Source organism: Pseudomonas sp. P8_229 (assembly GCF_034008635.1).
In the GTDB taxonomy this organism is placed as follows: domain Bacteria; phylum Pseudomonadota; class Gammaproteobacteria; order Pseudomonadales; family Pseudomonadaceae; genus Aquipseudomonas.
This window is the reverse complement of record NZ_CP125378.1, coordinates 1032992-1090159: the sequence shown is the minus strand read 5'-3', so window position 1 is coordinate 1090159 and position 57168 is coordinate 1032992. Positions and strand designations below refer to the sequence as shown.

Below are 57168 nucleotides of genomic sequence, written 5' to 3'. Positions count from 1 at the left end.
TTTCCCGTCGCAGCGTCCTGGAAGCCGAGAACTCCGCCGAGCGTGAAGCTCTGCTGGAATCCCTGCAGGAAGGCCAGCAAGTCAAAGGTATCGTCAAAAACCTCACCGATTACGGCGCATTCGTCGATCTGGGTGGCGTGGACGGCCTGCTGCACATCACCGACATGGCCTGGAAGCGCATCAAGCATCCTTCCGAGATCGTCAACGTTGGTGACGAAATCGACGTCAAGGTTCTGAAATACGATCGCGAACGCAACCGTGTTTCCCTGGGCCTGAAGCAACTGGGCGAAGATCCATGGGTTGCTATCAAAGCCCGTTACCCAGAAAGCACTCGCGTTACCGCTCGTGTAACCAACCTGACCGACTACGGCTGCTTCGCTGAGCTGGAAGAAGGCGTTGAAGGTCTGGTACACGTTTCGGAAATGGACTGGACCAACAAGAACATCCACCCTTCGAAAGTCGTACAAGTCGGCGACGAAGTGGAAGTCATGGTTCTGGACATCGACGAAGAGCGTCGTCGTATCTCCCTGGGCATCAAGCAGTGCAAGTCGAACCCGTGGGAAGACTTCTCTGGCCAGTTCAACAAGGGCGACAAGATCTCCGGCACCATCAAGTCGATCACCGATTTCGGTATCTTCATTGGTCTGGACGGCGGCATCGACGGTCTGGTTCACCTGTCCGACATCTCCTGGAACGAAGTTGGCGAAGAAGCTGTTCGTCGTTTCAAGAAGGGCGACGAGCTGGACACCGTTATCCTGTCGGTTGACCCAGAGCGCGAGCGCATCTCCCTGGGCATCAAGCAACTGGAAAGCGATCCGTTCTCCGAGTACGTCTCGGTTAACGACAAAGGCGCAATCGTTACTGGCACCGTGAAAGAAGTTGACGCCAAAGGCGCCATCATCGTTCTGGCCGACGATATCGAAGCGACTCTGAAAGCCTCCGAAATCAGCCGTGACCGCGTTGAAGACGCGCGCAACGTTCTGAAAGAAGGCCAGCAAGTAGAAGCCAAGATCATCAGCGTTGATCGCAAGAGCCGCGTAATCCAGCTGTCGATCAAATCGAAAGACGATGCTGAAGAGAAAGAAGCTATCCAGAGCCTGAACTCTGTTCAGGAAGCTCCAGCCGATACCACTATGGCTGCTCTGCTGAAGCAAGCAATGGCCAAACAGAACTAAGTTCTGCTTGATCATGAAAAAGGGCGACTTCGGTCGCCCTTTTTTGTGCCTGCGATTTGGCGGGTGTGGTGCGACCTGGATGTATTGGGTTGGAGGTGAAACCAATCCCGTTGCCTGGTTGTCTGTTTCTTTAATCGGATCAATCGCCTATTCGCGACTAAGCTAGGTGTTAGTCGTGCAGTAGTCGGGCGTTGCCTGGCATAAGGAAGTGGATGAACAGATTTATAGTCTTCATGGCGGTGTTGGTATTGGCTGGCTGTACCACGAGTGCCAAGACGCATGCGGTGCGTGGGGTCAGCGGTATCGAGATCGACTGTTCCGGCTTGGGCTCGGGGTGGGAGAAGTGCCAAAGGCGTGCGGCGAAGGAGTGCAAGGGGGCGGGTTATAAAGTGATCACTCGATCAGATGACGCAAAGGATGACGATGAGTTTCCATTTGGCTTCAATCCCGCAGGCTATGTAACCCGAACCATGCTGGTGATGTGTCGCTGACTGCGCGCTGATCCGGTTTGGTGCTCTTGTGTCCTGAAAATGGGCGTTTCGACGCCGAGGAAGATATGTCAATCCCTGGGCTGTTCAAAATCTTCCGGGCGTGCTAAAACCTTTCAAGCGCTGATCTAGCTGCTTGAAAAAGAAGGGAAAAATATGACGAAGTCGGAGTTGATCGAACGAATTGTCACCCATCAAGGGCTGCTCTCATCCAAGGATGTGGAGCTGGCCATCAAGACCATGCTTGAACAAATGTCCCAATGTCTGGCCACTGGTGATCGCATCGAGATCCGTGGGTTTGGCAGCTTCTCTCTGCATTACCGTGCGCCACGCGTCGGTCGTAACCCGAAGACTGGGCAGTCTGTCAGTCTGGACGGCAAGTTTGTTCCGCATTTCAAGCCGGGCAAGGAATTGCGCGATCGAGTGAACGAGGAAGAGGAGGAGGGGGTTTGACAGTCGCTATTTCTCAAGGAGTTACTCATGCGTAACCTCAAGCGCATACTTCTTGGTGTTTTCATTTTATTGCTGGTGTTGGTGATTCTGGCGTTTGTGCTCGAGAATCAGCAATCCATTTCGTTGATGTTCCTCGGCTTGGCTGGGCCACAGCTTCCTGTTTCTGTTGTGGTGGTAGTTGCATTGCTGATCGGCATGCTGATTGGTCCGATTCTGGGGTGGTTTCTGAGGCGTTCGTCGAGAGCTGCGCGCAAGCGTCTTGTCTGAGGTCGGTGCTCGCAAGGCATCTATCGAATTTGCGTCAACGCTTGTCCATATCCATTAGTAAAACCTTCATTAAGCTGTAAAATGCAGCCCTTGTTCGATTGTGGAAACATATCCACATCGATTCAGACTGACTCTGACAGAGGCCGGTTTTTTTGACGGCTTTTGCATTCATGGATTAGGCCGCGCTCGTTGGGGGCGCAGTCCGCAGCTCAAGGGTATGCTTTCGCGTGAAAATTCTAGTTACCGGCGGCGCCGGATTTATCGGCTCGGCAGTCATCCGACACATTATCTCCAACACCGCCGACTCTGTCGTTAACGTCGATAAGCTGACTTACGCCGGTAACCTGGAATCTCTGGCTGAAGTGAGTCAGAACTCGCGTTACGCATTCGAGCGGGTTGATATCTGTGATCGCGAGCAAGTGGATCGTGTTCTGCGTGAGCATCAGCCGGATGCCATCATGCACCTTGCCGCCGAATCACATGTAGATCGTTCGATCTCAGGTCCTTCCGAGTTCATCCAGACCAACATTATCGGCACTTACAATTTGCTGGAAGCGGCTCGTCATTATTGGGCGGCGTTGGGCGACGCGCGTAAAAACAGCTTTCGCTTCCATCATATTTCGACCGATGAAGTTTACGGTGATCTTGAGGGACCGGAAGATCTGTTCACTGAAACGACGCCGTATCAGCCAAGTTCGCCGTACTCGGCCAGCAAAGCCAGTTCCGATCACCTGGTGCGTGCATGGACGCGCACTTATGGTTTGCCGACGCTGGTCACCAACTGCTCTAACAACTATGGTCCATGCCACTTCCCCGAGAAGCTGATCCCGCTGATTATTCTCAATGCGCTGGAAGGAAAGCCTTTGCCGGTCTATGGCAAAGGTAATCAGGTACGTGACTGGTTGTATGTCGAAGATCACGCGCGAGCGTTGTACAAGGTCGTGACCGAGGGCGTCATCGGCGAGACTTACAACATCGGCGGCCATAACGAAAAGCAGAACATCGAAGTTGTCCATACCCTGTGTGCACTGCTGGATGAGTTGCGACCGGATTCCGCTCACCGCCCGCACGCGAGCCTGATCACTTATGTGCAGGATCGCCCAGGCCATGATCAGCGCTACGCGATCGATGCGAGCAAGATCCAGCGCGAGTTGGGCTGGACGCCAGAGGAAACCTTCGAAACGGGTATTCGCAAGACCGTCGAGTGGTACCTCAATAACTCTGAATGGGTTGCTCATGTGAAGAGCGGCAGTTATCAGCAGTGGATCGATCAGAACTACTCCGGTCGTTCGGGCAAGGCATGAAGATTCTCCTGCTGGGGAAAAATGGCCAGGTTGGCTGGGAGCTGCAACGCTCTCTGGCCCCACTTGGGGATTTGGTTGCCCTGGATCGGCACCCGGTCGATGGTTTGAGTGGTGATCTGTCTGACCTCGATGCACTGCGCGCGACGATCCGGAAAGTAAAGCCTGACGTTATCGTCAACGCAGCGGCCTACACGGCTGTCGATAAAGCCGAGTCCGAGACCGAATTGGCTGACTGTGTAAATGGTGAGGCCAGTCGAGTCATGGCGCAGGAGGCGGTATCCCTGGATGCCTGGCTGATCCACTATTCGACCGATTACGTATTCAGTGGCGAAGGCTCGACGCCTTGGCAAGAATCCGATGCCGTCGCACCGGTGAACCACTACGGCGCGAGCAAGCTGGCCGGTGAGCAGGCAATTACTGCCTCGGGCTGCAAGCATCTGATCTTTCGCACCAGTTGGGTCTACGGCGCTCGCGGCAACAATTTTGCCAAAACCATGTTGCGTCTGGCCAAGGATCGCGAATCGCTGAGCGTCATTGCCGATCAGGTAGGCGCTCCGACGGGCGCGGACCTCATTGCGGATGTTACCGCTCTGGCGATCCAGCAGGTCGTGCATCGCCCGGCGCTGTCGGGCATCTATCATCTGGCGGCTGCCGGTGAAGTGTCCTGGCACGGTTACGCGAGCCTGGTGATCAGCTTTGCCAAGAACCATGGCGAAGAGCTCGCTGTTACGGCGGTCAATCCGATTGATACCACAGCCTATCCAACACCGGCGCGCCGCCCGTTGAATTCACGTTTGAATACACAGAAGCTGCGCGACAATTTTTCTCTACACTTGCCGGATTGGCAAAGTGGCGTAACCCGAATGCTTAGGGAAGTTCTGAATAAATGACCACGACAAATCGTAAAGGCATCATCCTCGCTGGCGGTTCGGGTACTCGATTGCACCCGTTGACCTTGGGTGTGTCCAAGCAGATGCTGCCGATCTACGACAAGCCGATGATCTTTTATCCGCTGTCGGTGCTGATGCTCGCGGGGATGCGTGAAATTCTGATCATCTCCACACCGCAAGATCTGCCTTGTTTTCGCAAGTTGCTGGGCGATGGCAGTCTGTACGGCATCCAGATTACCTATGCTGAGCAGCCGAGCCCGGATGGTCTTGCGCAAGCGTTCATCATTGGCGAAGAGTTCATTGGCAGTGATCCGTGCTGCCTGATTCTGGGCGACAACATCTTTTATGGTCAGCACTTCTCGGACAACCTGCGAGCAGCAAGCAATCAGGCTGATGGGGCGACGGTTTTTGGTTACCACGTCTCCGATCCGGAGCGTTTTGGTGTTGTCGAGTTCGATGCGCAAGGGCGAGCCTTGAGCATCGAGGAAAAACCATTGAAGCCGAAGTCCAACTACGCCGTTACAGGGCTGTACTTCTACGACAACCAAGTAGTTGATATTGCCAAGAGCATAAAACCCTCGGCCCGCGGTGAACTGGAAATCACCGACATCAACCAGGCTTACCTCGACAAGAAGATGCTTAGCGTCGAAATGTTGGGGCGTGGTTTTGCTTGGCTGGATACGGGAACCCATGACTCGCTTCTCGAGGCGAGTCACTTCGTGCATACCATTGAACAGCGTCAGGGGTTGAAGGTGGCGTGCCTGGAAGAGATCGCCTACCACAATGGCTGGATCACTGCGTCGCAGCTGGCTTCCCAGGCTGATGCGTTGAAAAAGACCGGATATGGGCAATATCTGCAGAAACTGCTGGACTCACCTTCTCGCTGACTGGAAGGGAGACCCCTTCAAGATGAAGCGCTCAATTGGTGCGGCAGGAATTGCATGTCAGTAAAACTTCCTCGAATTGCGGTTTTACTGGCGGCCTACAACGGTATGCATTGGATCGAAGAGCAATTGGCTTCGATCCTTGCTCAGACAGGCGTCGACCTCACTGTTTATATCAGTGTGGATACTTCCGCAGATGGTACGCAAGTCTGGTGCGAGCAGTATGCGAGCGATCACGCGTCTGTGATCGTTTTACCGCCAGCGGGCACTTTTGGGGGGGCGGCTCGCAACTTTTTTCGGCTGGTTCGCGACGTCGAGCTGGAGCGCTTCGATTTCGTGGCGTTTGCTGATCAAGATGATATCTGGCATCCAGATAAATTGATGCGAGCGACTTCTATCATCCGTAACCGCCACATTGATGCCTATTCCAGCAATGTCACGGCATTCTGGTCGAATGGCAGCACTCATCTATTGAACAAGGCTCAGCCGCAGGTTGAATGGGACTTCCTGTTCGAGGCTGCCGGGCCTGGATGTACTTACGTGATGAGCAAAAAAGTCATCGAAGCGCTCAAGTCCTCCATGCGTACCAATTGGCAGCAGCTGCAAAGTGTCAGTCTGCACGATTGGTATTGCTATGCCTTTGCCCGCAGTTATGGTTTCAGCTGGTTTATCGATCCCGAGCCGTCCATGGAGTATCGCCAGCATGAGCGTAACCAGGTTGGTGCCAATAAGGGGCTTAGCTCCCTGATATCTCGTTACAAAACGATTCATGACGGATGGTGGTTCAGTCAGGTTCAACTGATAGCTCAGCTGGTGGGGCGGGAAGCTGATCCATTTGTGCGGGGGTGGGTGGGTTTGCGTCGCGCACAACTGTTGCGTCTGTCATTTAGTGCCTGGCGCTGCCGCCGACGGCGGCGTGACAAGGTGTTTTTCTTCTGTATTTGCTGGGCAACAGCTCTCATAGGAACGAAGGTCAGATGACGCCCCTGAATGTTTTGGTGACTGGGGCCGGCGGGTTTGTGGGCGAGGCCCTGGTTTTGCATTTGCTGGTAGGCAAGCGCTTTTGTCCTGTGGCGGCCGCGCGTGGTGCTACTCGCTTGCAGGGATTGTGTCGCGTGTTGCCCTTCGATCTGACTCGTAGCAACGTCTTGCCTGTTTTTGAAAATATCCAGGTTGTGGTTCATGCGGCGGCCAGGGTGCACGTCATGCGTGAGGATGTTGCTGATGCGCTGGCTGAGTTTCGCCACGTCAATGTGCAGGGAACGTTGAAGCTGGCCCGGCAGGCGGCGGAGTCGGGGGTCAAGCGCTTCATCTTCATCAGCTCAATCAAGGTGAATGGTGAGAGCACGCCGTCGGGGGGCGTTTTCAGGGCGGATGATCTTCCTTCTCCCATAGATCCCTACGGTATCTCCAAGTGCGAAGCCGAGGAGGCGTTGAAGCTGCTGGGGCGTGAAACGGGTATGGAAATCGTCGTCATTCGTCCACCGCTGGTGTACGGGCCGGGTGTCAAGGCCAACTTCATGAGTATGTTGGGGTGGCTGCGCAGGGGGATTCCGCTGCCCTTGGGGGCTGTGCGGAATCGGCGAAGTCTGGTGTCGATAGGAAATCTGATCAGTCTCATCGTCACTTGTATCGATCATCCGGCGGCAGCCAATCAGGTTTTTCTCGTCAGTGATGGGGAGGATCTGTCCACCTCGCAGCTGTTGAGTCGATTGTCCCGGGCATTCGGGAGGCGGGGCCGACTGCTGCCGATCCCTGAATGGTTGCTCAGGCTTGCGGCTTCAATGTTCGGCATGCAGGCAGTTGCTCAGCGCTTGTGTGGGTCATTGCAGGTCGATATCGACAAAAATCGTGAGTTGTTGGGTTGGCTGCCACCGGTCAGTGTAGATCGTGCGATGCGCCAAACTGTTAATCATTATCTGGATGCAAACACCCAATGAATGTGTGGTGGCTGTTGGCGGCAGTATTTATTGTCTCTTGGGGGCTGACCTTCGTTTTGCGCCGTTATGCGCTGGCCAAGAGCTTGATGGATATTCCCAATGAGCGTAGTTCTCACGCGGTTCCTACTCCTCGCGGAGGAGGGGTGGCAATTGTAGTTGCCTTTATTCTGGCTCTTCCCCCGCTTTACAGTTCCGGGTTGCTTGACCTCAATCTCTTTTGCGCTTTGCTTGGCTCTGGTCTGTTGGTGGCGCTTATCGGTTTTGCCGACGATCATGGGCATATCGCGGCCAGATGGCGTTTGCTGGGGCACTTTGTTGCGGCTGTCTGGGCTTTGTACTGGATGGGAGGAATAGCGCCTGTCTCCATGTTTGGCATGGAATTCCAGCTTGGCTGGGCGGGCAGTGTGCTGGCGGCGATTTATCTCGTCTGGATGCTGAACTTATACAACTTCATGGATGGTATCGACGGGATTGCAAGTGCTCAGGCTATTTTTGTCTGTCTGGCAGGTTGTCTTGTTTCCCTGATGGCTGGAAATCAATCTGTTTTATGGGTGAGTTTGTTCTTGTCCAGTGCGGTGGGGGGGTTCCTGCTTTGGAACTTTCCACCCGCCCGTATCTTCATGGGGGATGCAGGAAGCGGATTCCTGGGTGTTGTCCTGGGAATTCTTTCGCTTTATGCCGCGTGGGGTAATTCTGCGTTGCTGTGGAGTTGGCTCATCCTTTTGGCCGTTTTTACAGTGGACTCAACTGTTACTTTGTTGAGACGGCTGGTGCGAGGAGAGAAGATCTACCAGGCTCATCGTAGTCACGCTTATCAATATGCAGCCCGGCATTTTTCCAGTCACAAGGTTGTTACATTGGGTGTGACTTGTATAAATGTTTTCTGGGTATTTCCCATGGCGGTTCTGGTCGGGAATGGCTACCTCGATGGCCTCACAGGTTTGGTCGCAGCCTATTTGCCATTGGTCTTTCTCGCTTTCAGATTTACTGCCGGGAAAGCCGAATTACAGAGATGAACTCCTGCGGGGCTCGTCTGTGTCACGGAACAATGATTATGCCAGGACGGCGACCACTGCCCGTCCTGCCATTGTCCGTGGATGGCCAAACCTGTTAGGATTGCCGACTATTTTGCTGCTGTGGATGGCCCCGTTCATCGGGGTTTGTGCACGAAGATTCGCGGGTTTTCTTTTCTGCTCGCATCGCAAGGGCGTGCGGTGGAAACGTTTCGGCGAGGTTGATCCTGTTGCTCATGAGTCTTGTCGTTAAAGTTGTAGGATGTTCGAATTTTGGTCAAGGAAGCTAATATCGGTCACATTTTATGCCCTGGGCCGGTTCCCATGCAGGGAATGGCTTCCAGGAGCCCCCGATTTCGGTGTGTTTGCGTAGCGGTTGCTGCTGTTAACCTGCCTCGATGGTCGAAAGAAAAAATGAAATTGACAGAAAACACAAAGGGCTACGCATGAACCCGCACGCTGTTCGCTCAACATCCCCCCTTACATTGTATCGGTCTATCCGTCAAAATCGCGGTTTGATATACAGCCTGATTAAAAGAGACATCGCCGGAAGATACAGTGGCTCGGTTCTGGGGTTGTTGTGGTCTTTTTTTAACCCTGTCCTTATGTTGGCTGTTTACACTTTTGTATTTAGTGTTGTGTTCAAGGCTCGTTGGGTGGGTGGAAGTGATTCAAAGGCTGAGTTTGCACTTGTTTTGTTTGCCGGTCTGATGGTGTTTAACTTGTTCTCTGAGTGTATCAATCGCGCGCCAAGTTTAATTCTGTCGAATGTCAACTATGTAAAAAAAGTAATATTTCCATTGGAAATATTGCCAATTGTTACACTGGGGTCTGCACTTTTTCACCTGATGGTGAACTTTCTGGTTTGGCTGGTTTTCTATGTGATCTTCTACGGTGTGCCTCATCTGGGTGTGCTGTTCTTCCCGCTAATACTTTTACCGCTGGCCCTTTTGACGCTCGGGGTCACTTGGTTCGTGGCTTCCCTGGGGGTATACCTGCGTGATGTGGCGCAGGTGATCAGTACCCTTGTTCCCGTCCTGATGTTTCTGTCGCCGGTTTTTTATCCACTGAAAAGCCTGCCTGAGCGATTCCAGGCAGTGGTGCAAGTCAGCCCCATCACTGTTGCGGTCGAGCAAACACGAGGCCTCATGTATTGGGGAGAGTCTATGGACTGGCGGGTTTGGGGGCTTTATCTGTTGATCTCCTGCGCAATTGCATGGTTTGGTTTTGTTTGGTTCCAGAAGACACGAAAGGGGTTTGCAGATGTCCTCTGATGAGTACTCGATCCGCGTAAATGGTCTTGGTAAATGCTACGAGATTTATGCGACGCCGCGTGACCGCTTAAAGCAGTTCATTATTCCTCCGATTCAACGGTTGGCAGGATGTAAGCCGTCGTCGTTTTGCCGCGAGTACTGGGCTCTGGAGAACATTTCGTTCGATATTCGCAAAGGCGAGGCTTTTGGTATTGTCGGTCGCAACGGTAGCGGGAAAAGCACACTTCTCCAGTTGATCACAGGAACCATCGCGCCGACGGTAGGTACTGTTGAAACCCGTGGCCGAGTCGCCGCACTTCTTGAGCTGGGATCGGGCTTCAACCCCGAGTTCACCGGCCGTGACAATGTCTATCTGAATGCCATGCTGCTCGGTATGACCCATGATGAGGTCGACGAGCGCTTTGACAAGATTGCCGCCTTTGCCGATATCGGCGACTACCTCGATCAGCCGGTCAAGACCTACTCCAGCGGGATGCTGGTACGTTTGGCGTTCGCAGTACAGGTTCAAATCGAGCCTGACATTCTGATCGTCGACGAGGCGTTGGCTGTTGGTGATGCGCTGTTTCAGAAACGCTGCTTCGGCCGGATCGAAAAGCTGCTTTCTGATGGCGTGACCCTGTTGTTTGTCTCCCATGATCAGGAGTCGGTTCGAACGCTGACCAATCGTGCGATCCTGCTCAAGGGTGGCCGAGAGGTTTCGATGGGGTCCGCCTCCCAGGTCCTGCTCGATTACCGCAAGCTGCTGCATCAGGAAGAGTCGGATTATTTCTCCAAGCTGATGCAGCCTGCTGCAGACAAGGCTCCCGCTCCGGCTTCGGCTCCTCAGTCCGCTGACTCGGACGCTTCCAGCGAAGGAACCGCGGTACCTGAGTCGAGCGAAGTCTCGGAACAAAGCCAGGCGCCTGCCGTCTCGGGACGCGCTGATCAGATGTCTTTCGGCGATGGCGGTGTTGAAGTGTTGTCCGTCGGTACGTTTGGTGTTGATGACGAACCATGCGCGGTTTTTTATCCGGGCGACGTCATTCGCATCCGGGTCAACTGTGTTTCACACATTGATACCGACAGCATCAACGTCGGTGTGCGTATCCGAAGTCGTGAAGGGATAAAAATATATTCCTGGGGCACCTTGAACCAGGATATGCAGATTCTGGCCGGACTGCGTGAAGGCGAGCTGTTCTGGAAGCGCCAGCTCAAGGCCGGAGAGCAATTCCATGTCTGGCTGGAATGCGACTGCTCCCTGGGTTCGAATCTCTATGAGATTCAGGCATCCATTTCCTATGAAGGCAAACCTGACTATACCGCCCAAAGAATTTTGCACTGGAAAGATGAAGCAGCATTTTTCCAGACACTGATGCGGCAGGATGAATACTTTTTCGGTGGAATAGCCGACTTACACATGGCCGCCAGGTGGTAATGATGAGTCCAATGAATTCGATTGATTACAGCTTGCTCAACAACGATTACTGGAAAGCCGTCATTGCATCGGGTGAGAGCAATGGCGATTTTCGCGAGACATCCAGATGGGTCGCTAAAACCTGCGGTACCGGCTCGGTGCTGGATATCGGTTGCGGTCTGGGTGGACTGGTTTCAGAACTCCTGTCGTTGGGCATCAATGCAGCGGGGGTGGATGTCTCGTCCCTTGCCGTGGCAACTGCCAACAAACGTTTTCCTGATCGGTTCAGCCAGGGCTCCGCGGTATCGTTGCCGTTTGCTGACGGCCAGTTTGACACCGTAGTCTCCACCAACTGTCTGGAACATCTTGATCCTGAAGATGTGCCGCAAGCCTTGCGCGAGATGTACCGCGTATCAGCCCGGTACGTTTTTCTGCAGATAACGACATCTGCTGAAGCGGGCGAGCCTTCTCTGTTGACGACGGCCAAGCGTGACTGGTGGGAAGCCCAGTGTTTCGAGGCCGGGTTTCGAAAGCATGAGTTGTACTACCAGATCAATCCTTATGAAGCATTGAACGAAGACGGACGGCAGATATTCGTATTGCTGGAGAAGGTGCCTGCCGAGGCGCTGCGCCACTACGATTTGTCGGTTCTGGTTGAAGAGCGGCTGCTCCATACGGACATGCTGCGTGAAGTCGGGCGACGCGGTGACGCGCACTGTATTCGCTATCAGAAGGCCGCCGAGTTCGTGCGCCCGGGCGATCGTGTGCTGGACGTTGCGTGCGGCCTTGGTTATGGCAGTTACATGTTGTACGCGGCTTCGCAGGCCAAATCGGTATTGGGCGTTGACCTGAGTGATTTTGGTATCGCTTATGCGAATGCCCATTACGGTCGCCCTGGCAAGGTCGAGTTCGAGGTTGGTGACGCTCAGGCGCTCAGTTCGATCGCAGACAATAGCATCGACTTCATTGCTGCATTCGAAACCATCGAGCATGTTCCCGAGCCAATGGAGTATCTGCTCCAGTTGAAACGCGTGCTCAAGCCGGGTGGTCGCGTGATGGTCTGCGCCCCGAATAACTGGGCGGACGAAACCGGTAAAGATCCTAACCCGCACCATCTGCATGTTTATACCTGGGATCGGCTGGTAGAGGAGTGCGGCACGCATTTCCTGCTGGAGCAAGGCATGTTGCAGACGGCGGGCGGCGCCATGAAGTGCCACCATTCCCCGCGCAAGTGGGAGACTGTACCGGTCGATCGCACTCCGGAACAGGAAGCGGAGTGGGTCCTGCTATTGGGTATGGCCGATCCGCTTGAAGGGGTGTCGGTGCCGTACGAGGAAACTCAATGGCAACTGCCGGACTCGCCAGAGTTCTCGGTCAGTGCATTTGCCCGCGACTACCAGAATCCATGGCTGATACGGGGAATGGTTGCTCAGGGCCAGCGCGCGCGTTCGGCGTCTTTGTTGCAGTCGATGCAGGATCGGGTGTTGGCCACGGCTGCCCTGGATTCGGTTGATTACGGTGCAGCGCTGTGCGGAAAGGTCTATACCCAGTCCCAAGTGGTTGATTTGCCCATCGAGCGCTACCAGGCGCTTTTGGCCGAAATTCGACGCTTCGCTGCTATTGCCAATCCGTCGCCACACCAGTTGCGCTGGCAGGTCTCCTTGCTCTTTGCCGGTGGTGAGCTTGCACGGCTCCACGGACGCTTTGAGGATGCTATCGAGTGTTTCACTGCGTGTGCCAGCATTGATGTGCTGGCTTACAGCCCATTGCTGGGCAACAAGGTCGTCGATGCATTGCACTGGTTGTCGGAGTTTGCCGTCGCTCGTGGTGATGAGCCCGCGGCACGAGCCTATCTGGTTCGCGCGGTAGCCGAGGTGCAACGTCTTGTCAGCGGCACATGGCTGAATATCAGCGGTGATCCTCAGTCGCCACTGCCCTTTGGTCTGGCAGAAGCGGCTCAGTTGCTGGACAAGGCGTCGCGAGCCGCTTACAGGCTTTCCGTTCTGGACAGTGTTGCGCTGCGCCCTGGCATGGTTTTCCAGGAATCCAGCGGCTTCTTTGAGCGCCAACTTGTTGAGCGTGACCGGAAGCTGGACGATGTAGGCAACTCCGTTAGTAGCCTCATTGCTGCATTGGAGGAGAAAGATGCAGCGTGCAGGAGCCTGGTTGAGCAAGTCAACACGCTGGAAAGTCGAACTCACGAACTGGCCGGGGAAGTCGTCGCACAAGACAAGCACGCCCAGAGTCTTGCTCAGGAAGTGATGAGGCTGGATGCGCATGCTCAGAGTCTTGCTCAGGAAGTGATGAAGCAGGATGCCCATGCCCAGAGCCTTGCTCAGGAAGTGATGAAGCAGGATGCCAGTGCCCAGAGCCTTGCTCAGGAAGTGATCAAGCAAGATGCCCATGCCCAGATGCTTGCAGGCGAAGTTGTCAAAAGAGATGCAGAAATCGTTCGTCTACTGACTGAGGTCAGCGTAGACGAGGGACAAGTCTCGCAGGATCTTCTGCAGGAAATTACGAAAAGAGATATCGAGATCAATCGTCTGCTGACGCTAAGCAGCCAGGGTTCGTTGCGGTCGTTATGGAAGAGAGTCCTGCGTGGGACTGTTCGGAGAGTCGGGAAATGAGTAACAAAGTCACGAAAACCGGGATTGTCATTGTTTCCTACAATGCCTCCGAGGCAGTCAGGATCACGTTGGCGAGCATGCGACGTGCCTATAACGAATCCGCCTACAAAGTAATACTGGTCGATAACGCTTCGGAGTCTGGCGAGCGAGACAAGATTCGCGAAGCGATGACCCATCACATTGCTGAAGTAGGCCCCTCGTGGCGCTATGTCGAGCAAGATACCAATCTGGGTTTTTCCGGCGGGAACAACGTCGGTATTTCCGAGTTTCTTGCCGACGAAGAAATTACTCATATCTGTTTGCTCAACAGCGACGTCATCGTTACGGATTTCTGGCTGGACAATCTGCTGGCAAGCGGTTCGGACCTTATCAGTGCGGTCACTAACAAGGCTGACGGCGAACAATGTGTTCCTGTCGACTATCAGTTGGAGTTTGCTGAGTGCCTGGATCATCGCACAGAGACTCTGCACGATAAGGTATATCAGCGCGTTTCCAATTTTGCCGAGCGCTGGAATGCAGCCTGGAAAGGCAATCTGGTTGAAACGGACGTAACGTTCTTTTGCGTTCTGGTGTCCAAGGCCGCCTTTGAAAAAATCGGTCTGCTTGACGATACGTTCTTCCCGGGCGGATTTGAAGATGACGATTATTGCCTGCGCGCACGTAACGCCGGCTACGAAATTCATTTGGCGCGAGATGTGTTTATCCACCACTGGGGATCGGCATCTTTCGGCCAGTTGCAATATGAGTATTTCAGCGAGAGAGCACAGCGCAACAAGGCATACCTGGAGCAGAAACACGGTATAACCTGGCGCCGCCGACCGGAGAAACCGATTGTCTCTTTTGCAATGGACGTCGAATTCGCGCTGTCGCATCAAGAGCTGCTTTCTCAGCAGGCTCCTTTTTTTGAGCTGTATGTAGACAATCTTGGCAAACAGATCAGCTACTTCGAGTCAGAATTCAGCAAACTGACCGAGGCGTTGGCCGCTCAGGGGCGTGTTGTGCCTGAGGCGCTGCTGAAGGCCGTGTCTTCTGCACGTTCCTATGGGGATTTGATCTCGCTCTGGGATAAAGTCGTCGCGCGTATTCAGCGTGCATTGACGGGTGGGGTCGTTGACGCTGACGAGGCAGCGGCACTCAAATCGGACCTTGGTACGATCGCGAGCGGTGTCTACGAACGGGTTGATTGCAACTTCGCTATTCACACGTTCATCACTTCCCCGGCCGAGGACGGTACCAGCGGCGTCGACCTCCCGCCGCCGGCCACTTCTGCGGCATTTTCTGCACGCCCTGAAACCCGCTTGGGTCGTTTGCTGTGGTTCGTGCGCCGCAGCCTGGATTTCATTCTGAAGTTTGATGGCATCGTCTTCTTTGGCGGGTATTTCTACCCTGAGCGTCAAAGCGATGGTTACTTTCAGCGTATTCAGATTGTCGATCGCATGTTTGCTGATCGGTGGCGCGTCTATGTTGAAAGTGACGAGCTGAAGGGGCGCAACATTTGGTTTGATCGGCCTGAGCCTAATGTGCTGGTGCTGCGAATCAATGGTTCCAAGAAGCGCAGAATGCTCGTGCGCATGCTGGCCCTGATGGCCGTTCTGCGTTGCCGGAAGATTTACTTCCACAGTGTGTTGCGTATGTACGACAACCGCTTCGGCAAACTCATGCATCTGCCTTTCATTCGCAAGGCTATAGATATTCACGGTGTGGTGCCTGAAGAATTCCGTATGCACAACGATTTCTTCAGTGCTGTTCTTTACGAGAAGGAGGAACGGCTTGCCGTAGAGAAGGCCGGTATCGTCATCGTTGTAACCGAAGCGATGAAGAACTATCTCCAGCAGAAGTTTCGAGGAGCACTGAAAGCTCGTTCGGTTTCTTTCCCGATCTTCCCTCGCTTCACCCCGACACACGCAACCCGTCCGCTTATCGACGGCAAGCCGGTCGTGGTTTATGCGGGTGGCCTGCACAAATGGCAGCAAGTTCCAAAGATGATTGATGCAATCATCCGCACTGCCGATCGGTGCAATCATCGCTTTTATTGCCCGGAGCCTCAGATTGTCAAAGACATGCTGCCGGCAGAGTTGCTGGGGTCTGTGGTTGTCGAGGGTAAAACCCACGCTGAACTGATGACGCTTTATCCGCAGTGCCACTACGGGTTCATCCTTCGGGAAGACATCATCGTCAACCGTGCGGCCTGTCCGACGAAGCTCGTCGAATACCTTGCAATGGGTATCGTGCCGATCGTCGACTGCGAAGATATCGGCGATTTCAAGACGCTCGGTATGCGCTACATCACCCTGGAAAACTTCCTCGCCGGGAACTTGCCCGAAGAAGCACAGCGTGTGGCGTTGGCAGAAGCCAACCTTTCGGTTTACGAGCGATTGAAGGAAGTGCGCCAGACCGGTGCGGATGAAATCTTTAGCTATTTCACTCCGCCGGTCAGTAACACGCGCAAGTTGAATATTGGAACGCTAAATGTGCGCCAGTTCGTTGCCGACATCGCGCGCCGCGTGCTGCCAGCAGGCACCCTTCGGGGGCGTGCCGCACGCAAGGGGTGGCGCGTTTTGCGTCCAATGCTGGGAAAGTCCCAACCGCTGGTCCAGACAGTAGACGTTAATCCTGCGTACGACGTTGCGCATGAGACGCTGCCAACCTGCGACGTCCTGGTTCAAGTTGATAACTTTGAGGCTGGCGGACTGGAAAATGTTGTACTTGATCTGAACGAGACAATGATCAAGGCCGGACTGCGCGTTGTGCTGCTCGTTCAGGGCACACAGGGCGCTGCGGTCCAGCGGGCTCGTGATATGGGGCAGGTGGTGGTGTGTCGCCCTTACTCGGCGCAATCCCACAGTGAGTTGATCGATCAGTTGCAACCCAAACTTGTTTTGGCTCATTACTCTTTTAGCGGTACGGATGTCTATCGCGAAAAAGGCATCGGTTTTGTGCAGGTCATCCACAATATCTACATGTGGTTGAACGATCAGCAGCGTCAGGAGTTCGCTTCGGTAGCGCAGAAGACCCGTGCCTTTGTGGCGGTATCGCAGCAAGTGAAGGATTACAGCGTTTCGCGTCTGGGCGTGCCCGCACAGAGCTGCGTGGTCATTCCTAACGGCATTGACTTCAAGCCATTCGAAGAACTCGATCGGGACGCCGCCCGTGCTCGCTTGCGTGCACAGTATGGTATTACTGACGATGAATTTGCATTCATCGACGTCGGGTCGATCAACCACCAGAAAAACCATCTGGGTGCGATCAAGGCCTTCGAGATCGCGATACGTTCGAGTGACAAGCTCCGCCTGCTCATTCTGGGGCCGGTTTACGAACCACAGTTGCTCGCCGAGATGGTTGCTTATATCGAGGCGCATGGTTTGCACAATCGCGTGACATATGTCGGTACGACGAACAATGTTCCTGAGTACCTGGCCATGGCTGATGCTTTTGTCTCGGCAACCTTTTTCGAAGGGGGGCCACTGACTTTGCTTGAGGCGATCAAGGCGGATATCCCGGTTGCCATGTCCAGCGTTGGCTGTGCGTCGCACTTTGCAAAGCATGCTGGTATTGAGCTTGTCGATCCTGTTTATGACATGACGCAATTCACCGGAAGCGTTACCGAGATGCGCTCCAGCGCGCAGTTTGAACAGCGTCTGGCCGAGGCCATGTTGCGTGTCTTGAACAATGGCGCTCGTCCGCAACTGTCGGGAGCAGAGCTTGGCGCACTCGACAAAGAGCGTACCTATCAAAGTTATGTGAATCTGGTCCAGCAACTGATCGGTGGTCAAACACTCCAAGTGACTGAATCTCTCGCGGTGAAGCTCGGTTAAATGGCCAATCGTTCGCGTATTTCAGTGCACTCACTGGCTCGCCGTTGTTTCTGGTTGTTGCCGGCTACCTTGCGTAACCGGCTGCACGGTGTCCGGCATGCGATTGTTCGCTGGCTGCGCAGCCGGAGCGTTCGCACGTCGATCCGAGCCGGAGATCTGACGGGCGCCGAGTTTCAGAGTCAGGTGCTGAGCGCGGCCAGTGATCGTCTTGTCATCATTTTCGAAGCGAATGTCGATTGGGGGATAACGCTGTTTCAGCGTCCTCATCACATGGCAATGGCACTGGGACGTCTCAACTGTCTGGTGGTTTTTCAGACCATGGGTGATGACGTCCTCGGTTTCAGGCAAGTGGCCGAGAATGTATGGATCGCCAATGATGCGGGCGTGAATGCCATTCCCGATGCGGTGCGCTGCTTTTACAGCACATCGCTTTTGGCCACGCGTGAGGCGATGGCGGCCGCGCGTACTCGGGGCCGGGTGGTCTACGAGTACATCGACCATATAGACGCCTCGATTTCCGGTGGCAAGGGCGCTATCCGTCGACTGCTTGACCTGAAAGCTGCAGCATTTGAAGGGGAGGCCGATGTCATCGTGTCCTCGGCTACGGCTCTCCACAAGGAGGCGCTGGCGGAGTGCGGGGACAAACGTTGTGTGTGCGTCCCCAACGGCGTAGATGTGGCGCATTATCGTGCTGCACAACAAGACGTCTCTGTCCCCCCGGCACTCACTCAATTCAGAGGCCGTTACAAGCACATCGTCGGCTACTTCGGTGCCATTGCCCCCTGGCTCTGGTATGAAGTAGTGGAGCAGGTGTGCGCGGGCATGCCGGATGTGGGGTTCGTGTTTATCGGACCTGACTACAGCGGTTGCGTCCCGTTGTTGCCGCAGCGCGCGAATGTGCTTTATCTTGGCCCGGTCAACTATGCCCAGCTACCTGCGTCTGCCCGTTTGTTTGACGCCTGCTTCATTCCGTTCAAGCCGGGCGATGTTGCGCGATCTACCTCTCCACTGAAACTTTATGAGTACTTTGCGCTCGAGAAACCGGTCGTCGTGACTGCCGATATGAATGAGTGCACGGTTTATCCTGAGGTGTTCTCCGGTGGTGACGCTGCCGAGCTTATTGCAGCGATCCGCCTGGCTCTCGGTGCCTGCAACGACCAGGCGTATCGTGAGCGGCTACGGACATTGGCTGACCAGAACAGCTGGGATGTCAGAGCTGCTGTCTATGCGGAAAAACTCCAAAGTCTCTAAAGCTAATAACTGATTTGTGGGAATACTCTTGTGAAACGAAAAATACTTTGCGTTGTTGGAACCCGTCCGGAAGCGATCAAAATGGCCCCGGTCATTCTGGCGTTGAAAAATGAGCCTTGGGCGGATGTGCGGGTTCTCGCCACAGCCCAGCATCGCCACATGCTTGACCAGGTCATGAGCTTTTTCGGTATTGAACAAGATATCGACCTGAACATCATGCGTCCAAACCAGGCCCTGACCACGTTGACTGCTCGTCTCCTGCTGGAAATGGACGACGTGCTGAGCGCAGAGAAGCCGGAAATCGTGCTGGTTCAAGGTGATACAACGACTGTAATGACCGTTGCTCTGGCCTGTTTCTACCACAGAATCCCTATTGGTCACGTAGAGGCCGGGCTTCGCACCTGGGATATGCAGAACCCGTTCCCGGAAGAAGCCAACCGCGTCATCGCCGGCAAGCTGGCTCGCTGGCACTTTGCGCCCACCGAGGGCTCGCGCCAGAACCTGCTGCGTGAAGGTGTTCCCGATGCCGATATCATTGTCACTGGCAACACTGTAATCGATGCACTGCTGATGACCGCTGCAAAGGACCTGGATCTGGGAATCGAACTTGATCCGGGCAAGCGACTGGTGCTCGTGACCTCGCACCGCCGTGAAAACTTCGGTGAACCGTTTCTCAACATCTGCCGTGCATTGCGCACCTTGGCTGAGAATAACCCGGACGTGCAGTTCCTTTATCCGGTGCATCCAAACCCTAACGTCAAGGACGTTGCTCACGAACTGCTTGGTCCGGTAGCCAATTTCGTGCTGTGCGATCCATTGGAATATGCGCCGTTCGTAGCCGCCATGAAGCGTGCTTACCTGATTCTGACCGACTCCGGTGGTGTGCAGGAAGAAGCGCCTGCATTGGGTAAACCGGTTCTGGTACTGCGTGAAGAAACCGAGCGTCCGGAAGCTGTCGAGCATGGTGTTGTCAAACTGGTTGGCTCCAATTACGACATGATCGTCGCCGAAGCGCAGCGCTTGCTGGATGATGAAGACGCGTATCGCGAGATGGCCCGTGGCGTGTCTCCTTATGGTGACGGGCATGGTGCAGAGCGAATCGTGAATTCGCTGCGCGAGTACTTTAGCTGATGAGTTTGATTTACTTGTCGCCTGTTCCGTGGGCCAGTTTTTCCCAGCGCCCTCACAAATTTGTCGAGTGGTTTCACCGGCGCACCGGGCGACAAGTAATCTGGATCGAACCCTATCCAACCCGGTTTCCCAAACTGAGCGACTTAAAGCGTTCGGGGATGAACCAGCAAGCTCAGGTCAACGTACCGCAATGGCTGACATTGCTGTCGCCACGTGCGCTGCCTATTGAGCCGCTTCCTGGCTCGGGGTGGTTGAACAGCGGTTTCTGGGGACCGCTGATTAACGAGGCGAAGCAACAGCTGGGCACGCAAGAGCCTCTGATCGTGGTTGGAAAACCTTCGGTCTTGGCGTTGAAGGTCTTGAAGGCGTTCAACCCCAAGCATTCCATCTACGATGCAATGGATGATTTTCCTGCGTTCTACAGCGGATTTTCTCGGGTGGCGATGGCGCGTCGGGAGCGTCAACTGATTCAAACCGTGGAGAAGCTTTGGGTCTCGAGCACTGCTCTGAAAAACCGCTGGTCACCAGAAAAGGCAAGTATCTCATTCGTGCCGAACGCACTGGATGATGCTCTGTTGCCTCCACCACGCAACGCCAGCGGGGTGCGGGAGCGAAAGGTTCTCGGCTACGTCGGTACGGTGGGTGCATGGTTTGACTGGGACTGGATGCGAACACTGGCCCGGCTTCGTTCCGGTGACATTATTCGCATTATCGGTCCGGTGTTTTCACCGGCGCCTTTTGAGTTGCCTGCGAATATCGAGTTTTTGCCACCCTGTGCTCACGATGTCGCCCTGTCAGCGATGTGTGAGTTTGATGTCGGACTTATTCCCTTCAAAAAAAGCGATCTGACCATTTCCGTCGATCCGATCAAATATTATGAGTATCGGGCACTTGGCTTACCGGTCGTTTCAACGGACTTCGGAGAGATGAAATTTCGCGAAGAGGCGGCAGGAACGTTTATCAGCAAGTCGCTTGGCGATATTGGTGAAAAGGTCGCCGCCGCAATGGAATATCGTGACTCATGTGAAAGTGGCATCACGTTTATCGCTGATAATACCTGGACTACTCGTTTTGAGCGTGCGGATATAGAGCTGTAGTTATTTTAATTCTTGTTGTTTGAAATATTTATATCGCTCCTGTTGAGCGGTCGTGAGTGTGACATGTTCGGGGAGGAATGATAGTCGAGCGGGAGCAGGGCTGTGGTAAGGAATCTAAGCGTCGATGTGTTGCGAGGGATAGGGATACTCTCGGTTGTTGCGGGACATGCCAGCAGTGGTGTTGCATTGTATCCGTTCACGCCATATTCGTTTCATATGCCGTTGTTTTTCTTTCTGTCGGGTATTTTTTAGTGAGCAGCGCATTGAAAAAGTTGGTCCGGTCATCGTAAAAAATGTAAGGGCGCTATTGTTGTACTCGACATTTTTCTATTTTGCATATGCCTGTCTCTGCCAGATTTTGGCTTATTATGGGTTTACAGCTTTCGCTGAGCCGTTTTCCGTTCAAAAGATATTCATGAATCAGTTCGGTGGTTCGGGAGCGTACCTCTTCACTGCCGCGTACTGGTTTATTCCCTGTCTGTTTTTTGTGCGGGTTTATTTCTCGGTCGTTCATGCACGGTTGTTCGTGCTTTTAAGTCGCGGAGGCAGCGGCCTGTTCGTCTCTACGGCCTTCTTGCTGTCTTATCTGCTGGTGGGACTCGCTGCTGTCGGCTATAGCGTCAATATGTATGATACTCAGACAGTAGATTGGGACAAGATTCCTTATTTGCGTTTTGCGTTTGCATTGTTTTTTTACTATCTCGGAGCTTTGTTCCAGAAATATAACTGTCAACGGTTTCTTAAGTATGTGGTGGTGCTGGTGTCTTTGTACGTTATCCAGCAGCAGTTTTGGGTCGCGGCGGGTAATCTTGACTTCTGGATGCAGGCATCTAAATACCAGAATGCATATTTGCCGGTGGTCAGCAGTGTGCCAAGTATTGCTTTTTTCTACGGTGTTTCCGACATTCTGGCAAAAAATGAGTCTTGCAGTAAGCTGCTCGGTTATATAGGTCGAAATTCTTTTCCTGTATTGCTTCACCATCTTTTCGGTTTCTTTCTGATCAATGTGGTGTTGTGCATGGTCGGGGCCATTAAACCAGCCGATGTGACGGGGCCTTATTATCAGTGGGATACTGTGCACTCGTGGCCGTTTTACATTGCTATCGGAATTTTGATTTCTCTCGCGATTGATCGATATCTGGTGCAACCTGTTACTCGCTCGTCAAAGCAGTTGCTGGCGTCGAAATGGAAAGCCCTCAGAGCTGGACGCTGCTGACGTTCCCCCATGGCCGGCGGCGGGAGTGCCTGCCGCGCCATGGCTGTTCAGGTGTGTGATTGACGAACGCTGGTCGTGTCACTGGTGTCCTGCTCAGTCAAAAGAGCGGGGCCGCCGGAGGCGGCACGCGAACCTCCGGCCCGGACAGTTGTCTTTACTCCGCTGACTCCTGTTTTTGCGTTACCCAAGGTAGTGCAGGGCATTGTGCAGGGGCCAGATGTCATGCCCCTTGAATCTACATCCAGCCCGGCCCTGCCCAGTGCTAAGCTACCCTGTCGAGACGGGAACGATTCCTGCTAGCTCTTGAAATGATTGCAGACCTTTGAACGAGTAATGCCGTTGGTTGGGATTTATGGATAAATTACGCACCTTTTTGTTGAATCTGCCTCGTCGCCAGAAGCGGCTGATTCAGATAGCCACTGACATTCTGTTGGTCTGGGCGTCGCTTTGGCTGGCGTTCATCGTCCGATTGGGCCTGGACGATATGTACAACCCCTTGCGCGTTCATTTCTGGCTCTTTGCCTGCGCTCCAGTCATTGCCATTCCGCTTTTCATCCGCTTCGGTATGTATCGTGCGGTCATGCGCTACTTTGGCAACGACGCGCTGATAGCGATCATCAAGGCTGTGAGCCTTTCTTCGTTGATCCTCGCGTTAGTGGTTTATTGGTACAGCAATCACGAAACGGTCGTTCCTCGTTCTATCATCTTCAACTATTGGTGGCTCAGCCTTGTCATTATTGGCGGCTTGCGGCTGTGCATGCGTCAGTACTTCATGGGCGACTGGTTTAACGCAGCTCAACATGTCCCCTTTACCAGTCGAGACGATGGGCTGACCAAAGTTGCAGTCTACGGTGCGGGTGTCGCTGGCAATCAATTGGTGGCCGCCTTGAGAATGGGGCGAGTGATGCGTCCGGTGGCGTTCATCGATGACGACCCAAGTATTGCCGATCGCTCTATCTCCGGCCTGCACGTTTACAAGCCCAAGCATATTCAGCAAATGATCGACGTGACCGGAGCACAGGAAATTCTCCTGGCGCTACCGTCCTCGACGCGTGCGCGTCGCCGGGAAATTCTCAACCTGCTGGAAGGGTTTCCGCTGCACATCCGCAGTGTTCCAAACTTTACTGATCTGGCCAGTGGCAGGGTAAAGGTCGATGACATCCAGGAAGTCGACATTGCCGACTTGCTTGGGCGTGATGCGGTTCCGGCTCAGGCAGAGTTGCTCGAGCGCTGTATCAAAGGCAAGACCGTCATGGTGACGGGGGCCGGCGGTTCGATCGGGTCGGAGCTTTGCCGTCAGATATTTTCATTGTCGCCAACCACACTGATTTTGTTTGAGCACAGTGAATTCAATCTTTACAGCATCCTGTCAGAGCTGGAACAGCGCGGTTGCCGCGAATCCCGGCCGCTTCGTCTGATCCCGATACTTGGTTCTATCCGCCATCAAGGCAAGCTGCTCGATGTCATGAGAACCTGGAACGTCGACACGGTTTACCATGCTGCCGCTTACAAGCACGTACCGATGGTTGAACACAACATTGCCGAAGGGGTGTTGAATAACGTGATCGGAACACTCAACACCGCTCAAGCGGCGTTGCAGTCAGGGGTCTCGAACTTTGTATTGATCTCGACCGACAAGGCCGTACGCCCGACCAACGTCATGGGCAGCACCAAACGTCTGGCTGAAATGACACTCCAGGCACTCAGTCGTGAAGTGGCTCCAGTGTTGTTTGGTGATAAGGCCAACGTGTCTCGGGTCAACAAGACACGTTTCACCATGGTGCGTTTCGGCAACGTGCTGGGTTCGTCCGGTTCGGTGATTCCGTTGTTCCACAGCCAGATCAAATCCGGCGGACCGTTGACCGTCACTCATCCGAAAATCACTCGCTACTTCATGACTATCCCCGAATCGGCACAACTGGTTATCCAGGCCGGATCCATGGGGCAGGGCGGGGACGTATTCGTTCTGGACATGGGAGAGCCGGTAAAAATCGTCGAGCTGGCGGAAAAAATGATCCATCTGTCCGGCTTGAGCATCCGTTCCGAACGTAATCCGCAGGGCGACATTTCAATCCAGTTCACGGGTTTGCGTCCGGGTGAAAAGCTCTATGAAGAATTGTTGATCGGCGACAATGTCGCGGCAACTCCCCACCCGATGATCATGACGGCCAACGAAGATCACTTGCCATGGGACGTGCTCAAAGCCAAGTTGAGTGAGTTGCTCAACGCAGTTGAACAAGACGACTACTCCCGAGTCCGCCAACTCCTGCGCGAAACCGTCAGCGGCTACACGCCCGATGGCGAAATCGTCGACTGGATCTACCAGCAACGCCGTCTCGAACCCTGATTGTTTCACATCCTGTAATAGACACATTTTTGACACCTGCCAACCATGGCCTAAGTTTGGAGAGCAGCTTGGGAAAAGCTGCTTTCTCAATCGATGTCATGGAGCGTCATTTATGCGTAACGGTTTTTTCTACTCTCTGTTTTTTGCTCTGCTCACCAGTGCTTCAATCGCTGTAGTGGCGGCGCCTGCCGTTGTCCCTGATACGAATAGTGCAACGATGGTGAGCGACGTCGTGGCCGCGTCTCCGAGTGAAAAGGTCGATCTTAACGGCGCGGATGCAATAACGCTGCAAAAGCAGTTGTCCGGGGTAGGCGAGGCGAAGGCCAAAGCGATTGTTGCGTATCGTGATGCTAATGGGCCATTCGCCTCGGTGGATGAGCTGTTGGAAGTCAAGGGCATCGGCAAGGCGATCCTGGATCGCAATCGCGAGAAGCTGGAAGTGAACTAAGCTGATTATTCAACGCCAAGGGGCCGGTCATTGACCGGCCTTTCTGTTTTCTGGCGCAGAGATTTGGCAAAGGGAGCCCGGTTGCGTTTATCGGCGAGCTGAAAATTATGGGTATCATATTGTTTTTGGATTATGCATATAATAATTTCCGTCACCTCCAGGCCAGTGAGCATTGGAGGCCCATATCCCAATGTGTTTCAGGAGCGCCCTAATGAGTTCAGTTCAGTCTCAAGGTACAGCCGTCGTCACCGGTGCTTCGTCCGGGATAGGTGCCATTTACGCGCAGCGGCTGGCAGCGCGTGGTTTTGATTTACTGTTGGTCGCCCGTGATCAGCAGCGTCTGGAAAGCGCCGCGAGCCAGTTGCGCGAGGCCCATGGGGGTCAGGTCGAAGTGCTCAAGGCCGATCTGACGCAAAAGGACGATCTGCTGAAACTCCAGCAGCGTCTGCGCAGTGACTCGAGCATCAGCCTGTTGGTGAACAACGCCGGGGTGGCGGCCGATGGTCTGCTGGCCAATTCCGATGCTGAGCAACTGGAGCGCCTGATTCAGTTGAATGTCACCGCCGTGACCCTTCTGGCTTCGGCGGCTGCCGCCAGTTTTACGAAGGCCGGTCGCGGCACGATCATCAACATTGCCTCGGTGGTGGCGCTGTTTCCGGAGCGTTTCAACGCGACCTACAGCGCCAGCAAGGCTTATGTTCTAAGCCTGACTCAATCGCTGAATACGGAGCTCGAAGGCACCGGCGTCAAGGTACAAGCGGTATTACCCGGCGTTACCCGCACCGAAATCTGGGAGCGCTCGGGCATCGATGCCAATGGCATTCCGGCGGAGATGGTGATGGAGGCCGGTGAAATGGTCGATGCGGCGCTGGCCGGTCTGGATCAAGGCGAGTTGATCACTATCCCGTCGCTGCCTGACGAAGGTGAATGGCAGGCCTTTGTGCGTGCCCGGCATGTCATGGCTCCGAATCTGTCGCGCAGTTCGGCGGCCCAACGCTACAAAAACTGATCAGAGGTAACTGCGGTATGAGTCAGCGTCGAATTGTTGTCACCGGTATGGGCCTGGTTTCTCCCTTGGGCAGTGATGTCGAAATGGTCTGGCAGCGATTGCTGGCCGGGCGCTCGGGCTTGCGCAATTTGCCGGACGCGGTGAGCGCAGATTTGCCGACCCGGGTCGCCGGGATGGTGCCAACGGCGGCGGAGGACACCGAGGCCGGCTTCGATCCGGACCTTGCCACGCCACCCAAAGAGCAAAAGAAGATGGACCGCTTCATTCTGTTTGCCATGGAAGCGGCGCGCCAGGCATTGACGCAGGCCGGATGGCATCCGGCCGAGGAGCAGGATCAGGTGCGCACCGCGACCATCATCGGTTCCGGTGTTGGCGGATTCGGCGCGATAGCTGACGCGGTACGCACCACCGACAGTCGCGGCCCGCGTCGTCTGTCGCCGTTCACCATTCCATCGTTTCTGGTCAATCTTGCCGCTGGACACGTATCGATCGGGCACGCTTTGAAAGGCCCGTTGGGTGCACCGGTGACCGCCTGTGCTGCCGGAGTGCAGGCGATTGGCGATGCGGCACGGATGATTCGTGCAGGTGAAGCGGACATCGCGGTGTGCGGCGGGGCGGAGGCGTGCATCGATCGGGTCAGTCTGGCCGGTTTCGCGGCAGCGCGGGCGCTGTCCAGCGGTTACAATGACACCCCCGAGCGTGCCTCACGACCGTTCGACAGCGGGCGCGATGGCTTTGTCATGGGCGAGGGCGCCGGTCTGCTGGTGATCGAGTCACTGGAGCATGCGTTGGCCCGCGGTGCGCAACCTCTGGCCGAACTGGTCGGTTATGGCACCACCGCCGATGCGTATCACCTCACCGCCGGGCCGGAGGACGGTAGCGGAGCACGTCGCGCCATGGCGCTGGCATTGGCTCAGGGCGGTATTGCGCCCGATCAGGTGCAGCATCTCAATGCGCATGCGACTTCCACACCGGTCGGCGATCTTGGCGAGCTGGCAGCCATCAAGGCGTTGTTCGGCACCGAGAATAAAATCGCCGTGACGTCGACCAAGTCGGCCACGGGGCATTTGCTGGGGGCCGCAGGCGGGCTGGAAGCGATTTTCACCCTGTTGGCAATCCGTGATCAGGTTGTGCCGCCGACACTCAATTTCGACAATCCCGATCCTGCGAGCGCGGGTGTAGACATCGTTCACGGCCAGGCGCGTTCGATGCCGATCGAATATGCGCTGTCCAACGGTTTCGGCTTTGGCGGGGTGAACGCCAGCGTGCTGTTCAAGCGCTGGCAGGCTTAGTCTTGCGACTGCTTGAGGTGATCGCGAGTGACGTCGAGGATGCGTTGGGCCAACTCGGCGTCGGCGACACTGCGTGACAGCAACAGCGCGCCGACCAGCGTCGACATGATGACAATGGCCTGGTCGGCGCTGTTGTCGTCTTTCAGGGTGCTGGCGATCTGATCCAGGCGATTGCCGAGCACCTGATCACTGGTCGGGCTTGGTTGTCCGCGCAGGCCCAATTCTGAAGAGATGGTCAGCAGCGGGCAGCCTTCGTGTGGGGAGGTCTGATGCCATTCGGAGAGATAGGTATCGATAAATACGTGCAGCGGGTTTGCCTGGGCAAAGATCTCGGCGCATAAACCGTCGACTTGATCGCTCGCCTCCTGCAAGGCCTTTTCGACCAGTTCGTCCTTGGATTTGAAGTGTGAGTAAAAGCCGCCGTGGGTCAGCCCCAGTGCTTTCATCAGGGGTTGCAGACCGGTGCCACCGATGCCGTCCTTGCGAAATCGCGCCGAGGCTTCCTTGATAATCCGTAGATGGGTTTGAGCTTTATGATCTTGCGAGTAACGCATGTGGAACTCTCCGCAACAAGACCGCCATCTTAACCAAGGTAAATGACATGGTGACTGTACTTCTATTTCTTAAAAGCACGCTGCTCAGTCCGACCTGATCCTTGCAGTCAGTAAAATCCTTTACAAAAACAAACCCCGCCTGTTCCGGCGGGGTTTTTCGTTCAGCGATCCTGCGCGTCCTTGATGTCCGCTTCGGCATTGCGCTGCGCTACGCGCTTGCGTTCTTCATCGGTCAGTTCGACCTTGTTGGCGGTGTCGCGCAACATCATCAACCCACCCACGATCGAGCCGATTGCAACGACCAGAATCAACCAGGCATACCAGGGCATAACGGCTCTCCTTAATGGCAGCTCGACGGGCGAGGATTTCGCCAGCGACGCTGCATACCACTTTGAGCGAAGTGAGTTCGCAGTGGTTCCATTCTAGGCCGGTTATGCCCGGTGTACCCGAAATCCCTCAGCGGCCGGTCAGCATCGCATCGGCCGGAGCGTTGGCGCGCAACTGGCCCGTCAGCAGGAAGTAGCCGAAGCCGACCGCCATGAAACCAAGGAAAATCAGCCCGATCAGCGCATTGAACCAAGCCATGGCGATCAGGCACACCACTGCCAGCACCAGCGCAATCATCGGCACCAGCGGATAGCACGGGGCGCGGAAAGTACGCTCCAGATTGGGTTCGGATTTACGCAGTTTGAACAGGCTGAGCATGCTCATGATGTACATCACAATGGCGCCGAACACGGCCATGGTGATCATCGCTGCGGTCAGGGTCATGCCGCCGAGGTTGATCAGACCGTCGCTGTAGATCGCGGCGATGCCGATCACGCCGCCGGCGATGATCGCCCGGTGCGGGGTCTGGAAGCGCGACAGTTTCGCCAGCGAGGCCGGCAGGTAGCCGGCGCGGGCGAGGGCGAAGAACTGCCGCGAGTAGCCAAGGATGATTCCGTGGAAACTCGCGACCAGGCCGAACAGGCCGATCCACACCAGCATGTGCAGCCAGCCGGAGTTGTCGCCGACCACGGTTTTCATCGCCTGCGGCAACGGGTCGTTGATGTTCGCCAGGGTGCGCCAGTCACCAACGCCGCCCGCGAAGAACATCACGCCCATTGCCAGCAACACCAGGGTCAGGATGCCGCTGATGTAAGCCTTGGGGATTGTGCGCTTGGGATCCTTGGCTTCTTCGGCGGCCATGGCCGCGCCTTCGATGGCGAGAAAAAACCAGATCGCGAACGGAATCGCGGCGAACATCCCGGCAATCGCCGGGGCACCGAACACATCGGAACCGGCCCAGCCATTGAGCGCAAAACTGCTGAAGCTGAACGCCGGTGCGACCACGCCCATGAACACCAGCAATTCGATCATCGCCAGCACGCAGACGATCAGCTCGAACGTCGCAGCCAGTTTTACCCCGAGGATGTTCAGGGTCATGAACACGATGTAGGCACCGACTGCCGCGTGTTTCGGATCGAGCGCCGGAAACTGCACATTCAGATAGGCGCCAATGGCCAGCGCGATTGCCGGCGGTGCGAAGACGAATTCGATCAGCGTCGCCAGCCCGGCGATCAGCCCACCTTTTTCACCAAACGCGCGACGGCTGTAGGCGAACGGTCCGCCCGCGTGAGGTATCGCGGTGGTCAGTTCGGTGAAGCTGAAGATGAAGCAGGTGTACATGGTGGCGACCATGAACGAGGTCACCAGAAAGCCCAGCGTGCCGGCCACGCCCCAGCCGTAACTCCAGCCGAAATACTCGCCGGAGATCACCAGCCCGACGGCGATGCCCCACAGGTGCAGGGTGCCCAGCGTGGGTTTGAGTTGTGTGTTCATGCGCATGCTCCCTGAACGGTTTGGAAAGCTCGGGGGAGGGCGTGTGCAGTGGGCGTGCCATTGCTGTGAAACAAGTCGTAATGAGTTGAAAGCTGTCGTATCGGGGATGTTCGCGGCGCAATAACTGCTTTTTGTGCGCCAGTTGGGTGCGATGTTGATCGTGCTGCCGTCTTCGCGAGCAAGCCCGCTCCCACATTTTGAAATGCGGTCGCCCAAACAACGCATATCCCTGTGGGAGCGGGCTTGCTCGCGAAGAGGCCCGTCCAGACACCACAAGACTCACCTGTAACGCCCGCATAAACCCACTCTTTACGCTTTCTTTATGCCCAGCCAACACCCTCGGTCTCGTTCCTTTACAGCCTTCTTTCCGACAATGCCTCCACACGCGGCAATAAGCCGTAACACGGAGATCTTCCATGAGCGTTCTGGACGGGGTGTCCCTGCTGCTGGCAGTGGGGCTGTTCATTTATCTGTTGGTTGCGCTGTTGCGCGCGGATCGGAACTAGGAGCGGCTATGCACAGTTATGACTATTGGCTGATCCTCGCGTTTTTCGCGGTGGTCTTGCTGCCGGCGCCGTTCCTCGGGCGCTTCTACTACAAAGTGATGGAAGGCCAGCGCACCTGGTTGACGCCGATTCTCGGCCCGGTCGAGCGCGGCTGCTATCGCATTGCCGGGGTTGATCCGCAGGCTGAGCAGAGCTGGCAGAAATACACGCTGGCCCTGCTGGCGTTCAACCTCGCCGGTTTCCTGCTGCTGTTCGCGATCCTGTTGTTCCAGGATCACCTGCCGCTGAACCCGCAAAACCTGCCGGGCCAGGAATGGACTCAGGCGTTCAACACCGCGGTCAGTTTCATGACCAACACCAACTGGCAGTCGTACAGCGGTGAAGCGACCCTCAGCTACCTGAGCCAGATGGTCGGTCTCACCGTGCAGAACTTCGTCAGCGCCGCCACCGGCCTCGCCGTGCTGGTTGCGCTGTGCCGTGGCATCGGGCGCAAGTCGGCCAAGACCCTGGGCAACTTCTGGGTCGACATGACCCGCGCCACCCTCTACGGCTTGCTGCCACTGTGCCTGCTGCTGGCGCTGTACCTGGTGTGGCAGGGCGTACCGCAGACCTTCGCGCAATATGTGAATGCCGTGACCATGCAGGGCGTCGATCAAGTGATCCCGCTCGGCCCGGCCGCCAGCCAGATTGCGATCAAGCAACTGGGCACCAACGGCGGTGGCTTCTTCGGTGTCAACTCGGCGCACCCGTTCGAGAACCCGACCGCGTGGAGCAACCTGTTCGAACTGGCGTCGATCATTCTGATCCCGGTGGCGCTGGTCTTCACCTTCGGCCACTACGTCAAAGACCTGCGTCAGAGCCGCGCGATCATCGCCTGCATGCTGGCGCTGTTCCTGATCGGTGGCGCGACTTCGTTGTGGGCCGAATATCAGCCTAACCCTGCGTTGAACAACGTTGCCGTCGAGCAGACCGCGCCGCTGGAAGGCAAGGAAGCGCGCTTTGGCACCACCGCCACTGTGCTGTGGTCAGTGACCACCACGGCGGCGTCGAACGGTTCGGTCAACGGCATGCACGACAGCCTCAACCCGCTCAGCGGCATGGTCGCGCTGGTCAACATGATGGTCGGCGAAGTGATCTTCGGCGGCGTCGGTGCCGGGCTCTACGGCATGCTGCTCAACGTGCTGATCGCGGTATTCCTCGCCGGCCTGATGATCGGCCGCACCCCGGAATACCTCGGCAAGAAACTGCAGGCGCGAGAAGTGCAATTGCTGGTGGTGACCTTGCTGGTCATGCCGGTGGGCGTGCTGGTACTCGGCGCCATCGCGGCGACGTTGCCCGGCCCGGCGGCGACCATCAGCAACCCCGGCCCGCACGGTTTCAGCCAGTTGCTCTACGCCTACACCTCGGCCAGCGCGAACAACGGTTCGGCGTTCGGTGGCCTGAGCGCCAACACGCCGTTCCACAACCTGATGCTCGGTCTGGGCATGTTGATCGGTCGCTTCGGTTACATCCTTCCGGTACTGGCCCTGGCCGGCAGCCTGGCAATGAAGAAAACCGCACCGATCGGCCAGAACAGCTTCCCGACCCACGGCCCGCTGTTCGTGACCCTGTTGACCGTGACCATTTTGCTGGTGGGCGGCCTGACCTTCCTGCCGACCCTGGCGCTGGGGCCAATCGCCGAACACCTGAGCTTGGGCTTCTAAGGAATCCATCATGAATATGCATGTTCCTGCAAAACCTGCGGTGCCGACCAAGTCGGCAGAAGCACCGAAAACCGCGATCTCAGCCCTGTGGCGCCCGGCGCTGGTGCAAGCGTTCGTCAAGCTCGACCCGCGTCAGTTGGTGCGCTCGCCGGTGATGCTGGTGGTCGAACTGACGGCGATCTTCACCACCGTGCTGTGCTTCATTCCGGACAACCTCGTGCCGACTTTCGTCGCCGCGCAGATTGCCCTCTGGCTATGGTTCACCGTGCTGTTCGCCAACTTCGCCGAAGCCTTGGCCGAAGGTCGCGGCAAGGCCCGCGCCGACAGTCTCAAGGCCGGTAGCGAAGGCCTCAGCGCACGGCGCAAAATGGCCAATGGCAGCTTCCAGGTGGTGCCTGCCGCCAGTCTGCGCAAAGGTGACGTGGTGCGCGTCGAAGCGGGGGAGATGATCCCCGGTGACGGCGAAGTCATCGAAGGGATCGCGGCGGTCAACGAAGCGGCGATCACCGGTGAATCGGCGCCGGTGATTCGCGAGTCCGGTGGCGATCGCTCGGCGGTCACCGGCAACACGCGCCTGGTGTCCGACTGGTTGTTGGTGAAGATCACCGCCAACCCCGGTGAATCGACCCTCGACCGCATGATCGCGCTGGTCGAAGGCGCCAAACGCCAGAAGACCCCGAACGAAGTGGCGCTGGACATCCTGCTGATCGGTCTGACTCTGATCTTCCTGCTGGTGGTGGTGACCCTGCAGCCGTTCGCCCACTTCGCCAACGGCAACCTGCCGCTGGTGTTCCTGGTGGCGCTGCTGGTCACGCTGATTCCGACCACCATCGGTGGCCTGTTGTCCGCCATCGGTATTGCCGGGATGGATCGACTGGTACGGCTGAACGTGATTGCCAAATCCGGGCGTGCAGTGGAAGCGGCCGGTGACGTGCACGTGCTGCTGCTGGACAAGACCGGCACCATCACCTTCGGCAACCGTCGTTGCAGCGCGGTGTATGCCGCACCTGGTGTGAATGGTCGGGAACTGGCCGAAGGCGCGTTGTTCGCTTCGCTGGCGGATGAAACCGCTGAAGGCAAATCCATCGTTGAATACCTGCGCGGTCTGCACCCACAGCCTGAGCCGACGCTGGACAGCCTGACCGCCGTGCCATTCAGTGCGGAAACCCGTTTGTCCGGTGTCGACTATCAGGGCCGCGTTTACCGCAAGGGTGCAGTGGATTCGCTGCTGGCCTTCCTCGGCCAACAACGTGCCGATCTGCCGCCTGCGCTGTCGCGGGAAATCGACAAGATCGCGCAGAGCGGCGGTACTCCGTTGCTGGTCTGCGCCGACGGCAAACTGCTCGGTGCGATCCACCTCAAGGACGTGGTCAAGCCGGGCATTCGCGAGCGGTTTGCCGAGCTGCGCAAACTGGGGATTCGCACCGTGATGGTCACCGGTGACAACCCGTTGACCGCAGCGGCCATCGCCGCTGAAGCGGGCGTCGATGACGTGCTCGCCGAAGCCACTCCGGAGAAGAAACTGGCGCGCATTCGCCTTGAGCAGAACGACGGTCGTCTGGTCGCCATGTGCGGCGACGGTGCCAACGACGCGCCAGCGCTGGCCCAGGCGGACGTCGGTATGGCGATGAACGACGGCACGCAAGCCGCACGCGAAGCGGCGAACATGGTCGACCTCGACAGCGACCCGACCAAGCTGCTGGACGTGGTGCAGATCGGCAAGGAATTGCTGGTGACCCGTGGCGCGTTGACGACCTTTTCCATCGCCAACGACGTCGCCAAATACTTCGCGATTCTGCCGGCACTGTTCGCCGCGATTTATCCGCAACTGGGCGTGCTGAACATCATGCACCTGACCAGTCCGCAGAGCGCGATCCTCTCGGCCATTGTCTTCAATGCCTTGATCATCGTGGTGTTGATTCCACTGGCATTGCGCGGCGTGCGGGTGCAGGCGGCGAGTGCCGCGGCATTGCTGCGTCGCAACCTGCTGATCTACGGACTGGGCGGGATTCTGGTGCCGTTCGTGGGGATCAAGGCGATCGACATGCTGCTGACGGCGCTGCATCTGGTTTGAGACTGAAAGAACCCCTCACCCTAAACCTTCTTCCTGGGGTAGAGGGGACCGACCGAGGTGTTTGCGGGAGCTGGATCGACCTGAAATACCGAGCCGAGCTCAGGTCTTGAACAACACCAGGATCGGCTCCCTTTCCCCTCTCCCCCCTTGGGGGAGAGGGCTGGGGTGAGGGGGAAGAAATCTCCCTGACACTCCACCCAAGTTGCCCAACGAATTCGAGGATTTTGCAATGTCCACAATGATACGTCCGGCCCTGAGCCTGCTGGTGCTGATGACCCTGATCACCGGCGTGGCTTATCCACTGGTGGTGACCGGCGTTGCGCAGGTCGCTTTCCCTGAACAGGCCAACGGCAGTCTGGTCCACGATGCCGACGGCAAGGTGCGCGGCTCGGCGCTGATCGCTCAGGATTTCGTCGGTGATGCGTGGTTCCATCCGCGTCCTTCGGCGGGTGCTTTTGCCACCGTTTCCAGCAGTGCCAGCAACCTGGCGCCGAGCAATCCGGCGCTGGCCACACGGGTGATCGACGACGCCAACAAGTTGCAGGTGCCCGGCCAGGGGCCAGTGCCCTTGGCGTTGCTGACCACCTCCGGCAGCGGTCTCGATCCGCACTTGCCTCCGGCGGCAATTGCCTATCAACTGGCGCGTGTCGCGGCAGCTCGCAACCTGCCGGTGTCGACCTTGCAGCAACTGCTCGATGCGCACATCGAACAACCGCTGGTGGGGCCGCCGGTGGTGAATGTGCTGGAATTGAACATGGCGCTGGAAAAGCTGTAGTCGATGCTCGTTCCCACGCTCTGCGTGGGAATGCATCAATAGACGCTCTGCGTCTGCTTTTATGGGACGCAGAGCGTCCCGGGCTGCATTCCCACGCAGAGCGTGGGAACGATCAATCAGGAAGAGAGAACTCCCAGCATGAGCGACTCCGGCCGCGCCGACGCACTGTTAGCAGACCTGCCCCGAGACGGCCGTGGCCGGCTGAAAGTCTTCCTCGGCGCCGCCCCCGGTGTCGGCAAGACCTACGCCATGCTCCAGGCCGCGCACACGCAATTGCGCCAAGGCGTGAAAATCATCGCCGGCGTCGTTGAAACCCACGGCCGGGCGGAAACCGAAGCACTGCTCGGCGGTTTGCCGCAGCAACCGCTGGTGCGCTCGGAATACCGGGGTGTGATGCTCGAAGAAATGGACCTCGACGGCCTGCTCACGGCCAAACCGAAACTGGTGCTGGTGGACGAACTGGCGCACACCAACGCCCCCGGCAGCCGCCATGCCAAACGCTGGCAGGACATTCAGGAACTGCTCGCCGCCGGTATCGATGTCTACACCACGGTCAACGTCCAACACCTGGAAAGTCTCAACGATCAGGTGCGTGGTATCACCGGTGTGCAGGTGCGTGAAACCCTGCCGGACTGGGTGCTGCAGGAAGCCTACGAACTGCTGCTGATCGACCTGCCGCCGCGCGAATTGCTGGAGCGACTGCGCGAAGGCAAGGTCTACGTGCCGGAACAGGCGCGGGCAGCGATCGATGCGTTTTTCACCCAGACCAACCTCACGGCGCTGCGCGAACTGGCGATGCAAACGGCGGCCGCGCAGGTCGATAACGATCTCGCGCAAGGCTATCGTCAGCTCGGTCAGGCTGCTCCGGCGGTACGCGGGCGTTTGCTGGTGGGCATCGACGGTGATGCGCAGGCTGAACGCCTGGTGCGGCACGCCAGCCGCGTGGCCCAGCGTCGGCATTTGCCGTGGAGCCTGGTGCATGTCGACAACGGCACCGTGCGCGATGAACAGTCGCGCCTGCGCCTGCAAAATGCCCAGCAGTTGGCCGAACGCCTTGGCGGCGAAGTGGTGTTGCTGCGTGCCGGTGAAGTGGCGAAGACCTTGATTCAGCATGCCGCCGAACGCCGCGCCAGTCTGGTGCTGGTGGGCCAGTCGCGACCGAGTCTGCGTCGCCGCCTGTTTGGTGGCGGGCTCGCCGCGCGTTTGCTGCGGCAGGCTCACGGGCTGGAAATCAACGTCCTCGACAACGACCACGAACACCCGCAACCGCGCCTGCGGGCGACGCCGACGCTGGTCTGGTTCGACTATGTACTGGCACTGGTTGCCACGGTGTTGGCCAGTGCGCTGGCGTGGGCGGTGTCGAGTGTGTTGCCGCTGCCGAACATCTCGCTGGTGTTCCTCGCGGCGGTGTTGCTGGTGGCGGTGCGCAGCAGCCTGGGGCCGGCACTGGCCTGCGCGGCGTTGTCGTTTCTGACATACGACTTTCTGTTCATTCCGCCGAATTTTTCCTTCGCCATCCAGCGCGAGGAAGACGTCCTGACCTTGCTGTTCTTCCTGCTGATGGCCGCACTTACCGGTAACCTGGCCGCCCGCCAGCGGCGGCAGTTGCAGGCCCTGCGCGACACGCAGGAAGAGACCACCGAACTGCTCGACCTGTCGCGCAAACTCACCGCCGCCACCGACCGTCAGGCGGTGGTCAGCGCCGCCGCGCAACACCTCAATGGCTGGAGCGATCTGCAGTTGTGCCTGCTCAACCGTGACGGCCAGGGCGGCTGGAAAGTCGAGACCGGCGGGCCGCTGGAGTTTACCGAATCCGAACGTGCCGCCGCCGACTGGGCCTGGCAACACGATCAACCGGCGGGTATGGGCACCGGCACGCTGCCGCTCGGTCGCTGGTGGTGGTGGCCGCTGTCGGTGGAGGACGGGCCGCTGGCGCTGCTCGGGGTCTGCGCCAAAGAAGGCCAGACCTTGAGCGGCCAACGTCGACGCCTGCTCACCGCGTTGAGTCAGCCACTCGCTCAGGCGCTGGCCCGGGCGCAACTGGCGGACGATCTGGAAGCCGCACGCCTGCACGGCGAAACCGAGCAATTGCGCAGTGCGCTGCTGGCCTCGGTGTCTCACGATCTGCGTACGCCGCTGACCGCCATGCGCGGCAGCATCGATAGTTTGCTGGCGCTCGGCGAAGCGATCCCGCTGGAAGATCGCCGCGAGTTGCTCGAAGGCACTCGTGATGAGGCCGAACGCCTCGATCGCTACATCCAGAACCTGCTGGACATGACCCGTCTCGGCCACGGCGCGTTGAAGCTGGCGCGCGACTGGGTGGCGCCTGCCGACATTGTCGGCAGTTCGCTCAATCGTCTGCGTGCAGTACTGGCGCCGTTGCAGGTCAGCACCGATGTGCCCGCCGAGTTGCCGTTGCTGTTCGTCCATGCAGCGTTGATCGAGCAGGCGCTGGTCAATGTGCTGGAAAACGCTGCGCGGTTCTCGCCTGCCCATGGGCGTTTGCAACTGAGTGCCGGGGCGAATGCCGAAGAGATCTTCTTCACGGTCAGCGATGAAGGGCCGGGGATTCCTGAAGACGAGCGGGCGAAAATTTTCGACATGTTCTACACCGCCGCCCGTGGTGATCGCGGTGGCCAGGGTACCGGTCTGGGGCTGGCGATCTGTCAGGGCATGGTCGGCGCGCATGGCGGGCGGATCAGCGTCGCCGACGGCATCGGCGGACGCGGCACCAGCATCACCCTGCACCTGCCATTGCAGACGCAACCGGGGATGGACAATGAAGCCTGAGCCCGGCTGCGCTACTCTCTTGCCAATCTTTTGTGTTGATGTGAATTCATGAGCCAGACCGCGACCATTTTGGTCATCGATGACGAACCGCAGATCCGCAAATTCCTGCGCATCAGCCTTGCCTCACAAGGCTACAAAGTGCTGGAAGCCGGGACCGGCGCCGAGGGCCTGGCCCAGGCCGCGCTGAACAAACCCGACTTGCTGGTGCTCGACCTGGGCCTGCCGGACATGGACGGCCAGCAGGTGCTGCGCGAGTTTCGCGAATGGGCCACCGCGCCGGTACTGGTGCTCTCGGTGCGGGCCAGCGAAGGGCAGAAAGTCCAGGCACTGGATGGCGGCGCCAACGACTACGTGACCAAGCCGTTCGGTATTCAGGAGTTTCTCGCCCGGGTCCGCGCCTTGTTGCGTCAGGCGCCGGCCGGCGAGGCGCAACAGGCGGCCCTGACGTTCGGCCCGTTGACGGTTGATCTGGCCTATCGGCGGGTATTGCTCGACGGCGTCGAAGTGGCGCTGACCCGCAAGGAGTACGCGGTGCTGGCGCAACTGGCGCGGCACCCGGGGCGGGTGATCACCCAGCAGCAATTGCTCAAGGACATCTGGGGGCCGACGCATACCGAAGACAGTCACTACCTGCGGATTGTGGTCGGGCACTTGCGCCAGAAGCTGGCGGATGATCCGACGCGGCCGCGGTTTATCGTGACAGAAGCGGGGGTTGGGTATCGGTTGTTGAGTGAGGGCAGCCTGTAGTTTCTGTGTTGTCTTTTCTGGCCTCATTGCGAGCAGGCTCACTCCTACATTGAGTCGGCGTCGTTCGCAGATCCCTTGTAGGAGTGAGCCTGCTCGCGATGAGGGCACTGCATTCAACAGCGATCTTTCAGGCCTTAACCCTGTTCACTCTCATACCGATCCAGCGTATCCCGCGCAATCTCGCGCCCCAGCGCGATCAGTTCCGGTGCCTTGTAGAACTCGAAAAACCGGCACACGCGCTTCGGCACGTTGATCAGGATGTCCGGCGGATACCCGGCGATCTTGTATTGCGCCAGCGAGGTCTGCATCACCTCGAAACTCTGGTTGATCAGGTCCAGCAGTGACGCCGGCCCGACGTTGTCGATGATGAACGAACCGGTGGCGGATTTCGGCGCACCTTCGCGCTCGGGGGCCGCTGCCGGTTGCTGACTTTCCGGCTCGCTGCCTTCCAGCCACGGATTGATGTCCGCCGCTTCCGCGCGTAAGGCTTCCTGCTCGAGCAACAACAACTGCTCGGCCTGTTTGCGGCGGAACGGCATCTTCGAACCGAGCGAACTGAGCAGGCTGTCGAAGCGCGAGCGAAAGGCTGGCGGGCGCTGAATCACCGGCAATTTGTAATGCCGCTGGTTGGTCGCGTTGAGGTTGACGGCGATGATCAGGTCGCAGTGGCTGGACACCACCGGCACGATCGGCAGCGGGTTGAGAATGCCGCCATCCACCAGCATCCGGTTACCCTGCATCACCGGGGTGAACAGGCTGGGAATCGCTGCCGAGGCGCGCATCGCCTGATGCAGGCAGCCCTCCTGAAACCAGATTTCCTGCTGGTTGGTGAGGTCGGCGGCGACCGCGGTGTAGGGGATGCGCAGGTCTTCGATGTTGATCTCGCCGACGATCTTGCGGATCTGCCCGAAGACCTTTTCGCCGCGAATTGCACCGAGGCGGAAGCTCACGTCCACCAGCCGCAGCACATCCAGATAGTCGAGCGATTCGATCCAGGTGCGGTACTCCTCGAGTTTGCCCGCCGCATAGATTCCGCCGACCACCGCGCCCATCGAACAACCGGCAATGCAGGCAATGTCGTAACCGCGTCTTTCGATCTCCTCGATGACCCCGATATGGGCATAGCCCCGGGCGCCACCGGAGCCCAGCACCAGTGCGACACGCTTTTTCATCAAACTTCCTCCCGACAAGGCTCCACAATGCACCCATCCGGGGGCGGGCGACAATCGGCAGGGTCGTTCAGGGCGCCTGCGGCGTCGTTTTTTCGATACTCCGTGACCGCTCGGCGCTATCCTTGGGGCACCGCAGATTCATCGGGCGCCAAGGCACTTTTTGCTCGCCGCACCGTCTTAACTGCACGACTGTTGACCTATTTTGAGGTGTAAGTGATGAAAGCCTGGATCTGTGTGCCGTTGATCGCGCTGGCGTTGGCCGGTTGCGCCGGCAAGACTGCTTATCGTGACAGCTGTGGCAGTCAGCTCGATGCGGCGTGGCATGAACTGGACCTGGCCAAGGCCGAAGGTTTTGCCGGTACGGTCAGCTACTCCAAGGCGCTGTCGTTGCTGACGGCCGCCAAGACCCAGCAGCAATTCGAAGGCTTCGAGGGCTGCAGCAACAAGGCCGAGAAAGCCCGTTTCTATATTCGCGAATCCCGCGCCGGTCGCTAAGCTGCTGACTTGACGCAAGGATGTGGCCGCCTTCTCACGGCAGACTCATCCTTCAAGCCATGTGAATCAGGAGCAAGTGATGTCTGCGTTGGTCGATCGGTTGGTGGCTCATGTCCTGAGCCTGGAAGTGCGGCTGCTGGCTTGTCAGGCGCGCTTGACCGCGCGCACCGACCCTGAAGCGCTGCATGATTTGCGCACCACGGTGCGGCGCTTGCGCAGCCTGCTACGGCCATTGCGCGGCTTGCCTGGCGTGGAGCAACTGGAAGGTGCCGCATCAGCGGTGGGCCAGTTGACCACGCCGTGGCGTGACCGCGAGGTATTGGCGGCGTATCTGCTCAAGCACGATCAAGCGCAGGCGGCGCAACGGCGCATGGCGCAAATGGCCGACGCCTATCCGACGCTGGCGGCGAGTGCTGAAGTCAATTCGTTGCTGATGATGCTCGACGCATTCCCGCGTTTCCTGCGCGCATCTGAGCGTCAGGGCCTGCTCAAGGGCTTGGCCAAGCGCATCGAAAACCGCCTGCACAAACAATGGAAAAAACTTGATGAGGCGCTGCATGATCCAGCCCACGACCGCCATCGCCTGCGCTTGCTGATCAAGCGCGTGCGCTATGGCATCGAAGCTTATCCGGAGCTGGATCGTCTGCCTGCAGCGGCGCTGGCGCGGTTGAAGTCGGCGCAGGGCGCGCTCGGTGACTGGCACGATTGCTGGCAATGGCTGGCGCGGGCCGAGCAGGAAAGTGATCTGCAACCGTGCGTTGCGACTTGGCAGGCAGGCCTGATCAAGGCCGAAGCCAAGGCGGATCGGGTGCTCGAAAAACTCAGTTCAAGCTGCTTCAAATAACCCCGATATCAGCACATATCTTCTGTAGGAGTGAGCCTGCTCGCGATAGCGGTCTGACAGCCAACGCTACTGTTGAATGTCAGACCGCTATCGCGAGCAGGCTCACTCCTGCAAGGGATCTGCGGTGTGGTTGATATCGGTGTAAGGCCTTTCTGTCAGTCCATTTGACCGGAATAGACGCTGCGGCGCTCTGCCATGCTGGTTAAGATCGCTGCATTCACTTTTGCTTCCCGAGGTTGTCATGCGCTTTTCCGATTTGCTCGATGCGGTCCGCCGCGATCCAGAACTGACTATTCCTGCCGAGTGGGGCCAGGGCCGGGCCAGTTTTGGTGGCCTGGTGGCGGCGCTGCAATATGAAGCCATGCGCGCGAAGGTGCCCGCAGATCGCCCGGTGCGCTCGCTGGCAATCACCTTTGTCGGCCCGGTGGAGCCGGAAGTCCCGGTGCGTTTCGAAGTCGATGTATTGCGTGAAGGCAAGGCGGTCAGCCAGGTGCTGGGCCGTGCGGTGCAGAACGGTCAGGTGGTGACGATTGTGCAAGGCAGCTTCGGTGCTTCGCGACCGTCGGAAGTGGCCGTTGCCGCCTATCCGGCAGCCGAAATGAAACACTGGGACGAATGCCAGGAATTGCCCTACATCAAAGGCGTGACCCCGGAATTCATGCGTCACTTGTCGATGCGTTGGAGTGTCGGCGGCATGCCGTTCACCGGCAACACATCGCGGCAGATGGGCGGTTGGGTGCGGTTGCGTGGAGACGTCAAGGAAGAACCGGTCAATGAGGCGCATCTGCTGGCGCTGGTGGATGCGTGGCCGCCGGCATTGTTGCCGTATCTGAAGAAACCGGCACCGGGTAGCACGTTGACCTGGACCATTGAATTCGTTCAGCCGCTACGCGACTTGAGCACGCTGGACTGGTGCAAATACCTGGCCGACATCGAATACGCCGCCGATGGTTACGGGCATGTCGCCGCGAAACTGTGGAGCGCGGAAGGGGAGTTGATCGCCATGAGCCGACAGACCGTCACGATCTTCGCCTGAATCAATGCCGACGGTGGCGCTCACGCCAGGCGCGCCACCAGCCGCCGCTGAGGAAAAACCGTGGAAAGGTCAGGAACTGCTCGACCAGCAAGCGTGACATGGCATCTTTGCGATCACTGAACGGCTCGGAGGCTTGCGCCTCCAGGCTGTGGCCGTGGCGCTGCAGACCCAGCGCCGCGACGATACCGATCACGCCAATGGCGACGCTGGCCAGGCTCAGGCTGAACACCCCGGACACGATCAACAGAAACGCGACGATGAACAACGGCACGGCAATCAGGTGCAACACCAGATTGGTCGGGTGCTGATGATTGTTCGGGTACGCGCGCCATTGCCACGCGGGAAGATTGGGGTGACGTTTGCCCATGTTTGCTACTCCTCGATCCATGTTGAACACATGATTGAAGAATAGGCCGGGGCGGGTGACGCGGCGAATCAAGGTTGGCTATTGCGGTGATAGGCACAATGGCTGGGTTCGATGGTGCTTCAACTGACGCCTTCGCGAGCAAGCCCGCTCCCACAAGAGATTTGTGGCGTTCACCTATCCCCTGTAGGAGTGAGCCTGCTCGCGATGAGTCCCTTACAGCTTGAGCTGCCCAATCGCCTTGTTGAGTTCCCCGGCCAACGTCGCGAGTTCATTACTGGTCGTTGCCGAATCCACGGTCTGCTTCACGGTGTTCTCGGTCACATCACGAATGCTCACCACCGCTCGATTCATCTCCTCGGCCACCTGACTCTGCTGCTCGGCCGCCACTGCGATCTGGGTGTTGCTCTCGCGCATCTGCGCCACGGCGCCGGTGATTTGCGCCAGCGCCTCGCCGGCCTCCTGCGCCTGTTGCACGCAGTCATCGGCCTTGTATGAACTCTCCTGCATGAAGTCCACCGCATCGCGGGTGCCGGCCTGCAGCGCCGAGACCATGGTGGTGATTTCATCGGTGGAGGTCTGCACGCGTTTTGCCAGGTTGCGCACCTCATCGGCGACCACGGCAAAGCCTCGGCCCATCTCGCCGGCCCGGGCCGCTTCGATGGCGGCGTTGAGGGCCAGCAGATTGGTCTGCTCGGCGATGCTGTGAATCACGCTGACCACGCCGTTGATCTTCTGGCTGTCTTCGGCCAGGCGCTGGATCATCTCGGCGGTCTGCTGCACACCGCTGGAGAGTCCGGCAATCGACTGCTGCACGCGGCTGACCACATGCTGGCCGCTGCCAGCGAGACCATCGGCGGTCTGCGACAGATCGCGGGTGGCGCCGGCGTGCTGGGCAATGTGATAAACCGTGGCGGTCATTTCGTTGATCGCGGTGGCGGCCTGATCGGTTTCGCTCTGCTGGCCGAGCATGCCGTGGCGTACTTCATTCATGCTTGAGGCCAGGCGTGCGGCGCCGACGTCCAGTTGTCGCGCGGTGTTGGCGACCGTCGTGACCACGCGCTGATAACCGGCCTGCATCGCGTTGAACGCATTGGCCATCTGCCCGACTTCATCCTTGGCGGCCAACGGTACGCGGGCCGAGAGGTCGCCGCTTTTCTCGACATGCAGCATCACGTCTTTCAATGTGTTGAGCTGGCTGAGCAGGAAGCGGATCAGCAGTTGTGAAGCGCCGAGCATTGCCAGCATCAGGATGAACACCGCCACCGCGTAGTTGGCAAAACGCTCGCTGAACACCTGCGCCAGGCTTGGACCATAGGCGATCACCGCGACCTGTTGGCCGTCGGCGCGGCTGAATACTTCGGCGCCCATCAATGGGTTGTCGCCGAACAGCGGCAGGTGATTGATCTCGTTCCAGCCGTTGCTGTCGCTGATCTCCAGTACGGGTTGATCGTTGAGGCGCGGCGCTTCCCCGCGTTTGAAGGTCAGCACCTGGTCAACCTTGGGCAAGGCCTGCCCGTCCGGCCAGGCCTTGAGCAATTGCGCCTGGGCTTGAGCGGAGGCTTGTGAGGCGTGGCTGCGGGCTTGCTGCTCCAGTTGCACGGCGTACAGAACCAGCAGCAGGGTGGTGACGAAGGCGACCGCGTTGACCGCCCAGAATTTGTATTTCAGCGAGATATTGCTAAGCCAGGCACCCATGGAGGTCTTCTCTGATAGCGGAAACAGTTTTGGCAAGGTGCCAGCATTGTGCCGCTATACAGGTCGGAAGATCTTGATATGGGTCAACAAGCCACGCTGCACCGCTTTTGTAGGAGTGAGCCTGCTCGCGATGAGGGACGGTCAGTCGATATAAATATTGGCTGATCTACCGTTATCGCGAGCAGGCTCACTCCTACAAGGGATTGTGCGGTGTCAGGGGAGGGTGGGCAGGTTGAAGAACGCACGGGCGCACGCCGTGGTGTGCGCTGCCAGTTCGTCCTCGCTCTCGCCCCGATGCAGCGCTACTTCGCGCAGTACTTCGGTCAGATACGCCGGCTCATTGCGGCCGTTTTTCGGCTTCGGTCGCAGAGTGCGCGGCAGCAGGTACGGCGCATCGCTTTCCAGCATCAGCCGTCCGCGCTTGATCTCCTTGACCAGCGGGTGCAGATGGGTGCCCCGGCGCTCGTCGCAGATCCAGCCGGTGATGCCGATGTGCAGGTCCAGATCCAGATAACTGAACAGGGCTTTTTGCTCGCCGGTAAAGCAGTGCACCACGGCAGCGGGCAGTTGATCGCGGAAGTCCCGGAGAATTTCCAGCAGGCGCTGACTGGCATCACGCTCGTGCAGGAACACCGGCAGTTGCAGCTCTGCGGCCAGCGCCAGGTGTTCTTCCAGAACCCTTTCCTGTTGCGGGCGCGGGGAGAAATCGCGGTTGAAGTCCAGCCCGCATTCACCCACGGCAACCACGTTTTTCTCATGCAGCAGGCTGCGCAAACGACGTGCGCTGTCAGCGTTCCAGTCACTGGCCGAATGCGGGTGAATGCCGGCGGTGGCGAACAGTCGTTGCCCGCTGTCATCCAGTTGCTGGCACAGTTCCAGCGCCTGCTCGCTACCCCCGACGCTGGTGCCGGTCAGCACCAGTTGGCAGACCCCGGCGGCGTAGGCGCGGTCGAGCACGGCCTGATGTTTTTCGGCGAAACTTGGGTTGGTCAGGTTGACGCCGATATCGATGAGTTGCATGGTTCTACCTCGGACCGAAGGCCGGAAAGCATACCAGAGCTGTAGATTTATAAGAAAAGCCAAGAACTACAAAGAGTTATAGCTGTCTTTTGATGCCGTGACGCAGCCCGGGTTGGCATAAATGCCATCACTGTGCCAGTCTCTCGCACTTTGCCAGCGCTCAAGGCGCTCTGTTTTCGTCGGTGTTTTTGACCGTTCAGCGGTAAAAAACGCCCCGTATTCTTTCCGGAGAGTGGATGCATCGTCCCTCGGTTTTGCTCCTGTTGTGTGCGTCGCTGCTGCTGCCGATAACGGCGGTAGCGCGCCTGCCCGGGCCATTGCAAGCCGTGCCGGCCGCCAAGGTCCGCGACCTGTCGGAGATCCGCAGCAGCCGCGTGCTGCGAGTGCTGGTCAACCAGAGCCGCAACAGCTCCGGTGAAGTCCAGGGCCAGGCCATCGGTGTCGAATACCACCGCCTGCGCGCCTTCGAGCAATACCTCAATGGCCATGCCCGTGATGGTCAGGAAGTCACCCTCAAGATCATTCCCAAAGCCAAGGATCAACTGCTCGGTGCCTTGCAGCGTGGTGAAGGTGATCTGGTAGCGCCTGGAGAACTGCTTGATCTGCAATCGGGACATGCGGTCGCCAGCAGTGAGCCGATTGCCCGCAATGTGCCGCTGGTGCTGGTCGGTATCAAGGGCGAGCGCCGCTACACCAAGGTCGAACAGCTGTCCGGCAAAACCCTCGCTTTGCCGACCGGCAGTGCGGCGGGGGAGGCGGTCAGCCAGCTCAATCAGAAACTTGCGTTGCACAAACTGGCGCCGATCAAGATCGAGTGGGTCGATCCCACGCTGGCCGTCGAAGACGTGCTGGAGATGGTCCAGGGCGGGATATTTCACCTGACCATCGTCGAGCAACCCATCGCCGAGCGCTGGGGCAAGATCCTGCCCAAACTGCGTCTTGACCGGCAGTTGATGATCAGCGAGCCGGGTGAGGAATACTGGTTCGTGCGCCGCGATGCCTCGATGCTGCGGGCGAGCATCGATCGTTTCCTGGTTGGCTACAAGAAGCCGTCGAACGAAGATGCAGAGTTTCTGCGGATCTATCGGCGCCTCTATCAAGTGCACTATCCGTTGGCCAAGGCTGACCGTCAGCGTCTGGAAAAACTGCGCCCGACCCTGCAAAAGCATGCTGACGCGCAAAACATGGACTGGTTGAATCTGGCGGCGCTGGCGTTCAAGGAGTCGGCCTTGCAACCCAACGCCCGCAGCGGCAGCGGCCCGACCGGGCTGATGCAGATCACCCCGTCTGCGGCGCAACGGGTCGGGGTGAACAACATCCAGAATCTCGATGCGAATGTGCAGGCCGGGGCCAAGTACCTGGCGATGATTCGCCGCAAGTTTTTCAACAGTCCGAAACTCAATGAGCGCGAGCGCATGGCGTTCACCCTGGCGGCCTACAACATCGGCCCGGAGCGTGTGCAAGGCATGCGTGCCGAGGCGCGGCGACGTGGGCTGAACCCGAACCAGTGGTTCTTCCAGGTCGAGCGCATCGCCATGGAGCAGGTGGGCATGGGGGCCGTCAGCTATGTTAATAGCGTGAACAAGTATTACTTGGCGTTCGACCGGGAACGGGAGTCACTGGAGCCCCGGGGACAGAAAGTAGCCTCACGCAAGTGATCTAATAATTTGATTGTTATGGCGGAATAATTGCGCTTTTAACATGAAATTAACTGATTAATATAGCGGCCAATCCCAACACACTTCTCGCAAAACAAGGAATGCCCCATGAGCTCTCTGATCAACAAGGTTTTGTTCACCCGCGCCGGTTACGGCCTGACCATTCTGCGCATCGCGGTTGGCGTGATCTTCGCCGCTCACGGTTCGCAAAAGCTCTTCGGTCTGTTTGGCGGCTACGGCCTGGCGGGCACCGCGCAGTACATGGAAAGCCTGGGGCTGACACCGGGCTATGTCATGGCAATTCTGTCGGGTGGCACTGAGTTCTTCGCCGGTCTGGCGCTGATCATCGGTCTGCTGGTGCGTCCGGCGGCGCTGGGACTGACCTTCCTGTCGCTGGTGGCGATCTTCTCGGTGCACATCCATAACGGCCTGTTCCTGACCAACAACGGTTATGAGTTCGCGCTGGCATTGCTCGGTGGCAGCATCGCGGTGCTGATCGAAGGCGCCGGCAAGCTGTCGGTGGATCGTGCCATCTCCGGTTGAGTGCTCTGGATCAAGCAAAAGGCCCGCATTGTGCGGGCCTTTTTTGTTGTGGCTGATTCTTGACACTCATCGGTCACGTTCTCTAGGATGTTGCTCATGCGCCGATTTAAACAGCTACTTGCGGGGCGCCAGGTGACTCAGACAGTTGCCGTCAGAAGCCGGAACAGGGCTTCGAAATACCGCTAAAGCGCTGGTTCGGTGTTGCCTCTCACCTGCCATGCAGACTTTTGAGGCAGAGACACGACACGATGAATGCACTACGCCCTCCAGCACGTCCCGCGCCGATCACGGCACATATCACCCAGCGCAATCCAAAAATCCTGCTTGGCGGCAAACATCAGCCGACGCTGTTGCGTTATCTCGATGGCTGGCCACGCCGCAGCGGCGGTCCTGCCGCGTTCCTGATCCAGTTTGTCGAACACGGCGAGTCCCTGGCACGCTTTGCCAGCGACAGTTTCGATCTGGCAGTGATTCAGGCGCCGAGCGCCGAAGAGGCTCCGGAAATGATCAAGCAGCTGACCCGTGTTGCGCGTCAGGGGCTGATCACCCGTCGCTGAAACGCGTTACGGGTAATCGATCGCCACGATATAGACAAACTGCTCACCGGTTGGCGTCTGCACCCGAACCTCGGCGTCCAGCGCCTTGCCGATCAAGGCGCGGGCCAGCGGCGAGTCGATGCTGATCAAACCCAGCTTCAGATCCAGTTCATCCGGGCCGACGATGCGGTAGCGTGATTGCTTGCCGTCCTCGTCCTCGATGGTCACCCAGGCGCCGAAGTAGACCTTGTTCGGATCGCTGGGTTTTTCGCTGACGACCTTCAAGGCTTCGAGACGCTTGGTGAGAAAACGCACGCGGCTGTCTATTTCGCGCAGCATCTTCTTGCCGTAGGTGTACTCGGCGTTTTCCGAGCGATCGCCCTGAGCCGCGGCTTCGCTGACCGATTGCGTCACCTGCGGGCGACGCACATGCCACAGCTCATGGAATTCAGCGCGCATCCGCGCTTCACCTTCTGGGGTGATCAGCGCGGTGCCGGCGGTGCGGGGAGGGCGATAACGGCTCATGGCAACTTCTTGTGGTGACGAAGGCAGGAGTCTATCAACCCTCGCGCAAGACTGTCAGCGGACTCGCATTCAACGCCCGGCGTGTACCGAACACGCCCGCGCCGCCAATCAGCGCCGCGCCAATCAATGGCAGCACCAACAACCATGGATGCGGGTGCCACGGCAGATCGAACGCATAGCGATACAACACCAGACTCACCACTTCCGAACCAATGGCCGCGAGCAAACCGCTGACCGCGCCGAGCAAGCCGAACTCGATGCGCCGGGCCTTGACCAGCAACTGCCGTTCCGCACCCAACGCGCGCAACAGCGCGCCTTGGCGAATGCGTTCGTCCAGCGTTGCCTGCAAGCCGGAGAACAGCACTGCCATCCCCGCCGCCAACACAAACAACAACACATACTCCACCGCCAGGGTGACCTGGGCGAGGATGCTGCGCAGTTGTTCCAGCAGCGCTTCGACCTGAAGAATGGTCACGGCCGGAAATGCCCGCGACAACTCGACGATCTGCTGATCATGACCGGGCGCCAGGTAGAAACTGGTCAGGTAGGTCGCTGGCAGATCCTTCAGCGTGCCGGGCTGGAAGATCATGAAAAAGTTCGGCTGGAAATTGTCCCAGTTGATCTCGCGCAGGCTGGTGACCTTCGCTTCACGATTGACCCCGCCAACGCTGAACACCAGGTGATCGCCCAATTTGAGCTTGAGGCTCTCGGCGACTTTGCCTTCCACTGACACGCCCGGTACGTCATCCGAGGGTTGCTCGGTCCACCACGAACCGGCCGTGAGCTTGTTGCCCGCCGGCAGGTCGGCGGCCCAGGTCAGGCTCAAGTCACGCTGAACCGCGCGGTCGCCGGCCGAATCCTTGCTGACGATCTGCTGCACCGGTTCGCCATTGATGCTGATCAGCCGCCCCGGCACCACCGGATACAGCGGCGCCGCTTGTGCGGATACGTTGACCAAATGATCGGTGAAGGCCTGCTTGTCCGCCGGCAGGATGTTCAGGGCGAAATAGTTCGGGGCGTTTTTCGGCAGTTGGTTTTGCCAGGTGTCGAGCAGTTCGCCGCGCAGCAGGGCAATCAACGCCATCGACAGCAGGATCAGACCGAACGCCAGCGATTGCCCGGCGGCGGCCAGCGGGTGACGCAACAACTGGCCCAGACCCAGGCGCCACGGCAGCGATGCCCGGGCCAGCAGACGACGCAGGCTGTTCAGCAGCAACAGCAGCAGTCCGCCAAGAATCAGCGCTGCGACGACGCCGCCACCGAGCAGGGCGAAGGTCAGCAGCAGGTCGAGGCTCAGGCGCCACATGATCAGGCCGAGTGCGCCCAGCGCCGCGCCGTAGACCATCCAGGTGCTGGAGGGAATCGGCAGCATGTCACGACGCAGCACCCGCAGCGGTGGCACCCGGCCCAGCGCAGCAAGCGGCGGCAAGGCGAACCCGGCGAGCGCCACCAATCCGGTACCGATTCCGGCCATCGCCGGAAACAGCCCGCCCGGCGGTACATCTGCCGGCAGCAGATCATGCAGCAGGGCAAACAATCCCAATTGAGCCAGCCAGCCGAGCAGCGCACCACTGAGGGCGGCGCCCAAGCCCAGTACCGTCAGTTGAATACTGAACAACAGCATGGTTTCCCGACGCGACAAGCCGAGGCAGCGCAGCAGTGCACTGGCATCGAAGCGGCGACTGGCAAAGCGGTTGGCCGACAGTGCCACTGCCACACCGGCCAACAACACCGCGACCAGACTGGCCATGTTCAGGTAGCGCTCGGCCTTGCCCAGCGCACCACCGATCTGCCGATTGCCATCGCGGGCATCCTGAATGCGCTGATTGGCGGCCAGGCCGGGTTTGATCAGCTGTCGATAGGTTTCCAGTGCTTGCGGTTCGCCGCGCCACAGTTCGCGGTAGCTGACCCGGCTGCCGGGCTGCACCACGCCAGTGGCGGCGAGGTCATCAAGGTTGATCATCACCCGGGGCGTGAGGCTGTAGAAGTTGCCGGCGCGATCTGGCTCATAAGTCAGCACGCGGGTCAGCTTCAGGGTCTTCATGCCGACGTCGATACTGTCGCCGATCTTCAGGTCCAGTGCGGTCAGCAGGCGCGCTTCGACCCAGGCTTCGCCGGGTTGCGGTTCGCCGCCAGAGGTTTCAGTGGCAAACGGGGCGGGGGCACTTTTCAGTTCGCCGCGCAGCGGATACGCGCGGTCAACCGCTTTGATGCTCGATAACTGAATGCCGTTGTCGGTGGCAATGACGCTGGAAAACTCGACGATCTGCGCATGAGCCAGCCGCAGCTCGGTGCCGCTCTTGATCTGTTCCGCCCGCGCCGGCGAGCTGCCTTCAAGCACCAGGTCGGCGCCGAGGAATTCGGTGGCGCGCAGCATCATGGCGCCGTTGAGGCGGGCGCCGAAATAGCCGATGGCGGTACTCGCCGCCACTGCGACGACCAGAGCGAAGAACAGCACACGCAACTCACCGGCGCGGGCATCGCGCAGCAATTGGCGGAGGGCGAGGCTGAACAGGCGCAACAGCGGCAGACGTGCCATCAAGGCTCCAGAGGGGCGACCAGCAGCCCGGCTTCAAGTCGGATCAGGCGCCGGCAGCGATGGGCCAGGCGTTCGTCGTGGGTCACCAGCACCAGCGTTGTGCCGCGCTCCATGTTCAGCTCGAACAGCAAATCGCTGATGCGCTCGCCGGTGTGGCTGTCGAGGTTGCCTGTGGGTTCGTCGGCGAACAGCACGTCCGGCTCGGCAGCGAAGGCCCGGGCAATTGCCACGCGCTGTTGCTCGCCGCCGGAGAGCTGGCGTGGCGAGTGCGTCAGGCGCTGGCCAAGACCGACCCGTTGCAACAGTTCGGTGGCGCGTTCGCGGGCGTCTTTGCGACCGTCGAGTTCCAGTGGCAGCATGACGTTTTCCAGCGCGTTGAGGCTGTCGAGCAACTGGAACGACTGAAAGACGAAACCCACATGTTCGGCGCGGATGCGCGCGCGCTGGTCCTCGTCGAGATTGCTCAGGCCTTGCCCGGCGAGGATGACTTCGCCGCTGCTCGGCAAGTCGAGGCCGGCGAGCAGGCCGAGCAGGGTGGATTTGCCGGAACCCGATGCGCCGACGATGGCCAGGCTGTCGCCCTTGTTCAGTTCCAGGCTGAGTTCGTGCAGGATGGTCAGTTCACCTTCCGCGCTGGGAACCACTTTGCTAAGGTTCTTCGCGGTGAGAATGCTTGCGCCCATGGAGAATCCGATGCGTGTGTGGTTTTTGAGTGCTGGCCTGGCCTTGATGTGCATGGCCCAGAACGCAGCGGCGGGTACTGTCCTGATCGTTGGCGATAGTATCAGCGCCGGTTTCGGACTGGATACCCGGTTGGGGTGGGTATCGCTGCTCGAACAACGGCTCAAGCAGGAGGGTTTTGACGATAAAGTAGTCAATGCCTCGATCAGCGGCGACACCAGTGCCGGAGGCCAGGCGCGCCTGCCGGCGCTGCTTGCAGAGCATAAGCCGGAACTGGTGATCCTCGAATTGGGCGGCAATGATGGCTTGCGCGGAATGCCGCCAACGCAATTGCAACAAAACCTTGCGGCGATGATCGACAGCTCCCGCCAGAACGGCGCCAAGGTGCTGTTGCTCGGCATGCAACTGCCACCCAACTACGGCAAGCGTTACACCGATGCTTTTGCCGAGGTCTACGGCAAACTCGCCGATGAGAAAAAGATCCCGCTGGTACCGTTTTTCCTCGACGGCGTGGGCGGCCATCCCGATCTGATGCAGGCTGATGGTCTGCACCCGGCTGCCGGGGCTCAGGGCAAGTTGCTGGAAAATGTCTGGCCGACACTAAAACCGCTGTTATGAGGCTTTTCTAGTGACAGGCTTTCGGCTAATGTGGCGCCCCCTTATTTGGAGCCCCCGATGCCGCGTTCTGCCTGGTCCCTGTTTGCCTACCAACTGATCGAGCCTGACGAGCAGCTGGATCTGTTCGCCTGCCAGGAAGTGCGGGTGCATCTGGTGACCCGTCAGCTCGAACTCGGTGGCTCGGCAGACCGGACGTTGTGTGGCAGCCTGCTGCCGGCGCAACCGCGCTGGTCGAGTGTCGATCGCCGGGTGTTTCAGGATCAGCGCCTGTGTTCGTTGTGCCGGGCAATCCTTGAATCGCAGAAGCGTGGCACCTCGCCGATCTGGCCTGAGCTGCGTTTCGAGCTCTGACCTTGTGGGAGCAGGCTTGCTCGCGAATGCGGTGTTTCATTCAACGAATGCTTTGCCTGACACACCGCATTCGCGAGCAAGCCCGCTCCCACCCAAAGCACCTTGTCGCCTGCAGCAGGGTGGTCTCCCCGAATTCCCGAGGTGCGGTGTACAATCGCGCTCCTATACCCTTGTTGATCATGCGAAGGATTTTCCGGATGTTGCCGCGCTTTCCTGCCGTCACCCGCTGCCTGTCACTTGCCGCCCTGTGTGTGGCCGGTCCCGTTGCTGCATTGGAGTTTCCCCTGCCACCACCCGGTGAGGACATCATCGGCCAGGTGCAGGTGATCAAGGCCAAGTACGAAGATACCTTCGCTGACCTGGGCACCACCTACGATCTGGGCTATTCGGAAATGGTCGCGGCCAACCCGGGCGTCGATGCCTGGCTGCCGGGCGCCGGCACGGAAATCGTGCTGCCGACGCGGTTCATCCTGCCGCCGGGTCCGCGTGAAGGCATCGTGATCAACCTCGCCGAATACCGCCTCTACTACTACCCGAAAGGTCGGAACGTGGTGTACACCTTCCCGCTGGGTATCGGCCGTGAAGGCTGGGGGTCGCCGATTGCGCACACCTCGATCACTGCCAAGACACCGAACCCGACCTGGACCCCTCCAGCCTCGATCAAGGCCGAGCACGCCGCGGATGGTGATCCGCTGCCGAACGTGGTGCCGGCCGGTCCTGACAACCCGCTGGGCCCGTTCAAATTCACCTTGGGTACTCCGGGCTACCTGATCCACGGTTCGAACAAGAAGTTCGGCATCGGCATGCGCACCAGCCACGGTTGCTTCCGCATGTTCAACAACAACGTGCTGGAAATGGCCAGCATGGTGCCGGTCGGTACCTCGGTGCGCATCCTCAACGACGCGTACAAGTTCGGCAGCAGTGGCGGCAAGGTCTATCTGGAAGCGCACACGCCGATCGACGACAAGGGCAACCCGTCGGTGGTCGACAAGCACACGGCGGTGATCAACGCGATGCTCAAGCGTGAAGACATCACCAATAACCTGCGCGTGAACTGGGATGTGGTGCGCGATGTAGTGGCGGCAGAGGATGGCTTGCCAACCGAAATCGGCACGCCGAATACCTCGGCACCGATTGTCTCGACTGCGCCGATCGATCTGCAACAGTAAGGTCGGATTCGGACCCGCCGACGCGTGCAGCGTCGGCGGGTTTTTTATTGCCTGGACAAAAGCTGCAGGCACAAAAAAGCCGACCCAGAAACTGGGTCGGCTTGATAACAATCCCGAGGGATTATTACTTGCGGCTAGCTTTGTCCAGCATACGCAGAGCACGCTCGTTAGCTTCGTCAGCAGTCTGTTGTGCTTTTTGAGCAGCAGCCAGAGCTTCATCAGCTTTACGGTATGCTTCGTCTGCACGAGCTTGAGCGCGAGCAGCTGCGTCTTCAGTAGCGGTCAGACGTGCTTCGGTTTCTTTCGATGCGCTGCTGCAACCGGTAGCCAGAACTGCGGCCAGAGCCAGAGCAGAGAATTTCAGAACGTTGTTCATCGTGTTCCCCTTCAAGGACTTTCAATTAAGTGGCTTTCTCCTCCGATTGAGGAAATAGCCGGCGTACATACTACCCATTACTTGTAGTAAGTAAACTGACGTAGCGCAAGAAGCAAAAAAAATTGTAGGCGTTGATTCTTTTTCGAGCAACTTTTAACTGGCCTGTTTAAAAAATATCCAGCTACAAGCCCCGGCTTGAGCCAGCTAATGAGAAAAAGTTCCCGTTGCCCTGTGTAGTTTTTCCGGTCTTGCACCAAGTCTGTCTAGATGAATTCGTCTACACTTTTGTTCCGATTTTGCATGACGCCTCACATATCTTTGTCCCTCTTGAGGTGACTTTAAACAAGACGCTGCGTCTTAAGTCTCGACATTCGGCAATGTTCAGGTGAGCGTTTCGGGAAGATCTTCCCCACGCCTGCCACTACGCCCATCGATGTCACCCGGTCAACGAGCATGATGACGAGCGCACCTTGAGCATTTTCGCCAATGGTGCCTACTATTTATCACGTGCTCGATTGCGCGAGATCGGTGTGGCTCTTCTCGGTGTCCATCAGGCACGGGGTGGCGTAGATGTTCCTTCGCCGGAAAAACATCGGTAAGGTAGGGGTCAGAATTCAAGACCCGCGAGGAGTAGTGATGAGCGAGGCGTTGTCCATCCACCATGACCAGGCTGGTCATCAGTTCGAGACCAATGTGGACGGTCATCGTGCCTACCTGACCTATATGGATCTGGGGAAACAGACCCTGGATATCTATCGCACCTTCGTGCCCAACGCCCTGCGTGGCCGGGGCATCGCGGCGGCGCTGACTGAGAGCGCGCTGCAATACGCCGAAGAAATGGGCTACACGGTGATTCCGTCGTGCTCCTACGTCGAGCGCTACATGGAGCGCCATCAGAAGCGCGCCGCGAAAATCTGATAAAACCCTACACACAAAAACGCCGGGCTGAGCCCGGCGTTTTTTTATGCCTGCGAAACGCTGATCAGCTGCGTTGACGCTTCGGCAGAACATCCTTGAGCTTGGCGTGCATGCTGCGCAGGGTGTTCTCGGTGGCGGCCCAGTCGATGCAGGCGTCGGTGATCGACACGCCGTATTGCAGGTCGGCGAGGTCTTTCGGGATCGCCTGGCAGCCCCAGTTCAGGTGACTCTCGACCATCAGGCCGATGATCGACTGGTTGCCTTCGAGGATCTGGTTGGCGACGTTTTCCATCACCAGCGGTTGCAGGGCCGGATCCTTGTTGGAGTTGGCGTGGCTGCAATCGACCATGATGTTCGGCTTGATCTTCGCCTTGTTCAGCGCCTGTTCGCACAGGGCGACGCTGACCGAATCGTAGTTCGGCTTGCCGTTGCCGCCACGCAGCACCACGTGACCGTAGGCGTTGCCCTTGGTGGTGACGATCGACACGCCACCTTCCTGGTTGATACCCAGGAAGCGGTGCGGGCTGGAAACCGACTGCAGGGCGTTGATCGCCACGGTCAGGCCGCCGTCGGTGCCGTTCTTGAAGCCGACAGCCGAGGACAGACCGGAAGCCATTTCACGGTGGGTCTGGGATTCGGTGGTACGCGCGCCGATGGCCGACCAGCTGATCAGGTCCTGCAGATACTGCGGGGAGATCGGGTCGAGGGCTTCGGTGGCGGTCGGCAGGCCTTTCTCGGCCAGGTCCAGCAGCAACTGGCGACCGATGTGCAGACCGTCCTGGATCTTGAACGAGTCGTCCAGGTACGGATCGTTGATCAGGCCTTTCCAGCCGACGGTGGTCCGTGGCTTCTCGAAATACACGCGCATGACCAGATACAGGGTATCGGAGACTTCCGCCGCCAATTCCTTGAGGCGGTCAGCGTATTCGTGGGCAGCCTTGATGTCGTGGATCGAGCACGGACCGATCACTACGAACAGACGGTGGTCGGTGCCATCAAGAATGTTGCGAATGACTTCGCGGCCCTTGGTGACGGTGCGCAGGGCAGTGTCGCTCAGAGGGATATCACGCTTGAGCTGATCAGGAGTGATCAGGGTCTCGTTAGAGGCGACGTTTAGGTCGTTGATCGGTAAATCAGCCATCGTTTACTCGTCAGGTCACGGGTGCCGGCCGCCAGCGATCCCCGCGCGGCGGAGCACAGCAGATTTAAGCGCGTCGGGGAGCCGAACCTTAGCGCGTCAGACGCGGCTCGACAATGGGCAAACGCCGCTTTAATCCAGCACTGGCTGGGCAAAAGCCTTGCGAACGCTGTCGTGAGAGAACTCGTCGGCGTGTTGTTCGACCCATTGCAGGGCCAGCGCCTGAATATCCTGCAGGTCGTCGTGGGCCTCGTTCATGCGGCAATAGCGTTCGATCTGGCACACCTGTTCGCCCATCCGGGCGCTGAACAGCGTCTGCTCATCGGTGAACGCGATCCCCAGCAGATAGCCCTTTTTGCGCCGCAGGCACCACGCCACATAGCCCGGGTAACAAATGTCGGTGTTGAGCGTCGGCATGCGCACTTGCAGGGCGGTGCCGTGGCGCCAGGCACGGTGATAATTGCAAGCGATCCCGCCGAGGCTGATAGTGTGCAGCTGTTGCCTGGAAATGCACTCGGGCTTGAGTAACGTTAATTCGACAGGCACTTCGTCCGGATGAGGAATGAAACGTCCCATGAGCACAGACTCCCTGTGTCGGCCATTTGACATTGTTTCCCCCAGTATAGTGGTCGAATCGCAGCTGACCGATTTCGACGCCGACCAGCGGCTGCTGGCGATGAGCGGCGTTTCGCTGGTGATTTTCACCAATGTCGGCTGCTCCAGTTGCCGGTTTGCCCGTGAGGTGCTGCCCGGGTTCGAGCTGGCGGTCGATCGCCTGTGCTGGATCGATGCCGTCGACAACGGCGGGTTGGTGGAGCGCTATCAGGTCTTTCATTTGCCGGCGCTGTTCGTGGTGCGCGACGGCGAGTTCTTTGGTGCATTGCACACGCGCCTGACAGCCGCTGCGCTGAATACGGCAGTGGCGCAGGCGCTGGGTCGAATTGCAGAGGAGTTGCCATAGATGGTGAGAGCAGACAACAAACCGGTGATCGGGATTATCGGCACCGGTGCAATTGGCGGGTTCTACGGATTGATGCTGGCGCGGGCCGGTTTCGATGTGCACTTTTTACTGCGCAGCGAATTCGTTGCGGTGGCCGAGCGCGGTTTACAGGTGGACAGTGCGGTCCACGGCACCCTGACGCTGAACCCGGTGCAAGCCTACGCAAAGGCTGACGACATGCCGGCCTGCGACTGGTTGCTGGT

The 57168-nt window shown here is 58.2% G+C and carries 54 protein-coding genes (2 of these 54 only partly in view); 41 read left to right on the top strand and 13 right to left on the bottom strand.

From position 1 onward, the window contains the following. From rpsA to fabF, 23 genes are all read left to right on the top strand, one after another. Positions 1-1175 carry the 3' portion of a 30S ribosomal protein S1 gene (gene rpsA / locus QMK55_RS04825; protein WP_025113090.1) on the top strand. 508 nt of this gene lie to the left of the window's left edge, so only the last 1175 of its 1683 coding nucleotides appear in the window; its start codon lies beyond the left edge, outside the window; it ends in the stop codon at positions 1173-1175. A 212-nt stretch (positions 1176-1387) separates the two neighbouring features. Further along, positions 1388-1666, top strand: a complete 279-nt coding sequence (locus tag QMK55_RS04820; RefSeq protein ID WP_102354079.1) for a hypothetical protein — start codon at positions 1388-1390, stop codon at positions 1664-1666. Between the two features lie 153 nt (positions 1667-1819). Then, positions 1820-2116: an integration host factor subunit beta gene (ihfB, locus tag QMK55_RS04815; RefSeq protein ID WP_003189779.1), complete on the top strand. Its 297-nt coding sequence runs from the start codon at positions 1820-1822 to the stop codon at positions 2114-2116. Positions 2117-2143: 27 nt separating this feature from the next. Then, positions 2144-2383: a lipopolysaccharide assembly protein LapA domain-containing protein gene (locus tag QMK55_RS04810; RefSeq protein WP_320328767.1), complete on the top strand. Its 240-nt coding sequence runs from the start codon at positions 2144-2146 to the stop codon at positions 2381-2383. Between the two features lie 227 nt (positions 2384-2610). Next, positions 2611-3687, top strand: a complete 1077-nt coding sequence (gene rfbB / locus QMK55_RS04805; RefSeq protein WP_320328766.1) for a dTDP-glucose 4,6-dehydratase — start codon at positions 2611-2613, stop codon at positions 3685-3687. Beyond that, positions 3684-4577: a dTDP-4-dehydrorhamnose reductase gene (rfbD, locus tag QMK55_RS04800; RefSeq protein ID WP_320328765.1), complete on the top strand. Its 894-nt coding sequence runs from the start codon at positions 3684-3686 to the stop codon at positions 4575-4577. The genes rfbB and rfbD overlap by 4 nt, the downstream gene beginning before the upstream one ends. Beyond that, entirely contained in the window at positions 4574-5464 is an 891-nt protein-coding gene (rfbA, locus tag QMK55_RS04795) for a glucose-1-phosphate thymidylyltransferase RfbA (RefSeq protein WP_320328764.1), read from the top strand. Before rfbD ends, rfbA begins: the two co-directional genes overlap by 4 nt. A 54-nt stretch (positions 5465-5518) precedes the next feature. Further along, a complete protein-coding gene (locus tag QMK55_RS04790) occupies positions 5519-6442 on the top strand; it encodes a glycosyltransferase family 2 protein (protein WP_320328763.1) in 924 nt (307 codons plus the stop codon). Beyond that, a complete protein-coding gene (locus QMK55_RS04785) occupies positions 6439-7401 on the top strand; it encodes an SDR family oxidoreductase (RefSeq protein WP_320328762.1) in 963 nt (320 codons plus the stop codon). Before QMK55_RS04790 ends, QMK55_RS04785 begins: the two co-directional genes overlap by 4 nt. Further along, positions 7398-8417 carry a glycosyltransferase family 4 protein gene (locus tag QMK55_RS04780; protein WP_320328761.1) on the top strand — a complete coding sequence of 340 codons (1020 nt, stop codon included), beginning with the start codon at positions 7398-7400 and terminating at the stop codon, positions 8415-8417. Before QMK55_RS04785 ends, QMK55_RS04780 begins: the two co-directional genes overlap by 4 nt. A gap of 443 nt (positions 8418-8860) precedes the next feature. Further along, on the top strand, positions 8861-9688 hold the full coding sequence (locus QMK55_RS04775) for an ABC transporter permease (RefSeq protein WP_320328760.1): 828 nt from the start codon (positions 8861-8863) through the stop codon (positions 9686-9688). Then, positions 9678-11102, top strand: a complete 1425-nt coding sequence (locus QMK55_RS04770; protein ID WP_320328759.1) for an ABC transporter ATP-binding protein — start codon at positions 9678-9680, stop codon at positions 11100-11102. Before QMK55_RS04775 ends, QMK55_RS04770 begins: the two co-directional genes overlap by 11 nt. A gap of 11 nt (positions 11103-11113) precedes the next feature. Beyond that, positions 11114-13708 carry a class I SAM-dependent methyltransferase gene (locus tag QMK55_RS04765; protein ID WP_320328758.1) on the top strand — a complete coding sequence of 865 codons (2595 nt, stop codon included), beginning with the start codon at positions 11114-11116 and terminating at the stop codon, positions 13706-13708. Next, positions 13705-17523 carry a glycosyltransferase gene (locus tag QMK55_RS04760; protein ID WP_320328757.1) on the top strand — a complete coding sequence of 1273 codons (3819 nt, stop codon included), beginning with the start codon at positions 13705-13707 and terminating at the stop codon, positions 17521-17523. Before QMK55_RS04765 ends, QMK55_RS04760 begins: the two co-directional genes overlap by 4 nt. After that, positions 17524-18774: a hypothetical protein gene (locus tag QMK55_RS04755; protein WP_320328756.1), complete on the top strand. Its 1251-nt coding sequence runs from the start codon at positions 17524-17526 to the stop codon at positions 18772-18774. A 30-nt stretch (positions 18775-18804) separates the two neighbouring features. Then, entirely contained in the window at positions 18805-19905 is a 1101-nt protein-coding gene (wecB, locus tag QMK55_RS04750; protein WP_320328755.1) for a non-hydrolyzing UDP-N-acetylglucosamine 2-epimerase, read from the top strand. Then, entirely contained in the window at positions 19905-21002 is a 1098-nt protein-coding gene (locus tag QMK55_RS04745; protein WP_320328754.1) for a glycosyl transferase, read from the top strand. The genes wecB and QMK55_RS04745 overlap by 1 nt, the downstream gene beginning before the upstream one ends. A gap of 102 nt (positions 21003-21104) precedes the next feature. After that, positions 21105-21254, top strand: coding sequence for an acyltransferase family protein (locus tag QMK55_RS04740; protein WP_320328753.1), 150 nt, complete (start codon positions 21105-21107; stop codon positions 21252-21254). A gap of 163 nt (positions 21255-21417) precedes the next feature. Then, positions 21418-22218: a hypothetical protein gene (locus tag QMK55_RS04735; RefSeq protein ID WP_320328752.1), complete on the top strand. Its 801-nt coding sequence runs from the start codon at positions 21418-21420 to the stop codon at positions 22216-22218. Positions 22219-22570: 352 nt separating this feature from the next. Beyond that, a complete protein-coding gene (locus tag QMK55_RS04730) occupies positions 22571-24565 on the top strand; it encodes a nucleoside-diphosphate sugar epimerase/dehydratase (protein ID WP_320328751.1) in 1995 nt (664 codons plus the stop codon). A 112-nt stretch (positions 24566-24677) separates the two neighbouring features. Beyond that, a complete protein-coding gene (locus QMK55_RS04725) occupies positions 24678-25013 on the top strand; it encodes a ComEA family DNA-binding protein (RefSeq protein ID WP_320328750.1) in 336 nt (111 codons plus the stop codon). Between the two features lie 211 nt (positions 25014-25224). After that, a complete protein-coding gene (locus tag QMK55_RS04720) occupies positions 25225-26022 on the top strand; it encodes an SDR family NAD(P)-dependent oxidoreductase (protein ID WP_102354060.1) in 798 nt (265 codons plus the stop codon). A gap of 17 nt (positions 26023-26039) precedes the next feature. Beyond that, positions 26040-27314: a beta-ketoacyl-ACP synthase II gene (fabF, locus tag QMK55_RS04715; protein WP_102354059.1), complete on the top strand. Its 1275-nt coding sequence runs from the start codon at positions 26040-26042 to the stop codon at positions 27312-27314. Here fabF and QMK55_RS04710 read toward each other — a convergent pair. The 3 genes from QMK55_RS04710 to eat all read right to left on the bottom strand — a co-directional run bounded on the left by QMK55_RS04710 (position 27311) and on the right by eat (position 29689). Beyond that, positions 27311-27868, bottom strand: coding sequence for a TetR/AcrR family transcriptional regulator (locus tag QMK55_RS04710; protein ID WP_102354058.1), 558 nt, complete (start codon positions 27866-27868; stop codon positions 27311-27313). The two genes, fabF and QMK55_RS04710, sit on opposite strands and share 4 nt — an antisense overlap. Before the next feature lie 161 nt (positions 27869-28029). Continuing rightward, positions 28030-28197: a DUF2897 family protein gene (locus QMK55_RS04705; RefSeq protein WP_003226857.1), complete on the bottom strand. Its 168-nt coding sequence runs from the start codon at positions 28195-28197 to the stop codon at positions 28030-28032. A gap of 127 nt (positions 28198-28324) precedes the next feature. Further along, entirely contained in the window at positions 28325-29689 is a 1365-nt protein-coding gene (gene eat / locus QMK55_RS04700; RefSeq protein ID WP_320328749.1) for an ethanolamine permease, read from the bottom strand. 416 nt (positions 29690-30105) lie between these two features. Here eat and kdpF point away from each other — a divergent pair, with 416 nt between their 5' ends. The 6 genes from kdpF to QMK55_RS04670 all read left to right on the top strand — a co-directional run bounded on the left by kdpF (position 30106) and on the right by QMK55_RS04670 (position 38284). Then, positions 30106-30195 (top strand): K(+)-transporting ATPase subunit F, encoded by a 90-nt coding sequence (kdpF, locus tag QMK55_RS04695; RefSeq protein WP_007899818.1) that lies wholly within the window; start codon positions 30106-30108, stop codon positions 30193-30195. Positions 30196-30203: 8 nt separating this feature from the next. Further along, complete coding sequence (gene kdpA / locus QMK55_RS04690) at positions 30204-31898, top strand: potassium-transporting ATPase subunit KdpA (RefSeq protein ID WP_102354056.1); 1695 nt, start codon at positions 30204-30206, stop codon at positions 31896-31898. A gap of 10 nt (positions 31899-31908) precedes the next feature. Next, a complete protein-coding gene (gene kdpB / locus QMK55_RS04685; RefSeq protein ID WP_320328748.1) occupies positions 31909-33972 on the top strand; it encodes a potassium-transporting ATPase subunit KdpB in 2064 nt (687 codons plus the stop codon). 229 nt (positions 33973-34201) lie between these two features. After that, entirely contained in the window at positions 34202-34747 is a 546-nt protein-coding gene (gene kdpC / locus QMK55_RS04680; protein ID WP_025113113.1) for a potassium-transporting ATPase subunit KdpC, read from the top strand. A gap of 138 nt (positions 34748-34885) precedes the next feature. Next, complete coding sequence (locus QMK55_RS04675; RefSeq protein WP_320328747.1) at positions 34886-37537, top strand: sensor histidine kinase KdpD; 2652 nt, start codon at positions 34886-34888, stop codon at positions 37535-37537. Between the two features lie 48 nt (positions 37538-37585). Further along, the gene (locus QMK55_RS04670) at positions 37586-38284 is read left to right on the top strand and encodes a response regulator (RefSeq protein WP_102354053.1); all 699 of its coding nucleotides are present in this window, start codon (positions 37586-37588) and stop codon (positions 38282-38284) included. Positions 38285-38418: 134 nt separating this feature from the next. Here the strand turns inward: QMK55_RS04670 and QMK55_RS04665 are convergent, their stop codons facing one another. After that, positions 38419-39456 (bottom strand): patatin-like phospholipase family protein, encoded by a 1038-nt coding sequence (locus QMK55_RS04665; RefSeq protein ID WP_102354052.1) that lies wholly within the window; start codon positions 39454-39456, stop codon positions 38419-38421. 216 nt (positions 39457-39672) lie between these two features. Here QMK55_RS04665 and QMK55_RS04660 point away from each other — a divergent pair, with 216 nt between their 5' ends. From QMK55_RS04660 to QMK55_RS04650, 3 genes are all read left to right on the top strand, one after another. Beyond that, on the top strand, positions 39673-39951 hold the full coding sequence (locus QMK55_RS04660; protein ID WP_007963692.1) for a hypothetical protein: 279 nt from the start codon (positions 39673-39675) through the stop codon (positions 39949-39951). 79 nt (positions 39952-40030) lie between these two features. Next, the gene (locus tag QMK55_RS04655; RefSeq protein ID WP_102354051.1) at positions 40031-40795 is read left to right on the top strand and encodes a CHAD domain-containing protein; all 765 of its coding nucleotides are present in this window, start codon (positions 40031-40033) and stop codon (positions 40793-40795) included. Positions 40796-41036: 241 nt separating this feature from the next. Further along, entirely contained in the window at positions 41037-41831 is a 795-nt protein-coding gene (locus QMK55_RS04650) for an acyl-CoA thioesterase (protein WP_102354050.1), read from the top strand. A gap of 1 nt (position 41832) precedes the next feature. Here QMK55_RS04650 and QMK55_RS04645 read toward each other — a convergent pair whose 3' ends face one another. From QMK55_RS04645 to QMK55_RS04635, 3 genes are all read right to left on the bottom strand, one after another. Beyond that, positions 41833-42198 (bottom strand): Mpo1-like protein, encoded by a 366-nt coding sequence (locus QMK55_RS04645; protein WP_025113120.1) that lies wholly within the window; start codon positions 42196-42198, stop codon positions 41833-41835. A gap of 213 nt (positions 42199-42411) precedes the next feature. After that, entirely contained in the window at positions 42412-43893 is a 1482-nt protein-coding gene (locus QMK55_RS04640) for a methyl-accepting chemotaxis protein (protein ID WP_320328746.1), read from the bottom strand. 213 nt (positions 43894-44106) lie between these two features. Next, on the bottom strand, positions 44107-44913 hold the full coding sequence (locus QMK55_RS04635; RefSeq protein WP_320328745.1) for a TatD family hydrolase: 807 nt from the start codon (positions 44911-44913) through the stop codon (positions 44107-44109). Between the two features lie 236 nt (positions 44914-45149). Here QMK55_RS04635 and QMK55_RS04630 point away from each other — a divergent pair, with 236 nt between their 5' ends. The 3 genes from QMK55_RS04630 to QMK55_RS04620 all read left to right on the top strand — a co-directional run bounded on the left by QMK55_RS04630 (position 45150) and on the right by QMK55_RS04620 (position 47671). After that, complete coding sequence (locus QMK55_RS04630) at positions 45150-46571, top strand: transglycosylase SLT domain-containing protein (RefSeq protein WP_102354047.1); 1422 nt, start codon at positions 45150-45152, stop codon at positions 46569-46571. Between the two features lie 108 nt (positions 46572-46679). Then, positions 46680-47114 carry a DoxX family protein gene (locus QMK55_RS04625; RefSeq protein WP_102354046.1) on the top strand — a complete coding sequence of 145 codons (435 nt, stop codon included), beginning with the start codon at positions 46680-46682 and terminating at the stop codon, positions 47112-47114. A 248-nt stretch (positions 47115-47362) separates the two neighbouring features. Beyond that, positions 47363-47671, top strand: coding sequence for a hypothetical protein (locus tag QMK55_RS04620; RefSeq protein ID WP_102354045.1), 309 nt, complete (start codon positions 47363-47365; stop codon positions 47669-47671). 6 nt (positions 47672-47677) lie between these two features. Here the strand turns inward: QMK55_RS04620 and greB are convergent, their stop codons facing one another. The 3 genes from greB to QMK55_RS04605 are packed head-to-tail and all read right to left on the bottom strand — an operon-like array spanning position 47678 to position 51397. Continuing rightward, positions 47678-48175 (bottom strand): transcription elongation factor GreB, encoded by a 498-nt coding sequence (greB, locus tag QMK55_RS04615; RefSeq protein WP_003226818.1) that lies wholly within the window; start codon positions 48173-48175, stop codon positions 47678-47680. Positions 48176-48209: 34 nt separating this feature from the next. Further along, positions 48210-50714 carry an ABC transporter permease gene (locus QMK55_RS04610; protein WP_320328744.1) on the bottom strand — a complete coding sequence of 835 codons (2505 nt, stop codon included), beginning with the start codon at positions 50712-50714 and terminating at the stop codon, positions 48210-48212. Then, a complete protein-coding gene (locus QMK55_RS04605; protein WP_102354043.1) occupies positions 50714-51397 on the bottom strand; it encodes an ABC transporter ATP-binding protein in 684 nt (227 codons plus the stop codon). The genes QMK55_RS04610 and QMK55_RS04605 overlap by 1 nt, the downstream gene beginning before the upstream one ends. A 10-nt stretch (positions 51398-51407) precedes the next feature. On the opposite strand from QMK55_RS04605, the gene QMK55_RS04600 reads away from it, so the two are divergent. The 3 genes from QMK55_RS04600 to QMK55_RS04590 all read left to right on the top strand — a co-directional run bounded on the left by QMK55_RS04600 (position 51408) and on the right by QMK55_RS04590 (position 53533). Next, complete coding sequence (locus QMK55_RS04600; protein ID WP_320328743.1) at positions 51408-52013, top strand: arylesterase; 606 nt, start codon at positions 51408-51410, stop codon at positions 52011-52013. 57 nt (positions 52014-52070) lie between these two features. Beyond that, positions 52071-52364, top strand: a complete 294-nt coding sequence (locus tag QMK55_RS04595) for a hypothetical protein (RefSeq protein WP_007955656.1) — start codon at positions 52071-52073, stop codon at positions 52362-52364. A 197-nt stretch (positions 52365-52561) separates the two neighbouring features. Beyond that, positions 52562-53533: a L,D-transpeptidase family protein gene (locus tag QMK55_RS04590; RefSeq protein ID WP_102354041.1), complete on the top strand. Its 972-nt coding sequence runs from the start codon at positions 52562-52564 to the stop codon at positions 53531-53533. Between the two features lie 124 nt (positions 53534-53657). On the opposite strand, the gene oprI is transcribed toward QMK55_RS04590, so the two are convergent. Then, on the bottom strand, positions 53658-53909 hold the full coding sequence (gene oprI, locus QMK55_RS04585; RefSeq protein ID WP_025113130.1) for an outer membrane lipoprotei OprI: 252 nt from the start codon (positions 53907-53909) through the stop codon (positions 53658-53660). 636 nt (positions 53910-54545) lie between these two features. On the opposite strand from oprI, the gene QMK55_RS04580 reads away from it, so the two are divergent. Next, the gene (locus QMK55_RS04580) at positions 54546-54827 is read left to right on the top strand and encodes a GNAT family N-acetyltransferase (protein WP_025113131.1); all 282 of its coding nucleotides are present in this window, start codon (positions 54546-54548) and stop codon (positions 54825-54827) included. A gap of 64 nt (positions 54828-54891) precedes the next feature. Here the strand turns inward: QMK55_RS04580 and QMK55_RS04575 are convergent, their stop codons facing one another. Together QMK55_RS04575 and QMK55_RS04570 are read right to left on the bottom strand one after the other, a co-directional pair. Beyond that, positions 54892-55968, bottom strand: a complete 1077-nt coding sequence (locus tag QMK55_RS04575) for a 3-deoxy-7-phosphoheptulonate synthase (protein ID WP_102354040.1) — start codon at positions 55966-55968, stop codon at positions 54892-54894. A gap of 129 nt (positions 55969-56097) precedes the next feature. Then, positions 56098-56541 carry a PilZ domain-containing protein gene (locus QMK55_RS04570; RefSeq protein ID WP_102354039.1) on the bottom strand — a complete coding sequence of 148 codons (444 nt, stop codon included), beginning with the start codon at positions 56539-56541 and terminating at the stop codon, positions 56098-56100. On the opposite strand from QMK55_RS04570, the gene QMK55_RS04565 reads away from it, so the two are divergent. Continuing rightward, positions 56540-56926, top strand: a complete 387-nt coding sequence (locus tag QMK55_RS04565; RefSeq protein ID WP_320328742.1) for a thioredoxin family protein — start codon at positions 56540-56542, stop codon at positions 56924-56926. The two genes, QMK55_RS04570 and QMK55_RS04565, sit on opposite strands and share 2 nt — an antisense overlap. Beyond that, positions 56927-57168, top strand: the beginning of a protein-coding gene (locus QMK55_RS04560) for a putative 2-dehydropantoate 2-reductase (RefSeq protein WP_102354037.1). 715 nt of this gene lie beyond the right edge of the window; the window shows 242 of its 957 coding nt (coding positions 1-242); the start codon lies at positions 56927-56929; its stop codon lies off the right edge, out of view. It begins immediately after the preceding gene.

Bases quoted from the DNA above. Each gene is read 5' to 3' on its own strand.
- QMK55_RS04640 (WP_320328746.1), bottom strand. From the start codon at position 43,893: ATGGGTGCCTGGCTTAGCAATATCTCGCTGAAATACAAATTCTGGGCG.
- kdpB (WP_320328748.1), top strand. From the start codon at position 31,909: ATGAATATGCATGTTCCTGCAAAACCTGCGGTGCCGACCAAGTCGGCA.
- QMK55_RS04705 (WP_003226857.1), bottom strand. From the start codon at position 28,197: ATGCCCTGGTATGCCTGGTTGATTCTGGTCGTTGCAATCGGCTCGATC.
- fabF (WP_102354059.1), top strand. From the start codon at position 26,040: ATGAGTCAGCGTCGAATTGTTGTCACCGGTATGGGCCTGGTTTCTCCC.
- QMK55_RS04645 (WP_025113120.1), bottom strand. From the start codon at position 42,198: ATGGGCAAACGTCACCCCAATCTTCCCGCGTGGCAATGGCGCGCGTAC.
- QMK55_RS04720 (WP_102354060.1), top strand. From the start codon at position 25,225: ATGAGTTCAGTTCAGTCTCAAGGTACAGCCGTCGTCACCGGTGCTTCG.
- QMK55_RS04570 (WP_102354039.1), bottom strand. From the start codon at position 56,541: ATGGGACGTTTCATTCCTCATCCGGACGAAGTGCCTGTCGAATTAACG.
- oprI (WP_025113130.1), bottom strand. From the start codon at position 53,909: ATGAACAACGTTCTGAAATTCTCTGCTCTGGCTCTGGCCGCAGTTCTG.
- greB (WP_003226818.1), bottom strand. From the start codon at position 48,175: ATGAGCCGTTATCGCCCTCCCCGCACCGCCGGCACCGCGCTGATCACC.
- QMK55_RS04670 (WP_102354053.1), top strand. From the start codon at position 37,586: ATGAGCCAGACCGCGACCATTTTGGTCATCGATGACGAACCGCAGATC.
- QMK55_RS04590 (WP_102354041.1), top strand. From the start codon at position 52,562: ATGTTGCCGCGCTTTCCTGCCGTCACCCGCTGCCTGTCACTTGCCGCC.
- eat (WP_320328749.1), bottom strand. From the start codon at position 29,689: ATGAACACACAACTCAAACCCACGCTGGGCACCCTGCACCTGTGGGGC.
- QMK55_RS04610 (WP_320328744.1), bottom strand. From the start codon at position 50,714: ATGGCACGTCTGCCGCTGTTGCGCCTGTTCAGCCTCGCCCTCCGCCAA.
- QMK55_RS04780 (WP_320328761.1), top strand. From the start codon at position 7,398: ATGAATGTGTGGTGGCTGTTGGCGGCAGTATTTATTGTCTCTTGGGGG.
- kdpA (WP_102354056.1), top strand. From the start codon at position 30,204: ATGCACAGTTATGACTATTGGCTGATCCTCGCGTTTTTCGCGGTGGTC.
- QMK55_RS04730 (WP_320328751.1), top strand. From the start codon at position 22,571: ATGGATAAATTACGCACCTTTTTGTTGAATCTGCCTCGTCGCCAGAAG.
- QMK55_RS04760 (WP_320328757.1), top strand. From the start codon at position 13,705: ATGAGTAACAAAGTCACGAAAACCGGGATTGTCATTGTTTCCTACAAT.
- QMK55_RS04710 (WP_102354058.1), bottom strand. From the start codon at position 27,868: ATGCGTTACTCGCAAGATCATAAAGCTCAAACCCATCTACGGATTATC.
- QMK55_RS04775 (WP_320328760.1), top strand. From the start codon at position 8,861: ATGAACCCGCACGCTGTTCGCTCAACATCCCCCCTTACATTGTATCGG.
- QMK55_RS04605 (WP_102354043.1), bottom strand. From the start codon at position 51,397: ATGGGCGCAAGCATTCTCACCGCGAAGAACCTTAGCAAAGTGGTTCCC.
- QMK55_RS04725 (WP_320328750.1), top strand. From the start codon at position 24,678: ATGCGTAACGGTTTTTTCTACTCTCTGTTTTTTGCTCTGCTCACCAGT.
- QMK55_RS04675 (WP_320328747.1), top strand. From the start codon at position 34,886: ATGAGCGACTCCGGCCGCGCCGACGCACTGTTAGCAGACCTGCCCCGA.
- kdpF (WP_007899818.1), top strand. From the start codon at position 30,106: ATGAGCGTTCTGGACGGGGTGTCCCTGCTGCTGGCAGTGGGGCTGTTC.
- QMK55_RS04655 (WP_102354051.1), top strand. From the start codon at position 40,031: ATGTCTGCGTTGGTCGATCGGTTGGTGGCTCATGTCCTGAGCCTGGAA.
- QMK55_RS04650 (WP_102354050.1), top strand. From the start codon at position 41,037: ATGCGCTTTTCCGATTTGCTCGATGCGGTCCGCCGCGATCCAGAACTG.
- QMK55_RS04820 (WP_102354079.1), top strand. From the start codon at position 1,388: ATGAACAGATTTATAGTCTTCATGGCGGTGTTGGTATTGGCTGGCTGT.
- QMK55_RS04625 (WP_102354046.1), top strand. From the start codon at position 46,680: ATGAGCTCTCTGATCAACAAGGTTTTGTTCACCCGCGCCGGTTACGGC.
- QMK55_RS04580 (WP_025113131.1), top strand. From the start codon at position 54,546: ATGAGCGAGGCGTTGTCCATCCACCATGACCAGGCTGGTCATCAGTTC.
- QMK55_RS04575 (WP_102354040.1), bottom strand. From the start codon at position 55,968: ATGGCTGATTTACCGATCAACGACCTAAACGTCGCCTCTAACGAGACC.
- QMK55_RS04790 (WP_320328763.1), top strand. From the start codon at position 5,519: ATGTCAGTAAAACTTCCTCGAATTGCGGTTTTACTGGCGGCCTACAAC.
- QMK55_RS04595 (WP_007955656.1), top strand. From the start codon at position 52,071: ATGCCGCGTTCTGCCTGGTCCCTGTTTGCCTACCAACTGATCGAGCCT.
- QMK55_RS04635 (WP_320328745.1), bottom strand. From the start codon at position 44,913: ATGCAACTCATCGATATCGGCGTCAACCTGACCAACCCAAGTTTCGCC.
- QMK55_RS04660 (WP_007963692.1), top strand. From the start codon at position 39,673: ATGAAAGCCTGGATCTGTGTGCCGTTGATCGCGCTGGCGTTGGCCGGT.
- QMK55_RS04600 (WP_320328743.1), top strand. From the start codon at position 51,408: ATGCGTGTGTGGTTTTTGAGTGCTGGCCTGGCCTTGATGTGCATGGCC.
- QMK55_RS04620 (WP_102354045.1), top strand. From the start codon at position 47,363: ATGAATGCACTACGCCCTCCAGCACGTCCCGCGCCGATCACGGCACAT.
- rfbD (WP_320328765.1), top strand. From the start codon at position 3,684: ATGAAGATTCTCCTGCTGGGGAAAAATGGCCAGGTTGGCTGGGAGCTG.
- QMK55_RS04565 (WP_320328742.1), top strand. From the start codon at position 56,540: ATGAGCACAGACTCCCTGTGTCGGCCATTTGACATTGTTTCCCCCAGT.
- QMK55_RS04735 (WP_320328752.1), top strand. From the start codon at position 21,418: ATGAATCAGTTCGGTGGTTCGGGAGCGTACCTCTTCACTGCCGCGTAC.
- ihfB (WP_003189779.1), top strand. From the start codon at position 1,820: ATGACGAAGTCGGAGTTGATCGAACGAATTGTCACCCATCAAGGGCTG.
- QMK55_RS04755 (WP_320328756.1), top strand. From the start codon at position 17,524: ATGGCCAATCGTTCGCGTATTTCAGTGCACTCACTGGCTCGCCGTTGT.
- QMK55_RS04665 (WP_102354052.1), bottom strand. From the start codon at position 39,456: ATGAAAAAGCGTGTCGCACTGGTGCTGGGCTCCGGTGGCGCCCGGGGC.
- QMK55_RS04810 (WP_320328767.1), top strand. From the start codon at position 2,144: ATGCGTAACCTCAAGCGCATACTTCTTGGTGTTTTCATTTTATTGCTG.
- QMK55_RS04745 (WP_320328754.1), top strand. From the start codon at position 19,905: ATGAGTTTGATTTACTTGTCGCCTGTTCCGTGGGCCAGTTTTTCCCAG.
- QMK55_RS04765 (WP_320328758.1), top strand. From the start codon at position 11,114: ATGAATTCGATTGATTACAGCTTGCTCAACAACGATTACTGGAAAGCC.
- QMK55_RS04785 (WP_320328762.1), top strand. From the start codon at position 6,439: ATGACGCCCCTGAATGTTTTGGTGACTGGGGCCGGCGGGTTTGTGGGC.
- QMK55_RS04630 (WP_102354047.1), top strand. From the start codon at position 45,150: ATGCATCGTCCCTCGGTTTTGCTCCTGTTGTGTGCGTCGCTGCTGCTG.
- kdpC (WP_025113113.1), top strand. From the start codon at position 34,202: ATGTCCACAATGATACGTCCGGCCCTGAGCCTGCTGGTGCTGATGACC.
- QMK55_RS04770 (WP_320328759.1), top strand. From the start codon at position 9,678: ATGTCCTCTGATGAGTACTCGATCCGCGTAAATGGTCTTGGTAAATGC.
- rfbA (WP_320328764.1), top strand. From the start codon at position 4,574: ATGACCACGACAAATCGTAAAGGCATCATCCTCGCTGGCGGTTCGGGT.